Raw genomic sequence first — 53,288 nt, forward strand, 5'->3', positions numbered from 1 at the left:
CATTCCGAACAGAGAAGTTAAGCCCGCCTGCGCAGATGGTACTGCAATCCTGTGGGAGAGTATGTCGCCGCCTTTCTTTTGAAAACCCTATCCATAACGGATAGGGTTTTTTGTTTTTAGGAAGGAAGAGAAAAGAAGTAAGAAGTAAGAAGTAAGAAGTAAGAGGTAAGAGAAAAGAAGTAAGAGAAAAGAAGTGTGAAGTAGGGGTGTGGGGAACCGGTTAAATGATCGGGAAATCATCCTTTAATAAAAGATATTGTCTATAATAACGCACATAAAAAAGCCGGATCATTTAATGATCCGGCTTTATTTTTTAGGTTTTACCCCTTTATATTAATGCTTTCTTTACAAATAACTGATCGCTGTCGTTAAGAACGTAGTCATTAGTGTCCCTTTGCTTTGCTATTAAATTTATTTTTTGTTTCTAAAATTTCGGTTGTTCTGCGTTCTGGGAGAAAATACTTTTTTTACTTCTCTGCCTGGTGCCGGTTTCGGTAAACTGGCTTCTTCCGTTTTGCTGGAAGGAGCAATCAACTCGTTCAGTGTTTTGATTTCAGCATCCGTTAGATCTCTGTAACGGCCAACTTGAACATCCAGTGAAATATTAATAATGCGGATACGTTTTAAGACGGTAACCTCATAATCCAGGTATTCGCACATTCTTCTGATCTGACGGTTCAATCCCTGCGTCAGAATGATCCGGAAAACAAATTTGCTGATCTGTTCAACCTTACATTTTTTGGTTACCGTATCCAATATCGGAATACCGTTACCCATTCGCTGAATAAAACGATCGGTGATCGGTTTGTTAACCGTAACGACATATTCTTTTTCGTGATTGTTACGCGCACGAAGGATTTTGTTGACAATGTCACCATCATCCGTCATAAAGATTAAGCCTTCACTGGCTTTATCCAACCGGCCAATCGGGAAAATACGTTTCGGATAATTGATGTAGTCCACAATATTGTTGCGGACATCCTGATTGGTGGTACATTCAATTCCGGCAGGCTTGTTAAAGGCCAGATAAACCGGTTTTTCTGTTTTCTCACGAATCAGTTTTCCATCTACTCTTACTTCGTCATCAGGAGTCACTTTAGTACCCATTTCCGGAACGATCCCGTTAATGGTTACACGACCTTCCTCAATAAGCCTGTCCGCCTCACGACGGGAACAAAATCCGGTTTCGGATAAGAATTTATTAAGGCGTTTTACATTTTCTTCCATTTTACAAAAATAAGCTAATTTGAAGACTTCTAAGAATTAAAAAACGAAATAATCAGCAAAAAGGAGGGCTTTTTATTCAATAATTAATGGTTTTGACCATTGAATTCCGCTAATATCTGTCAATACTAATGTATAGGCTCCCCGGGGTAAATCCTGTATTTCTTTTGCATTAAGGGTAATTACAGCCTTGGCGCCAAGCGGAATAACCAGACTGTGTTTGCCGGGTTTGATTTTAGCGACATGTTTGTTTTGAATCTGTTCTTCCGGGAATGCCGCCAGCTCGTCATGCTGCAAGGCAAATACGGTTTTGGCAGCAGCATCCTGCAGGCTGATGCCAATCAGGAAAGAACCGTACACATCGGCTCCTTCAGTTCTGTAAACAGAAAAATGAAGTGCGTTGTTGTGATATTGCAGGGTTTCAAGGGCTATTTTCGGTTTTACCGATTTGTTATGCAGGGTTCCCCAGACACCACCATGGAAATACTGATTGGTAAACAGTGTCATAAAGGTAATGAACAGTGTACCGGTTATTCCTGTAAAGAGCATCTTTTCTTTAGATAACGGCAGCGGACCGGAAGTGAGGAATGCCGCCAAAGGATTCCGTTTTAAAAAAGGGAGATAGTTGTCTAAAGCAAATTTTCCTCCTCCGGTAAAGAAAACCGTAAATCCGGAAGCCAATCCCAAAACGCCGATCTGCCATTCGTCCAGGCAGGTGGTGCCTAGCCATCCGGCGCCTAAAAGAATACCCAAAGCAAGGAAGAAAACACCAATGCTCATTAATCTGGTAAAGAGCCCAAGCATAAAAAACAAACCTACAATTCCTTCGATGATTGTAAAGCTGATCATAGACCACCAGAGGGCATCGGGATGGGTAACGAGGTATTCGATAAGCGGTTGTATTCCCAATGCATTTGGGAGGAAATGATTGAATTTTTCGCCTATATATCCGGCGGTTTCGGGATCTAATTTGTTTTCGAGTACCAGGCGTCTCCAGAAAGCCGAAAAATACGTCCAGCCGGTAACGATGCGAAGGGAAAGCGTGAAAAATCCTGCCCAATAAAAAGTCGGGCTATTGTGTGGAATAGTCATAGTTGTAATTTTTAAAATGAATAAAGCATGTTGCTAGGTTTTTTAGCAAAGCGGATTTTAAAAATTACAATAAGGCAATCTTCTGTTTTTTATAGAGCAGGTAGAGCGGATGGAAATTCCTTTTTTTGGTACTGTTGTATTCCGGATTGACAGTAAGCCTGCCAATGGTATTTCTGGTAAAACCGGAACAGCGAATAACGGGAACTTCCGGAACCAGGTATGCCACAGCCGTATGCTGCTGTTGGAATGTAAACGATTCGGAGTTTTCGGTAAACGAGCAATCGCTTTTGTCAAAGTAAACCGTTTGGGAAAGGTTTAATGTTTTGGTGAGCGGAACATCCAGTATTGTATGGATCGATTTCTTCGTATTGCACGATGCTAAAATCAGCAAAAGCGACAGCATCACCAGCCGGATAAATCCGATGTGAAAGGAAACCGTTTTATTTTGCCTAATCCTCATCTGTCAAAAATAGGCTATTTAAAACGAAGAAAATAGTTAAAACTTAATCGGCTTCAAAAAGGAAACGGTAAATGCGCTGGTTTAAATGGTCGTCGTGTAAACTGTGTCCCAATCCTTTGGTTTCGATAAATTCTGCCGACTTCCAGGCTTGGGCTATTTTCTTGCCTTCGTTAAAGGAAACCACCAGATCGTCCACATCATGGGCAATCAAGCCTTTGAGTGTAAAATCGGAAGCAAACCGGTCGCCTGAAAATTCATTGGGATCAATATTAAAGCGTTCGGTTATTCTTTTTTCCAGCAGGCGGGATACTTTTTTATTCAGGCTGAGCATTTTTTTATAGTTGTTCAGTACGATCATAAATTCGCTCGGAGCGCCTAAAATAACCATTTTTTCCAGCATCGGGTTTTTATAGGTGTAGTGGTAGAATATACAGGTGGCACCGCCCATGGAGTGACCAATCAGGAATTTCGGATTGAATTTCTGCATAATGGTATCCACATACCGGGCATATTCCGGAATGTTGAATTCACGTCCGCTAGAAAGCCCCTGTGCCGGACCGTCAAGTGCGATAATGGTGCTTCCGGATTGCCGCAGCTGAACGATGATTCTTTCCCAGCGGGAAGCATTGCTTTCCCAGCCGTGTACTAACAGGATGCGGTGTTCGTTACCTTTCCAGGTATAGGTTTGTATGGTCTGGTTTCCAAAGGTGACTGCTTCGGCGTGAGCCTCGCTCAGGATACCCGGAATTTTATTCGGATCGAGTTTCCCTTCTCTGGGTTCTGTAAAAAAACGATAGGCAAGCTGTGCCGATTTTTCCGGAAATAAAAAGCTCATCAGATTAATATACAATCCGATAGACTTTGTGAGTATATAGTATAGTATTTTGTTGAGTAGTTTCATAAAAAAAGCCTCCGTTTGGAGGCTTTAAGTTACTTATATTTTAGAAAATAATTGTTCCATTTTCTCTTTTTCTTCGTCAGCTAATGCACTGTCTACTAAAATTCTTCCACTGTGCTCATCTGTAATAATTTTTTTACGGGAAGCAATTTCCATCTGTGTTTGCGGCGGAATTGTAAAGAAAGAACCTGCAGAAGCACCTCTTTCGATTGAAACAACTGCCAAACCATTTCTAACACTGGTACGGATTCTGTTGTAAGCTGCTAATAAACGGTCTTCAATTTGTGACTGATATTCGGCAGATTTGTTTAATAAGAACGTTTCCTCTTTTTCAGTTTCAGACATGATATCGTCTAATTCTGCTTTTTTGTGTTTTAAGTGAGATTGTTTTGCATCCAATCGCTCTTTGGTTTGTGAAATAACTTCTTTTTTATGTTCGATAGAAGCTTTCATCTCACGGATGTGTTTTTCCGCTAACTGAATTTCCAATTCCTGAAATTCCACCTCTTTTGTTAAAGAGTTGAATTCTCTGTTATTACGAACATTTTTTTGTTGTTCTGTATATTTCTTGATCGCCTCTTTGTGACCATCGATAGCATTCTTTTTTTCCTTGATTTGCTCTTCAATAGAATCCAAATCGCTTTTTAATTTCTCTAAACGAGTGCTTAATCCAGCTACTTCATCTTCTAAATCCTCCACTTCAAGAGGTAATTCTCCTCTCACGTTTCTAATTTCATCAATGCGTGAATCGATTAACTGTAAGTCATAAAGTGCTCGTAACTTATCTTCTACACTTAGTTCTTTGATGTTTGCCATATTTTAAAAGTACTTAACTGGATTTGTATTTTCTTCCGATAAAATGATTGCAAAATTAGCAATTTTTTTCGTAAGATAATCAACTATATAGTTTTTTGTATATCTTTCACTTTCAAAATGCCCGATATCGGCTAAAAGAAGCTTGTTTTCGGCTTCATAAAACTGATGGTATTTTAAATCGGCAGTTAAAAAAGCATCGGCACCCATGCTAATGGCGTTTTTAATGGCGAAACTTCCGGAACCGCCCAGTACGGCAACTTTTTTAATGGCTTTTCCGGTAAACGCACTGTGACGGATACCGCCGGCCAGCATTTTTTCTTTAACAAGTGCCAGGAAATCAGCTTCCGCTAGCGGATGGTCAAATTCACCGATCATTCCCAATCCGATGTTCTGATGGGTGTTTTGCAGATCGTAAATTTCATAAGCGACTTCTTCATAAACATGGCTGGCAAAAAGGGCTTTCAGAATTCTGGACTGAAGGTGTTTTTCAAAAGTGACCTCGATTTTAATTTCCGCAGCTTCTACAAATTCAAAACGTTCTCCAATTTCCGGATTGCTGTTTTCATTACCCATATAGGTTCCCGTTCCGGTGGAGTTAAAGCTGCAGTCTTCATAATTGCCTATTTTTCCGGCTCCGGCATCAAAAAGGGCATTGCGCACTTTGGCAACATTTTCCGGAATGGTATAGGTAACCAGTTTTTGGATAAAGTGCTGTTTCGGAACCAATACTTTTGTATGGGTAAGTCCCAAAGCATCGCAGAAAATTTTATTGACACCCTGCTGGTGATTGTCCAGAGCGGTATGAACGGCATATATGGCAATATCGTTGCGGATCGCTTTTATGACAGCGCGCTCCACATAGTTTTTTCCGGTTATTTTTTTTAATCCGGAGAAAAGTATCGGGTGGAAGCACACCACGAGGTTGCAGTTTTTGGCAATTGCTTCATCAATTACCGTTTCTAAAGCGTCATGGCAAACCAGGACACCGGTAGCATTAGCATTGGCATCGCCAACTAACAGACCAACATTGTCAAAATCTTCGGCATAGGCAAGCGGAGCCATTTCTTCCAGTATCGCGAGTATCTCTTTAATTTTCATTTGGATTATATTTTTAATTGGTGAAGCCAACTCTTTTAAGGAGTCTAAAGCTTAAACTTTACTGTGAAAGTTATATTCAAAGATAAAAAATAGCTACTTTCGTAATATGAATTTTCTGAGAAAAATACTTTTTCCGCTTGCTATAGTGTATGGTGGTATTACGGGTATACGGAATCTTTTTTTTGACAAAGGGATTCTGAAGTCCCATTCTTTTGACCTTCCTGTTATTGCTGTTGGTAATCTTAGTGTTGGCGGTACCGGTAAAACCCCGCAAATCGAATATTTAATCCGGCTGCTTTCCGGAAAGTATAAGATTGCGACATTGAGCAGGGGCTATAAACGGAAATCGGAAGGGTTTGTTCTGGCCGATGCGGCTTCCAATGCCGCAATATTGGGCGATGAACCGTTTCAGTTTTACAGGAAATTCCCGGAGGTAATGGTCGCGGTCGATGCAAACAGAACCAACGGAATACAACAGTTATTGCAGCAACAGGAAAAACCGGAAGTGATCCTGCTGGACGATGCTTTTCAGCACAGAAAGGTAAAAGCCGGCTTTTATATCATGCTTACAGCCTATAATGATTTGTATACAGACGATCTGATCTTACCGGCCGGTAATTTACGGGAAAGTAGAAGCGGTGTGAACCGTGCCGATATCGTGGTTGTTACAAAATGTCCGGAAAACTTGACGGCCATTCAGCAGAACGAAATTAAAACCAGGTTTAAACTGGCTTCACATCAGCAATTATTTTTTACTTTTATCCAATATCATGATGCTGTTTTTTCTGAAGAGAATTCAATAGCAGTCAAGGAAATAGACAGCGATAAAGTGCTGCTGGTGGCCGGTATTGCCAAGCCGGAGCCGTTTTTTAATCATTTAAAAGCTGCTAAAAATAATTGTATGGCGTTTCCGGATCACCATGATTTTACCGATAAGGATATAGCCGAAATAAAACAAAAAGCGAATAATAAAATAATAATTACCACCGAAAAGGATTATGTGCGGCTGGCAGGGAAATTGCCTTCAAGACAATTATTCTACCTGCCAATCATCAGTTCTTTTGTGGGTAATAAAGATGAATTTGATAAAACTATTTTAGATTATGTGGGAGCAAGTACAAGAAACAGTTAATTACATTAAGGAGAAAACCAATTTTACACCGGAATATGGTGTTATTTTAGGTTCCGGTTTGGGTGGATTTACAGCAGATATTAAAATAGCATTTACCTTACCGTATAGTGAGATTCCGAATTTTCCGGTTTCTACCGTTCAGGGACATAAAGGGGCTTTGGTTTTCGGAACCATAGGCGATAAAAAAGTGGTAGCGATGCAGGGACGTTTTCATTTCTATGAAGGATATGATATGAAAGAAGTTACTTTCCCGGTGCGTGTAATGCGTTATCTGGGAGTGGAAAAACTTATCGTTTCCAATGCTTCCGGAGGTGTGAATCCGGAATATCGCGTGGGTTCTGTTGTGATTATTAAAGATCATATCAATATGATGCCGGAGCATCCGTTGCGCGGTAAAAATGACGAGCGTTTCGGACCTCGTTTTGTAAACATGAGTGAGCCGTACAGCCGTAAAATGATTGCCAAAGCAAAAGAAATTGCAGCTTTATTAAATATAGACGTGAAAGACGGGGTTTACCTGGGATTACAGGGACCTACTTTTGAAACGCTGGCAGAATATAAAATGGTGAAAGCCATAGGCGGTGACTGTGTGGGAATGTCAACCGTTCCGGAAGTAATTGTTGCCCGACACATGAACCTGGAGTGTTTCGGTATTTCTGTAATTACCGATATGGGTGACGAACACAGTATCGACAGCATTACTCATGATGAAGTTCTGGAAGCAGCAAAGGCGGCAGAACCACATGTGCGTAACCTGATTAAAAACCTGATAGCAGCTTATTGATTGTTGCTCTGAAAAATGATGGTGGTTGCAATAATCTCGTAGAACTTTTCCGGATCGAAAGGTTTTGTAATCACCTCATTCATTCCATACGAAAGCAGCATTTCTCTGTTCTCATCCAGTGAGATCGCCGTTAAGGCAATAATAGGGGTTATGTTGTCAAACTTCCGGATCTCTTCCGTGGCGATCGTTCCGTTGATTCCCGGTAGATGTACATCCATTAGTACCAGATCATATTTATGATTGCGAAGGTGTTCAATGGCATCTTCTCCGTTTTCAATAATGGTACAGTCCATCTGTTTGCGTTCCAGCATTTTCTTGGTAATCATCTGGTTGATCTTGTTGTCTTCAACCAACAGGATTTTTTTACCAATCAGCCATTGCTCATCATAGCCCAGGCCGGTTTTCTTTTCAACAAGTATTTCTTCGCCTATAGGGAAAGAAAGGTCAAAATAGAATTTGGCTCCTTCGTCAAGCTCGCTTTCCAGGTTGATCTTACCGCCTAATAATTCCACCAAACGTTTAACGATGGACAGTCCTAAACCGGTTCCGCCATATTTACGGTTGATTTCTACAGAACCCTGCGTGAAGCTGTCGAAGATGGTTTCCTGCTTTTCTTTCAGGATACCAATTCCGGTGTCGCGGATTTCAAAATGAAGTTCCACAACAGCATCCACCTGTTTTTTAAGGGTTGCCTGTATCCAGACATCGCCATCTTTGGTAAATTTAAGGGAGTTGTTGATCAGGTTAATCAATATCTGGGAAAGTTTGGTAGGATCACCAACCAGGTTGTTCGGAATATTCGCATCAATATCGAGATGGCAGATAACATTGTTGTTATTCGCAAGTTCAATAAAGGAATCCATGATATTCTGAAACAGTTCCCGTATGTTGAAATTGATTTTTTCAACCTCAAGCGCATTCGATTCCACACGGTTGATCTCGAGGATATCGTTGATAAAGGTAGACAGGTAGTTTCCTGAGAATTTAAGGGAGTTCAGGTAGGCCAGCTGACTTTCTTTAGGCTTGTCCTCAATTAAAATATGGGTGATTCCGTTGATGGCATTTAATGGTGTACGCAGTTCGTGACTTACCGTCGACAGGAATTCGGCACGCGCTTTTGAAGCTCTTTCGGCTCTTTCTTTTTCAACTTCCAGTTCGAGGTTTTTCTCTTTTAGAAGCTGGTTGGTTTTTTTACGGATGATGTTATTCTTGTACAGCGAAAGGCTTAACAGGGATAAGATCGAAATTAAGGCAATGCTTAGTATACTGATCAGTTTGGAGAATTTAATGGATTTTTCCTGTTCCTTATTCTCCTTGTCCATTTTTTCAATGGTTTTCAGCTGTTCGTTGGCAATATACCGTTCAAAAGCCGCTTCGCCTATACTGTCATTGTTAATGGCAGTCAGGGAATCTTTTAGGTGTACATACCGTTTTAAATAGTAGAAAGACTGGTTAACCGCATTGGTCTTATTGTAAAGGGTGCTGATCTTCCGGATGATTTTCAGCTTTTGTGAAATGTTATTGTTGTTCGTCAGTACATTGGCTTTTTCCAGATAATCAATCGCTTTTTTCGGATTGTTGGCCTCGTTGATTTCCGCCAGCTGATAATAGGCCTCGGCCTTGGTTTCGAAAAGGTTGTCGATATTGCTTTTGGCAATGATGTTTTTGAATAGGGCCGTAGCCAGGTTGATATTGCCTTTCTTTTTGTAGATGATCCCTTTTTGAAGGTTGATCAGTTCAATCGCATCCGGAATCTGGATTTGCTCATAAATAGAAATGGCTTTGTCGAAATAATTTTCAGCTATTGAAAAACTGTTTTTATCCAGATAACACAAGCCTAAGTTATAGTAACAGAAGGCAATGTTGGAAGAAGGTTTCAGGTTGTTGTAAATGGCAAGACTGCGGATGAAATTTTCAATCGCGTCATCCGTCTTTTTTAACTGGTAGTATATACCGCCAATAGCCAGATAGGTATCGGCTAATCCTTTTTCAAGATTGTTTTTGGAAGCATAATTAACCGCTTTTTTACCAAACTCAAGCGCTTTATTATAGGTATAGTTGTTCTTGTGGAAATTCGATAATTCCAAATAGTAGGTTATACTATCTACTTTTATTGGGGTAATTTTTTCCTGTGAAAAACTTTTTAATGGTAGAAAAAATAATAAAAACAGAATATACCTCATTTCTTTGTTTAAAAATCAGTATAAATATAGTTAATTATTTGTTATATGTGTGGATAATTAGATCAATTATTCGTGAAGAATAGCCGATTTCATTATCATACCACCCTACAACTTTTACCATCTTGTCTATCACGGAAGTAAGTTGGGCATCAAACAGGCACGAATTCGGATTTCCGATGATATCAACCGAAACGATTGGATCTTCGGTATAATCAAGGATTCCTTTTAGGTTTGTTGCTGCCGCTTTTTGGAAAGCGTTGTTGATTTCTTCAATCGAAACCTGACGTTTTACATTGAAGGTAATGTCTGTTAATGAACCGTCCGGAACCGGAACCCGGATACCGCATCCTCCGATTTTCCCATCCAGATCCGGGAAAATTTTAGTCAGTGCTTTTGCAGCTCCTGTTGTGGTGGGTACTATGGACTGTGAAGCGCCACGGGCTCTTCGCAGGTCTTTGTGCGGCTGGTCGTGTAAACTCTGATCAGTTGTATAGGAGTGAACCGTGGTGATATAGGCCTGTTCAATACCGCATAATTCCTGAATTACCTGAATCATCGGAGCGGCATTGTTGGTCGTACAGCTGGCATTGGAAATGATCAGCTCTGTACCGTCCAGAATATGTTCGTTAACACCCAGTACAACTGTTTTGATGTTTTCATCTTCTGCCGGAGCAGACAAAATTACTTTTTTGGCGCCTGCCTTAATATGGGCTTCGGCCGAAGGATAAGTCTTGAATTTTCCGGTAGCTTCAATAACAATGTCAATATCCAGATCTTTCCAGTTTAATCCGGAGATTTCTTTTTCATGGAAAAACAGATAGGAATGACCGTCAATTATAATGGCGTTTTCGTCAAAAGTAACCTTGTTCGGAAGTACGCCGTGAATACTGTCATACTTTATTAAATGTGCCATGGTCCTGTTGTCGGCAATATCATTTATCGCAACAACTTCAATTGATGGATGATTGAGTAAAAGTCGGAAGAGGTTACGTCCGATACGACCAAAACCATTAATGGCAATTTTTATTTTCTGATTCATTTAACTAACAGTATTCAGGTGTTATATAATCGGAATGATTATAAGATATGTTTTTGTGCATGGTAGGAAGAACGTACCAAAGCGCCGCTTTCTACATGACGGAATCCCATTTCTTTACCGATGCTTTCATATTTTGCAAATTGTTCCGGGGTGATGAATTCTTTAACCGGTAAGTGTTTTTTGCTGGGCTGTAAATACTGACCGATGGTCACCACATCCACATTTGCATCGCGTAAATCCCGCATTGTCTGGATCACTTCTTCTTCGGTTTCACCCAAGCCTAACATGATTCCGGATTTTGTTCTTCGGATTCCTTTTTCTTTTAAGTATTTTAAAACGGCTAAACTTCTGTCGTATTTTGCCTGGATGCGCACCTCACGGGTCAGCCGTCTTACGGTTTCCATATTGTGCGATACCACTTCCGGATCGGCTTCTACGATACGGTCGATGTTTCTTTCCATTCCCTGAAAGTCAGGAATAAGGGTTTCTAAAGTGGTTTCCGGATTCATACGGCGGATGGCCTTAACGGTTTCTTTCCAGATAATGGAACCGCCGTCTTTAATATCGTCTCGATCCACACTGGTAATAACCGCGTGTTTGATGTTCATGATTTTAATAGAACGGGCCACTTTTTCCGGCTCATCCCAATCCACTGTTTCCGGACGTCCGGTTTTTACACCGCAAAATCCGCAGGAACGGGTACATACATTTCCTAAAATCATGAAAGTAGCTGTTCCTTCTCCCCAACATTCTCCCATATTCGGACAGCTTCCCGAGGTACAAATCGTATTTAACTTGTATTTGTCTACCAGTCCGCGTAATTCGGTATATTTTTTACCGGTCGGCAATTTTACGCGCAGCCATTTCGGCTTGCCTGTCGGGAGTATATTTGTGTCTAAAACAGTTTCCATTGCATACAAATTTGAAGTGCAAAGATAAAGTAATGTTGTGTATTTCCGAATCCGTTTAACGCATTTTTAATAGATGAAATCAGCGTGATTTTTACCTGTAAAACCGCTAATTTAAAAAATGGTATCTTTGTGATTATCGTTAAAAAGCCTAATCTGATTTTATCTCCCTATTATTTATGAAAGCAACCAAACTCTTTGCTGATTTTTTTGAAAATGAAAAATCATCAGGAATAGTCCTGATCGTCTGCACCATTATTTCCCTGTTGTTAGCAAATTCCGTGTTTCAGGAATATTATGAACACATCTGGCATTTCCGGATCGGAAGTCATTCGTTTGAGCATTGGATTAATGACGGACTGATGACCATCTTTTTCCTTTTGATTGGTCTGGAGCTGGAGCGCGAAATTTATAAAGGAGAACTTTCCAGTATTAAAAATGCGTTACTGCCCCTATTTGCTGCTTTAGGAGGCATGCTGATTCCGGCGGGAATTTATATGTTTTTCAATCAGGGTACGCCAACACAGTCCGGAGCCGGAATCCCGATGGCGACGGATATTGCTTTTGCATTGGGGGTATTGTCACTATTGGGAAGCCGTGTGCCTTTATCGCTAAAAGTGTTTTTAACGGCACTGGCCGTTATTGACGATTTGGGAGCCATACTGATTATCGCGATTTTTTATACTGATCATCTTTCGGTGATGAACCTGGGCATTGCGCTGGGCATCATGGCAGTTTTATTTGTATTTAACCGTTTGAAAGTGAATAATCCGTTTCCGTACCTGCTGGGTGGTGTTTTAATGTGGTATTTTATGCTGAATTCGGGGGTGCATGCCACCATTACCGGTGTTTTACTGGCTTTTGTGATTCCTTTCGGAGACGGCAGCAAGAAAACAATTTCATATAAAATGCAGCATGCCCTGCACAAACCGGTTGCCTTTTTTATATTGCCTTTGTTTGCCTTGGCGAATACGGCAATCATTATCGGAAATGACTGGGTAGAAGGGCTGACACATGAAAACAGCATCGGTATTTTCCTGGGACTTGTTTTAGGAAAACCGCTGGGTGTATTCCTGTTTAGTTTTGCAGCGGTTGCGATCGGAATTTGTAAACTGCCGCAGGATTTGCAATGGAAGCAGATTTTTGCGACCGGTTTTTTGGCCGGTATTGGTTTTACCATGTCGATATTTATAACCTTACTGGCGTTCAAATCGCAGCCGGACGATATTACCGTTTCTAAAATATCCATATTGATTTCGTCGCTGGTTGCCGGTATTATCGGTTTTATCTTTTTAAAGATTTCTTTAAAGAAGCAAACGGATACGATGACATAAATTAAAAAAGGCTGAACATTTGTTCAGCCCTTTTTTAATTTATGTTCACGGTTATCGGAAGGTTATAGGCGGTTCTGACAGGCTGACCGTTTTTGTAGCCTGGTGTCCATTTTGTTTTAATGGAGTTTAAAACACGGATGGCTTCTTTGCCCAATCCGTAGCCGGGATCTCTGGTAACCCGGATGTTTGATAGAGTACCGTCTTTTTCAATAACAAAAAATACCAGTACTTTCAATGTTTTCAGTTCTTCCAGTTCCGGTGTTTTGAATCGTTTGCCCACGGCGTTTAAGAATTCGCCCATACCGCCCGGAAATTCCGGTAAGGCTTCCAGTTCTACGGTGTTGCGGATCGTGTTTCCGTCGTCGGTACCGGTTCCTGTGCCGTTAGATGGAGCAGTCGTGGTAATGCTTGTATTTGATGTGGTTCCTTCCCCTTCGGTTGTTACGGTGCTGATTATTGCATTTTCGACTTCCCTGTTTGTGGGAATATCTGTAGCGGCATTTACTTTTGTTGCCGGAACAAGTTTGGTGTACTTAATTTGTTTTCCGGCCGGAGTTTCTGTTTCCTGCTTTGGTGCAGCCGCTTCTCTTAGCTGTTCGTTCAGTTTTACTTCTACTAATGTTAACGGCTCGGTTAGCGGCAGGTTGCAAATGGCAACATCATCTTTTTTATGGGTACTATTCAGTACGATCGGAATAGCGATAGCGCTTCCCAATAAGAAAATACCAGAAAATAAAGCTTTGATTGTTGTTTTTGGATTTTCGGCACGTAGCTGATAGGCGCCGTATTCTTTGTTTCGGCCTTCAAAAACAATGTCCAGCCACCGGGTGTCATAGATGTTTAGTTTTGACATAATAACGTAGTTTAAGGTTAATAAATAGTGGTATTACTTTAAATAACGTAAGAAGTCAGTTTTTTAGTGTTTTAATTGTTAATTTTTTAGAATAAAAACAATTGATTTGTTATTTTGTTAAAGAATGATGTATGTATGAGGTGTTTTGTGTGGAATATTGAAGTGTATTATCTTTTTTGTTGAATAATTTCAAATAAAAGCTTTTTGGCACGCAACAGTTTGATTTTTACATTGTTTAGCGGCTCTTCAAGCTGATCGGCAATTTCCTGATAACTCATTTCCTGGAAATAACGCAGCTGGATAACTTCCTGGTAGGCCGGTTTTAATTCCTTGATGTACAGTAATAAACGGGCAAGGTTTTGCTCTTTAATGATCTCGTCTTCAATGGTGGGTGAGGAGTCGATAACATTGTATGCCTGTTGGTTTTCTTCGTCATTGATGTCCAGAAACAATGCCGATTTCTTTTTACGCAGCATATCAATATGGACGTTCTTGGCAATGGTAATCAGCCAGGTATTGAATCCGAATTCCGGATTGTAGGAAGTTATTTTGTCAAAAGCTTTTGCAAACGTTTCAATGGCAATATCTTCGGTGTCCGTTTCGTTTTCGGTACGTTTCAGCATAAAGCCGTAAATCTCATTCCAGAAAAAATCCAGCAAAAATGTAAAGGCTACCTGATCTCCGGATTTTGCCTTTTCAATGTTTTTTTGAATTATCTCTGAATTTATTTCCAATGTACCGGTTTTGAAATAGAGTTTGTAAAATAAACGTTCAATTGCGTGAAGATAAGTATTAATTCGATAACAGGGAACCAATACATGACATCTTTCTCTTTAAGTTTGCCGGAAGCATATCCCAGTGTGATCCATGTGAAAATATAACGGAAAACAATTAACCCGCACACGATCATCCATTGAAACTGAAAAGCTAACAGGATTATTGCCAGAAGGAAAAAGAAAAGTTGCGAAAAGTAGAATAATCCCAATTGGAACTTGTCAAAACCCTTATAGAATGAAGCGGTGGAAACATGGCGGCGTTTTTGTTTGAACCACTCGCTGTAAGTGGTTTTTGGTGCCGATACGGTAAAACTTTCCGGAGCATAGCAAATGGTCGTATTTTTACTGTTGGATGCCTGATTGATAAACAGATCGTCATCGCCGGAACGGATTTTCATGTGATCCATAAAACCGTTCACCTTGAAAAATTCTTCTCTTTTATAAGCCAGATTACGGCCAACGCCCATATAAGGTCTGCCCATTTTTGCCCATGAAAAATACTGTACTGCGGTGAGTACTGTTTCAAAACGAATGATTTTATTTAAGAAAGAGCCTTTGATCTTTTCATAAGCACCATACCCCAGGATAATGGTTTTGTGCAGTGTGAATTGCGAGGTCATGTTCATGATCCAGTCTTTCGAAGTAGGATAACAATCGGCATCGGTGAATAGCAGGTATTCTTTTTTAGCGGCCTTGATACCCAGAGTCAGTGCGAATTTTTTATTTCCCCAGAAGGCTTCGTTGTTTTGAACCTTAACCAGGCGAACATTGGAATACTGTTTTTCGAAAGCTTCAAAAATTTCAAGCGTGTCATCGCTGGAAGCATCGTCAATTAAAACAATTTCATAATCCGGATAATTCTGCTCGGCTAAAAGTGGAATGAATTTCGTAACGTTTTCGGCTTCATTTTTAGCGCAGACAATTACAGAAACGGGAATGCGTTTAGGCGTTATTTTTTGAGGTTTTGCAAACGCAAATTTGCTGAAAACAATCAAATAATAAAAAATCTGAAGGGCTATAATTCCAATAAAAATGTAGAGTAGAATTGTTAACATATGCAATTCATGACAGAGTTAAATGTTGGACAAAGGTACAAATCAAATGTTAAATTTCAAGTCGAATTCAACAAATTACTGACAGGGCTATTCCCTTAATTTTCTCATTTCTTGAGCAATCATTGCCGAATTAGTATCTTTTTTGCTTTCTAATTTGGAAATGATGGCATTGTAGTTTTTATCGTCACGATTTTGTGATAATTTATGTACTGCCTGAATGTCTTCAATGGCAATTTCAAAAGCGACAAGTCCGTTTACCTGGCGCATGGTTTTTTTGGAAAGTTCTTCAATGCGCACCGGATTCTCCGAACCGGCTTCATATTTGTCAACCAGCTTTTTCAGCAAATACAGCACATCATCGCCTTCCAGGATTTTTATTTTTCCATAAACATGTACAGCGATATAATTCCAGGTAGGGACGTTTTCATGATCGTACCACGAAGAGGAAATGTACGAATGCGGTCCCTGGAAAATTGCCAGTACCGTATTGTTGTTTTCAAAATCTTTCCACTGCGGATTGGCTTTGGCAATATGACCGAAAAGGACTTCTTCTCCGGCTTTGTTGGTTTCCAGTTCCAGCGGAATATGGGTTCCCCACAGCTTTCCCTGTGTCTGGTTGATGAGGATGCCAAAACTGTTTTGTCTGATAAACGTTTTGATAGCGTCTGAATCCTCGTTTTTATTGCTGTCGTCAATATACATAAGGACCGGTTTAAATAATGTTTACTTCGGCTTCGATAGCGATGCCAAAAGTATCCACTATGGTTTTTTGAATGTTTCTGGAAACGTTCAGGATTTCCTGTCCGGTTGCATTGCCGTAGTTTACCAGAACCAAAGCCTGGTTTTTGTGTATGCCGGCATCACCAAAACGCTTTCCTTTAAAACCGGCCTGTTCGATAAGCCATCCGGCCGGAACTTTAACCAGCGTATCGGAAACGACATAATGCGGCATGTCCGGAAATTGCAGGTGGATTTTATCAAAATCGGCTTTGCTGATAATCGGGTTTTTAAAGAAGCTACCGCTGTTTCCTAATTCTTTAGGATTCGGTAATTTACTTTCGCGAATCGCAATAACCGCATTGCTGATGTCTTTAATTGTCGGGTTGCTGATGTTTTCTTTGGTAAGCTCCGCTTCAATCGCACCATAAGAAGTGTTCGTCTTGTGGTTTTGTCTGGTTAGCTGAAACGTTACGGAAGTAATGATATACTGGTCTTTGGCTTCGTTTTTAAAGATACTTTCCCGATAGCCAAAACGGCATTGCTCCCTGTTGAAAGTGGTTATTTCCTGTGTTTTAATATGCATGGCTTCGCAGGAAACAAATGCGTCTTTGATTTCCACGCCATAAGCCCCGATATTCTGAATAGGTGTAGTGCCCACATTCCCGGGAATAAGCGATAAGTTTTCCAATCCGCCCAGATTCTGATCGATACACCAAATCACAAATTCGTGCCAGTTTTCACCGGCCTGTGCCTGAACCAAAGCATAATCGTCATTTTCGGAAATTACTTTTTTTCCTTTCAGATCGACATGAATAACCAGGGCGTCAATATCCTGTGTTAAAAGCATATTGCTTCCACCGCCTAAAACAAATAATTTCTCCGATTGGTGTTCTTTTAAAATTTGAGCCAGTTCGGTTTGATTTTCAACAGCAACAAAAGCTTTTGCCTTCGCTTCAATACCAAAAGTATTATAGTTTTTAAGGGAAAAATCAGTGGAAATCTTCATGGTAAAAAAATAATTTTAGAATGCTGTAAAAATAGTCAAACCGTTTTTAATTCCTTTCCTTTTCATCGCGATAATTGTAAAAAACAAAGGCGATGAAAAAGAAAAGAACTGTAAAGGTCTCCGTGCGGAGGTTATGATAAAACTTTTAGAATTTTAGTGTAAAATTCCTCTTTATTTATCGGTTTGAGTATAATGTCATCAAAAGGAGTGGTGGCGATATCATGGGAAGTCATGTAGTCATCGCCGGTAATCGCCAGGATCGGAATACCGGCGTTTATCTCATTTTGCTGTTTGATATCCCGGGCTAGCTGTATTCCGGAAACACTGTCAAGCTGTAAATCGGTAATGAACAGGTCAACCGGATTTGTCTGCAGATAGGTTCGGATCTCTGCCGCCGAAGAGAAACCGATGGCTTCTGCTTTAACGGAGGTGATCAGTTTTTTTACGGTTGCCAGGGTTATCATATCGTCATCCACAACGGCAATGGTTGTTTTTTTGAGTTCCGTGATTGCCATAAGTTTTTCCTGGCTGGTTTTGATGGTCTGTGGTTTGTCCAGTATCAGGTGGAAGCTCACTTCCGTTCCTTTTTGCTGCACACTGTTGATGCTGATGGCGCCATGGAAAAGTTCTACGATCTCTTTGCAGAGGTTTAAACCCAGTCCGGCACCAAATTTAAACTGCTCGGAATGGAATTTACTCTGGTAGTGTTCGTTAAAGATGTTTTCCAGATCTTCTGCCGGAATACCGGAACCGGTATCTTTTATGGTAACATTCAGTCGGTATTTTGTATCGGTAGTATCCAGTAGTTTAGCGGTAACGGTAATGTTTCCTTTAGTGGTGAATTTTATCGCATTGCCGATTATGTTGTAAAACAACTGGTGGATCTTCACATTGTCAGCCCAAACTGCGGTGTCCAGATTCTGGTCCAGTTGCATGATCAGGTCGATTTTTTTGATTTCGGCTAAAGAACGCAGCGATTCCAAAACGGAAAGGATTTCCTCTTTTAAATTAAAATTGGAATTATAAACCGCCAGTTTGCTGCTTTTGTTTTTAAAGAAATCCAAAATCTGGTTTACAGTGATCTGTAAGGAATTGGAAGTAAAAATAAGCGAGTTAACCGTTGGTGTTTGCTCTTTGGGTAAACCGGATGCTTTTAATTTTTTTGAAAAATTCGAAATGATATTTAACGGCGCCCGCATTTCATGGCTGAGCATGCCAATAATACGGTTTTTGAATTCCAGGTTTTTTTCGGCTTCCATCTTGGCATTCGATAAATTCCGTTCATACATATAGGCAAATAAGGTATAGGCAAGCAATATCAGCGTGATAACCGCCATGATGCCCAGCAGTGTTAATATGAGTGTTTTCTGACTTTCAATATTGGTGATCGCTTTGGTGTATTTTATCTTGTCCATTTCCTGGGCCGATTCGGAATAGAGCTCTAAGATCTCCTTACTTTTATGAAGAATGGTTTTGTTGATCTCCAAAAGTTCCTTGTCCTTACTCCTTAAATTATTATAGGTATTGTTCAGACGCTGGAATTCGTGAGTATAGTATTTGTCAATACTGTGAAAAGTGTTTTTTAGCTGGTCTTCAAAAGAACCGATCTTTTCCGTATTGCCATACATCATTTTAATGCGCACCTGAAGCTGCTCTTTCAGGATGTCGCTTTTGCCGGAAATGGCTTTTCCGATTCTCGTGAAGAAACCTTTTTTGGAATCCTGGTTGGAAGTTAAAATCGTATCGTAGGTAATGGAATTTAACGTCCGGATGTAATTGTACTTTTTAACATTGAAGTTTAACGGTACGACCGTATCCATTAGCGGTATGATGCCGCGCAGCATCAGGGAATCCAGTTGCTTCTTGATTTTGTAGATCTCCCTTTCTGTGGTTTCTTTGGATTTGATCACATTAAAGAAATCCTTATTCACACTGGTCAGATTGTCCAGGCTATCCAGGTATACGGTCATCTCTTTAATCGAACTCTCGTATTTGTTTAAGGAAGACTTTTTGTGATTGAGCAGGTAATCGTTAAAAGCATTCTGGGCATCCAGGAAACTGCTGGTTGCTTTGTCTGAAAAAAACAGGGCGCGGTTGGGCTTGCTCGCATTTTGAACGGATTCGGAAAGATTGTTGTATTCTTTGCCTTGTTTGTACCAGATCCAAAAAAATAATAATTGAATAATAATGATGGAAATAAAAAGGGCAATATGAACTTTTTTTCTTTGTTGCAACGGGATCTTCATCAGCTATTTTTATTAGTTTTTACTATGTTAGAACAGCATTAGGCAGGAAGGGGCAGGTAGCAATATTGGGGCAGTAAAAATAGAAAAGTCTCTTTGGGATTTTAAATGTTTGGTAATCAAAAAAATAAATATCCTTAATATTTATCTAAATTCCAAATAAAAAGAGTTTTTGGTGCGGAAAAAGAATAGCAATGAGGTAGTTCTTTACATTTTAAGTAAAAAAATACCCTGAAAATTAAAGCTGAAAAATCCTGTAACTCTGTAAAGTAGACTTTACAATGGCTTCTGTACGTTCCGGATGGGTGTCGGAAATGAATAACTGACCGAATGTCTCATCGTTAACCATTTCAATGATTTTGCTGACGCGTGTTTCGTCCAGTTTGTCGAAAATATCATCAAATAAAAGTATCGGAGCAACCCCGTTTAGTTTTTTGATAAACTCAAACTGTGCCAGTTTTAAGGCGATAAGAAATGACTTTTGCTGCCCCTGGGAACCGAATTTTTTAATAGGATGGCTGTCAATTTCAAAAGACAGATCGTCTTTGTGAACACCCACACTGGTATATTGCAATGCGCGGTCCTTTGCCAGATTGTCCTCGAATAATTCTGTCATGTTTTTTTCAAACAGCTGGCTGTCATAAACAATCTGAACCGTTTCGGCAGCATTGGTTATTGCCCGGTGGTGCTCATTAAATATCGGGATAAATTCCGCTATAAAGTTTTTTCGTTTTTCGAATATGGCATGTCCCAGTACGGCTAACTGCTCGTTATAAACGGCAAGGGTGTCTTTTTCGAAAGTGTGGTTCAGGGCAAAATACTTTAAAAGAGCATTGCGCTGTGCGGTTATTTTCTGGTACTGGATTAGCTGCTGCAGGTAGTAGCTGTCTGACTGCGAAATAACGCTGTCTATAAACTTCCGGCGTGTTTCGCTTCCTTCTATAATTAAATCCTGATCGGAAGGGGAGATGATCACCAGCGGAATAAAACCGATGTGGTCGGAAAACTTATCATAGGGTTTGCCGTTGCGTTTCAGGATTTTCTTTTGTCCCTTTTTCAGACTGCACACAATCTGTTCCGGACGTTCTTCTTTTTCGAAACTGCCGTCGACTACAAAGAATTCTTCGCCGTGTTTTATGTTTTGTATTGCTAACGGATTGAAATAACTCTTCCCGTAAGCCAGGTGGTATATCGCATCCAGGACATTGGTTTTACCAATGCCGTTTTTACCCACAAAACAATTGATTTTGCTGTCAAAGTCGTAAGTGGCTTCGGATATATTTTTATAATTAAATAAGGAAAGCTTCTTTAAATACACGTAGCGAAGGGATTATTTCTGAATTTTTCTGTCCATTTTTCAAAAGTGGGTGCAAATTATTGAAAAATATCGATAAAAAGGTCTTTTAAGTTTCAATAAAAAGTATATTTTTGCAGCTCAATAAATTTAAAATAAATGGCAACATATAACAAAAGAGGATACAAAGCCCCAAAACCAAAGGACGAAGCTGTTGAAAACGAATTTGACCAAGTAGAAGATATTCAGGATAAAAATAGTGCTACTGCGGAAGTTTTTAATAAATTAGACGAAGGTGCTTCCAGAACGGAAGAATGGGTAGCTAAAAATCAGAAATATATTTTCGGATTTGTAGGAGCTATTGCCATAGCTGCTGCCGGGTACCTTTTGTATAATAAATTTGTAGTAGGACCAAAAGAGGAAGATGCTGCAAATGAAATGTTCCAGGCACAACAATATTTCCAACAGGCAGTAGACGGACAGGCTTCGGATTCTTTATTCGCTTTATCGTTAAAAGGTGGTGAAGGAAAATTAGGATTCTTAGGGATTACTGAAAACTACTCCGGAACCAAAGCGGCTAACCTATCGCATTATTATGCAGGTATGGCTTATTTGAACACTGCAAAATACAAAGAAGCTGTACAACAGTTAGAGCAATTCTCTTCTGACGATATGATGTTAAAAGCGTTAGCTTTAGGCGGTATCGGTGATGCTTTTTCTGAATTAGATAAAAAAGAAGATGCTTTAACGTACTACAAAAAAGCGGCAGAAGCAAACGATAACGAATTTACAACACCAAGATTCCTGTTTAAAGCCGGTGAAACTGCTTTGGCCTTGAATAAAAAAGCTGAAGCTTCTAAATTCTTTACACAAATTAAAGAAAAATACGAAAGTGCTGCTGAAGCTGCAAATATTGATGCATTGATCGCAATGACAGAATAATAAATATGGCTACTGCAAATAAAAACTTATCCAATTACGATAAAAACACAATCCCAAGCGCGAAAGATTTTCGGTTTGGGATTGTTGTTTCAGAATGGAACGACAAAATAACGGAAGGATTATATTCCGGAGCGGAAGCAGCCTTATTGGATTGCGGTGCTTTGGAAAGCAATATCGTCCGTTGGAATGTACCGGGAAGCTTTGAGCTGGTATACGGTGCTAAAAAAATGATAGCAACGCAAAATGTAGATGTAGTCATCACCATTGGCTGTGTGATTAAAGGCGAAACCATGCATTTTGAATTTGTTTGTGAAGGAGTAACGCAGGGAATCAAAGACCTGAATGTTCAAACGGATGTACCGGTTATTTTTTGTTTACTGACCGATAATAACGAACAGCAGTCCATTGACAGAAGCGGAGGCGCTCACGGAAATAAAGGAACAGAAGCTGCTATTGCAGCGATAAAAATGGCCGACCTGAGAAAAAAGGCGTAATTTTTACCAACACTATACCTGTGAAACCTGTAACGCAAAACGTTACAGGTTTTTGTTTTCAGGGAATCCCGTATTAACAAAAAATTGAGAGGCTTCATTCGTTAATGTCTGCCATTTTCTTTAAATTTGGTGATTCGGAAAGAAAAAACTTTTAATTTAAACAGCTTCAAAATATACGAATGTCGAGTATTATCCAATTACTTCCCGATCACGTTGCGAACCAGATTGCTGCTGGTGAGGTGGTGCAAAGACCAGCCTCAGTAGTTAAAGAATTGATTGAAAATGCAGTAGATGCCGGAGCAACCGAAATCAAACTTATCGTGAAAGATGCGGGTAAAACACTTATTCAGGTCATCGACAACGGTAAAGGCATGAGCGTGACCGATGCGCGTTTGTGTTTTGAACGCCATGCAACTTCAAAAATACGCCATGCCGAAGATTTGTTCGCCCTGCATACGAAAGGTTTCCGCGGGGAAGCACTGGCTTCCATTGCGGCTATTGCTCATGTGGAACTAAAAACCAAGCAGGACCAGGAAGAATTAGGAACCCATCTTATTATTGAAGGAAGTAAATTCGTTTCGCAGGATGTGGCCGTATTGCCAAAAGGGACGTCCTTTTCGGTAAAGAACCTGTTTTTTAATATTCCGGCGCGACGCAACTTTTTAAAATCGGATACGGTTGAGTTCCGCCACATCGTGGATGAATTTGAACGGGTGGCTTTGGCACATGCCAATATTCATTTTGTCTTGTTTCATAACGGAAGTGAAATGTTTAACCTTCCGGCTTCTAATTTCCGCCAGCGTATTGTGAATGTCTTTGGCGGGAAAACAAATGAAAAACTGGTTCCGGTTAAGGAAAGTACCGAAATTGTGGGCATACAGGGATTTGTCGGGAAACCGGAATTTGCCAAGAAAAGCAGGGGAGAGCAGTTCTTTTTTGTGAACGACCGTTTTATTAAAAGTGCCTACCTGCATCATGCGGTTATGGCAGCCTACGACGGTCTGCTGAAAGATGCCAGCCAGCCCAGTTATTTCTTATACCTGGATGTACCGCCGCATACGATTGATATCAATATCCATCCGACCAAAACAGAAATTAAATTTGATGACGAACAGGCTTTGTATGCCATTTTACGCTCGTCAATTAAACATAGCCTAGGGCAATTTAACGTGTCGCCGGTTCTTGATTTTGAACGGGATGCTACATTAGACACGCCTTATGAATATTCGGGTAAAGAAGCGGAAACACCTTTAATCCAGGTGGATGCAAATTTTAACCCTTTTTTAGAGGAAACCCCTAAAACGTCGCAGGCGTTTACGGCTTCCTTTTCTGCTTCGGCAGGAAATTCTACAAAGTCTCCGGGTTCGAATCCCTCTTTCTCCGCAAGCTATAAAAAACAGGAATCCGGTCAGAGCTGGGAGAGTTTGTATGTAGGCTTAAAACAGGCTACAGAAGAAGTGGATGTGGCCGAAATTCAATTTGAGAGCGAGGAAGTAACCGGTTCTCTTTTTGATGACAGCGCGATAGAAGAGGTATCGAATAACAGAACCTATCAGATCCATAAAAAATACATTGTCAGCCCGATCAAATCGGGTATGCTGATCGTTGACCAAAAAAGAGCACACCAGCGTATTTTGTACGAACAGTTCCTGACAAATATTACCGTACAGCAGGCTGCCAGTCAGCAGCTGCTTTTTCCGTTAGAACTGTATTTTACCAAAGCAGAGTTAATCCTGATTAAAGAATTGCAGCATTCACTGGAAAGCACCGGATTTGTTTTTGAATCCCTAGCTGAAGAAAGTGTTACCATTTCCGGTTTGCCGGTTAACGTAGCCGAAAGTGAAGTGTCTATTTTACTGGAGGAATTGGTTGGTGATTTACAGGGCGAGCTTCCGGACAGCAGTTTCAGTCAGTGTGACCGCATTGCCAAATCGATGGCAAGAAGCCTGGCAGTAAAAACCGGGACCTATTTAACGGAACGCGAACAGGAAACAATGGTGAATGCCTTGTTTGCCTGTAAAGAACCGAATGTTTCCCCTTTTCATAAACCCACTTTCATCACGATGCGTGTGGAAGACTTAGATAAACGATTTGCAATATGATGAATATGACCGAAACCGTAAAACAGTTAATTATAATTAACGTTATCTTTTTCCTGGGCGCAATGTTTGTTCCTGCGGCAAATACTTATTTGGCATTATGGTATTTAGAAAATCCTAATTTCGGTATCTGGCAGCCGTTAACACACATGTTTATGCATGGCGGATGGATGCACATTTTCTTCAATATGTTTGCGCTGTATTCTTTCGGGTCGGCTTTGGAACATTTCTGGGGGGCAAAGAAGTTTTTATTCTTTTATATTTCCTGCGGATTGGGAGCAGCCTTACTGCATTCGGGGGTAAATTTTTACTTATTCCACGACGGACTGAATACTTTGGTGGAAAGCGGTATTCCAAAATCGGAAATTCTCCAGATTCTGGCAGAGGGAAAATACAATACAAAATGGCAGGAAGTTTTATCGGTAAACCAGTTTAACAGCTTTATGGAAGCGTTTAGTGTTCCTGCTGTTGGAGCATCCGGGGCTATTTATGGTCTGCTGGTTGCCTTTGCGTTTATGTTCCCAAATGCAGAACTGGCGCTGATGTTTATTCCGGTTCCGGTAAAAGCAAAATATTTTGTACCGGGATTGTTAATCATCGATTTGATTTCAGGACTTTACGGAAGATCTATTTTTGGAGGCGCGAGCGGTATTGCCCACTTTGCCCACATTGGCGGAGCTGTTGTTGGTTTCCTGATGATGTGGTTCTGGAAAAAGAATCAGTTCGATAATAACCGTTGGGACCGATAATTCGGAAATAAATTATAAATTAGGAGTAGAATAACTGTAAAACATAAAGACGAGAATGAACATCATTGAGGATTTTAAAATGCAATATAAAATAGGGGGAATAGCACAAAAGCTTATTTTCTGGAATGTAGGTATTGCTATCCCGTTCTTTCTTTTAAGAGCATTTGCTCCTGCTCTTTTTGAAACAGTATTGGCCTGGACCAGTCTTTCATCCGTTGTGATGACGGCGGTAACCCGACCGTGGACGCTGCTGACGTATGCTTTTCTGCATGCCGATTTCTTCCATTTGTTGTTTAACATGATCGTGCTCAATTTTGCCAGCCGCTTGTTTACAACCTATTTTACACAAAAACAACTATTCGGTTTGTACCTGCTTGGAGCGATTTTTGCAGGAGTGTTGTTTGTTGCAACCGATTTTATTTTTCATAACAATACCATATTAGTAGGCGCATCGGGAGCCATCATGGCGGTTTTGATTGGTGCGGCGGCCTATTCGCCTTTAACCGAAATCCGCCTGTTGCTGGTTGGCAACGTAAAGCTGTGGCACATTGCCCTGGTACTGGTTGTTTTAGACCTGATCCAGATTCCGGTGAGCAATACCGGCGGACATATTGCCCATTTGGGTGGTGCTTTCTTCGGGTTTTTATATATAAAATTGCTGAAAAACGGAACCGACCTGACAAAAGGAGTTTCTGCTTTTCTGGATACGGTAGCAGGTTTATTCAGCCCTAAAAAAACAACACCGTTTAAAACAGTACACCGAAATACCCGTCAGCAGACAAAATCGACCGGCAATTCCGGAACATCCAATAAAGATGTTACCCAGAAGCAAATTGACGATATCCTGGATAAAATCAGTAAATCCGGGTATGACAGCCTTACAAAAGATGAGAAAGAATTCTTGTTTAAAGTTGGCAAATAAATAATTTCTGGCACACGCCTTATCCGCAAATTTAGTCTTTGGACGAAACAGTATGAAAAACTTATCATGGTTTAATAAAGTGGCTTTCTTTTTCAATATAGTGTTGACTGTATTGAGCTTTATTGCCTATGTACTGCCGTTCCTGGCGCCCAAGCTGTTTCCGTTCCTTTCGGTACTGACGCTGGTGCTGCCGCTGATGCTGATCCTGAATTTACTGTTCCTGTTTTACTGGCTGATCCAGCTGAAAAAGCAGGTGCTGCTTTCGGTTTTTGTATTCCTTATCGGGATTACATTCTTTAATAAGTTTTATAAATTCTCGGCTAAAGATTTAATTGCAGAAGATGATGATTTTGTCGTGATGAGCTATAATGTGCGTTTGTTCAACGTGTTTGAATGGATCAAGCAGGACAATGTGATCGACAAGATCCAGGCTTTTGTATTGTCGCAAAATCCGGATATTCTATGCCTGCAGGAATATTCGAATACGCAGCCGGTGCAGTTTGACGGCTATAAACACCAGTTTATTTATATGCAGGGCGATAAGGTAAAAACCGGTCAGGCTATTTTTTCAAAGTTCCCTATTGTAAATGGCGGTAATATTAAGTTTCCGAATTCGAATAACAATGTGATTTTCGCCGATATTAAAAAAGGAAGGGACACTCTTCGCGTGTACAGCATGCATTTGCAGTCTATCAAGATAAGTCCCGATATACACGAGAAAATCGATGAGGTGAAGTCTAAAAAGATATTCAGACGTATCAGTGAGGCTTTTGCCGTACAGCAATTACAGTCGGAGCTGATCAAGCAGCACAAAGCCGAATGTCATTACCCGCTGATCATCTGCGGCGATCTGAACAACAGTGCCTTTTCCTATGTGTACCGAAACATTAAAGGGAACATGAAAGATGCGTTTGAAGAAGCCGGTAAAGGTTTCGGGAAAACGTATGACTACGACTATTATCCGGCACGAATTGATTATGTATTTGTGGACAAACGCATTGAGGTGAAAAACTTTGTGAACCACGATAATTTTATCAATTCCGACCATTTTCCTATTACCACCCGTCTGACTTTACGGGATGAGGCACCAACGACCAATACTAAAGAAACAACGGAAAAGAAAAAGTAGTTTTATAAAGACTGGTTTTTCAGGTATTCCATGGCATAACGCCCTTCGTTAAAAAGTACGTCCAGGATGCTCAGGTTGTTAATAAACCCGTGTTTTTCTTCAAATACCTGTGTGTAGGGTTCAAAAACGGAAGTGTCTTTTTTACCGTTTGCTAAAGAACGGAAATCAGCTTTATCTGCCGGTTCGGCGAAATATTCAGTTGTTTTGGAGTAGGAGAAATCCATGCCCAGACAATCGGTAACGATTTCCATAACCTCAAAATTCAGGTCCATCATAAAAGTGTGCTCTTTTTCAAATACCGGACGGATGTCGTCTTCAAAATACTCAAAGAAAGGCGATGTTCTGTAGGCTGCTTCCAGTGATTTCCAGTGCTGTTTCTGCCAGTTAAAGGCATTTTCAATCTTTACATCCTTAAATTTCTGGTGTAACACCGGACTGTGCTTTACCGGAATATTGAGCATCTGCATCCCGTTAGGGCTGTAAATATACATTCTGTTGCGATTGGTTTGCTTCTGGAAGTTGTCTTCCGTTTCAAACGTAATCGTATCTGCTTGTACCATCGCTGTAAAATGACTGATGGAAGGAAAGTAGGTAGGATGTATAAGGATGTTCATTTTGATGTGTGATTTTTGATTTTTGATATATGATGTGAGATGTACGCTATATGAGGTTTGATTTATGAAGAATGAGAAGTAAAAATAATTGCTGTGGTTTATGACAACTTTTAATTTTACTTCTCATCCTGTTTATGACGTCTGTATATTACAACGTAAATCAGACATCTGATATCATAAATTCAATTACGAGTTTCTTTTCGCTTTTCTTTTCTTATAGAAGTCATATCCGAACCATGCTGCCAAAGCAACTACGAAGTAGATAAAATAGGATACCGGTTTTCCGCTTCCGCCAACCGTTGTGAATAGTCTTTCCCAACGTATTTTGTCGATGGCTTTAGCCCAGGGAATATTCTGATCTAAACTCATCCAGATAAATACCGGTTTACCCACTACGTTTTCGAAAGGTACATACCCCCAGTAGCGGCTGTCCTGCGAGTTGTGACGATTGTCACCCATCATCCAGTAATAGTTTTGTTTAAAAGTATAAGAGGTCGCTACTTTACCGTTAATACGGATTTCGTCGCCATTCACTTTTAAATCGTTGTTTTCATATTCGGTAATGATCTGCTTGTAGAAAGGAAGGGTTTCTTTGTTTAGAACAACCGTTTTGCCTTCTTCCGGAATGTAAATAGGGCCAAAGTTATCCTGAGACCAGTTTTGTGTACCCGGGAATATGCCTTGCTCGCGTTCTTTGGAAATATTTTTTGTGATCGATTTTACAATCGGATTGTTTTTGATGCGTTCTGCCGCTTCATCCGTTAAGCACTGAAAGTAGAACAGGTTTTTATCCTGAACATAGTGAACTTCGCTCGGATTTAATTTCAGGTCATTAATCAGGTAGTTGTAATCAAAAGTATTACCGTCAGTGATTACCTGGTAAGAGAACTGTATTTTTTGTCGGTCGTGTAATTCAAGCGGTTTCCCGTTAATCATCACTACCCCGTCTTTAATGGAAAGACTATCGCCCGGAATACCAACGCAGCGTTTTACATAGTTGGTTTTTTTGTCAACAGGCTTATAGGTATATTGTCCGGAATTGTCGCCAAACATGGTTCTAACGGTGTCTACCGGCCAGTTGAAAACAACAATGTCGTTACGTTCGATTTTTTGGATTCCCGGTAAGCGGAACGATGGGAATTGCGGCCAGCTCAGGTAGGATTTGGTATTGATAAGCGGAATGGTATCGTGAACCATCGGCATTGCCACGGCTGTTTTTGGCGTTCTGGCGCCATAGTGAAATTTGCTTACAAAAAGGAAGTCACCAATCAATAAGGATTTTTCCAATGAAGAAGAAGGAATGGTGTACGGCTGCATCACATAGGTGTGTACTAATGTTGCCACTACCACGGCAAACAACAGCGAACTTAAGGTGTTGTCCTTTTTAACTTCATTCTTATTCGGGATATAAGTTACATTCTGGGTATAGTTGATATAATAGATATACAAACCTAAAGTCACCACACCTAAGATGGTGTCAACCGGCGTATTCTTACCAAAGCTTCTCAGGGTTTCCACCCAGATAACCGGGAACATGATCAGGTTCACGATAGGGATGAACAGCAGGATGGTCCACCATTTCGGGCGGTCGATAATTTTCATCAATACAATCGCATTGTAAACCGGAATAGCGGCTTCCCAGGATTTTCTACCGGCCTTTTCGTATAATTTCCATGTTCCTATATAGTGTACAAGCTGTATAACCAGGAAGAATATAAACCATTGAATAAGTGTCATGTCTTTGTTTGTTTAGTATATTATTAAATCAGATTTAATACGTCTTTCATTGTGAAAACACCCTTTTTTCCGGAGATCCATTCGGCAGCAATTACGGCTCCAAGAGCGAATCCTTCCCGGTTGTGGGCAACGTGTTTGATCTCTATAAAATCCACATCAGAATTATAGGTCACCGTGTGTGTGCCCGGTACGTTTTCAATACGCTTGGCATCAATCTGTATTTCACCGGCTTTGGGAGCATCCATCGTCCAGCTGTTGTAGCCGGAATTTTCGATAATTCCTTTTGCCAGGGTAATCGCCGTACCGCTTGGCGCATCCAGTTTTTGCGTATGGTGGATTTCTTCCATCGAAACGTTATATTCTTTTACATTCGCCATCATCTTTGCCAGATAATTGTTCAGTTCAAAGAAAATATTAACACCCAGACTGAAATTGGAACCATAAATAAAGGCTCCGTTCTTCTCCTGGCACAATTGTACCATGTCGTTGTATTGTTCCAGCCATCCCGTTGTTCCGGACACTACTGGTATATTAGTAGCAAAACAGGCAGAAATGTTACTAACGGCACTGTCGGGAACGCTAAAGTCTATGGCAACATCGGCTTTTTCAAGTCCGTCATAAGAATCGGTACTGGATTTTCGAAGTACAATTTCATGACCTCTTTCTAAAGCAATTCGTTCAATTACTTTACCCATTTTACCATATCCTAAAAGAGCAATTTTCATTTGGTGTGTAGTATTAAAAATTATAATTCAGTGTTAATCCTAAACTGTGTTTATAATTCATATCGTTTTGATAAATGTCAGGACGAACGGAAAGATTATCGTTTACGTTAAACTGCATTAAGTGGGCATCTACATTGGCATCTACGATGTTTAAAATGTAAATCCCTACGGTAATCAGCATGGAAAGGTCACGGTTTCGCTGATAGAATTTCTGGGCTTCTACCAGTCGGTTGTTATCCAGACCACCAAAATAAGGATCGTTCGGATCAGATGTTCCGTTCAGACGCTTTTTGTATTCGCTGCGGAAATCGTGATACTTGTTATTGTTTGTGGTGTAAAAATACAAACCGGTTCCCAGTCCGATATAGACTAAAGGAACCTTCCAGTATTTTTTATTGTATATCTGTCCTAATCCGGGTACTACGGCAGAATAAAAGGCTGCTTTAGAGGGGGCAAGCGGATTAATCCTGACGGGTTTGACAGAGTCAAGTGCTTTTAATATGGCGTCGTCTTTTTTATTTTGAGAAAAAACAAACTGACTTATTAGAAGCAGTGTGATAATCAGTATGGAATTGCAGCGACTCACTAACCTTCTATTAGCTTAATAATTCTTTTAAAATCTTCTTCAGAATGGAAAGGAATGGTGATCTTCCCTTTACCATTGCCGGCAACTTTTACATCAACCTTAGCCCCGAAAAATTCGGTAATGGCTTTTTTGTTTTCTTCAGCAACATTAAAAGAGGTGCCTTTTGGTGCTTTTGGTGCCGCCGGTTTTAAACTGTCCTGATATGCTTTTACCAAAGCTTCCGTTTCACGGACAGAAAGATTCTGGCTTACAATTTTCTGGTAAATATCGGTTTGAACGTCAAGATCTTCAATGTTGATGATAGCACGGCCATGACCCATAGTGATAAAACCGTCACGGATTCCGGTCTGGATAATCGGATCCAGTTTTAATAAACGAAGATAATTGGCAATAGTAGAACGTTTTTTACCAACACGCTCACTCATTTGTTCCTGTGTTAACTGGATCTCGTCAATTAAACGCTGGTAGGATAACGCGATCTCGATAGGGTCTAAATCGTGACGCTGAATGTTTTCTACCAATGCCATTACTAACGATTCGTTATCGTTAGCCAGACGGATATAAGCCGGAACAGTTGTTAATCCTACTAATCTGGAAGCACGCAAACGGCGCTCACCTGAGATCAGCTGGTATTTGTTGAAATCTAATTTACGAACGGTAATCGGTTGGATTAAACCCAGTTCCCTGATGGAAGACGCTAATTCCTGTAAGGATTCCTCGTTGAAATTAGTACGCGGCTGAAAAGGGTTTATTTCAATAGCATCTAAGTCAAGCTCAATAATATTCCCAACAACCTTATCGGCATTTTTATCCTCAACCGATTTGATATCGTTTTCAGGATCTTTTAATAATGCGGATAAGCCTCTTCCTAATGCTTGTTTTTTAATTGCCTTCGTCATAAAACCTTAGTTACTATTTTTTTTAATAATTTCTTCTGCTAAATGAATATAATTGGTTGCGCCTTTGCTGGTTGCATCATAGTTAATGATGCTTTCACCAAAACTTGGTGCTTCACTTAATTTTACGTTACGCTGAATAACGGTTTCAAAAACCATATCGTTAAAGTGCTTCTGTACTTCTTCCACTACCTGGTTCGATAAACGCAAACGGGAATCATACATGGTTAGCAATAAACCTTCGATATCCAGCTGCGGGTTGTGGATTTTCTGCACGCTTTTAATCGTGTTCAGTAATTTACCCAAACCTTCCAATGCGAAATATTCACACTGAATCGGAATAACAACCGAGTCGGCTGCCGTTAGCGCATTTAGCGTTAACAAGCCTAATGACGGTGCACAGTCAATAATGATATAATCATATTTTTCCTTAACACTGGCCAAAGCCTGTTTTAGCATATATTCACGGTTTTCTTTATCAACCAGCTCGATTTCGATAGCTACCAGGTCAATATGAGCCGGAATCAGCGAAACATTCGGTGCCGTACACGATAAGGTTGCTTCGTCCGGAGTATTGCTATGCTCTAATATCTGGTAGGTTCCTATTTCTACACTTTCTACGTCAATACCCAATCCGGAACTGGCATTAGCCTGTGGATCTGCATCAATCAATAAAACTTTTTTTTCCAATACGCCTAATGCGGCGGCTAAATTTACTGAAGTTGTAGTTTTTCCAACGCCACCTTTTTGATTGGCAATAGCAATGATTTTACCCATTTTGTCTTTAAAAATTTTGAACCGTAAAAATACAATTTATTATGGTTTATGAAAATGTTATTTGTTAACAATGTGATAAAGTTAAAAGTCCGTGTGAATGCTATGTGTATTGTGTTTAGGACTTTAGTTTTTGTTAGATCTTTTATTAAAAAACAACATGAAAGATTTAATGTTTTAATTGAGATTTTGTTACAAATGGTCTTTATAAGAATGCTTTTTTTGTGGTTTTAATACGAAGTGTTGTTTAATTTTATTATATTGCTATATTATTAACACAAAATTTTATATTATGAGCCTAGATGATTTTGAAAAAAATGTAATTACTCAAAAGAATGTAATTACAAAAAAAGAGTTGATTAATGGTGGGTTGCTTACAGGAACGCAAACTGCTAAACCGTACAAAACCAATACAGCCATGAGCACAATTCTCGAATGGATTTACGGAAATGATTACGGCACTCAGACAGATACTGCGGGCGATTGGAATGATGAAGGAACTTGTTAACCTTTTTTTTAGCAGATCTTTTTTAAAAGAGGTCTGCTTTTTATTTTTTTTAGGAGCTCTTTGTGTGTCGTGTAAAAATTTTAAAGAACGGAGTTGCTATGAAGATAAGACGTTTATTGATAACGGGAAACCGAATATTAATAATTTAGACAATAAAATTTATAAAAGTGGATTGAAGTTTGTTCATTCCATACGCTTTTTTAAAGGTGAAAAAGAATATTTTTTAGAATTAAAAAATTTAAGAGAGGAGCCTGTTTTAGTTCAGAAGAAAGATGTTGATGATGATGCTGTATTAATAAATAAATTTATTCTTACAGTTTTTAAAGGTGTTTATAAGTCAGTATTAGAAGATCAAACAATAATAAAATACGATTATTATAATGATGATTGTCCTATTGGAGCTCTTTCGGAATTGTCCGGGATAATTGAAGATGAAAAAATGATTTTTTTGCATCCACCTAGGACTCCTTCCGGTTTTTCTTTTTTCGAAGTAGTACCTTTTCCCGATATTAATTTGCCTTTAGTATTAAATAAAGAATGGGAGAGTAATTTATATATTTCGGAAGATATGAAACAAAGTCTTAAAATAAATGAATCTAATATTTATAAGAAATATAAAGTTATTGGAAAAGAGGCTGTTAAGATGGGGGGAACAGGATTGGTTGATTGCTATGTTATTAATTGCGAGTCTTTTACTGGAGAGAAAAGAATTTCATTTTGTAAGTACTATTTTAATGAAAAATTCGGTTTTGTAAAGTTAGATATTAACTATAGAGGGAGGAAAATAATTGTGGATTTGATAGAGGTAAAATGATTTTAATCTTAAGTGCTTATTTTGATCAAAGTACAAATGATGTTATAGATTGGCTCTGTCATTACAAAGCATCTTTTGTTAGAATTGATGGTGAATCATACTTGAATTCTGAACTGAATTATAAAGTAATTCTTTCAGATAACGGTATTGAATTAAGTCTTGGAAATATCTTGTTAAACAATCTTACAGCTGTTTGGAATAGAAGATGGATTCCGTATAATTTTTCATTTAATGATGAATTGAAAAAGTTTGAAGATGTTGATATCGGAGTTTTAGCAAATATTAAGAATAATGTAATAATCGAAATGAGGAAGTCATACAAACTGCTTTTCGATTTTTTACAAACTAAAAATATTAAATCGTTACCCTATTTTAATTCAATAGCTATAGATAAATTAACAGTTCTAAAAGCCGCTGCCGGTGTTGGATTGAAAATACCTGAAAGTATTATTTGTAATAATAAAAATGACTTATTGAGATTTTACGATAATCATCAGAAAATTATAACAAAGCCTTTAGGAGAAGCAATGAGTTTTTCCGGGAAATCACATAGTTATCTAAATAAAACGGTTATAATTGAGGAGTGTTTTCTTGAGCAAATTGAAGAAATATTTTTTCCTTCACTATTTCAGAAGTATATAGAAAAGGAAATTGAAATTAGAAGCTTTTTTTTAGAAGGTAAGTTTTATTCAATGGAAATTTTTTCTCAATTAGATAAAATGACTTCCGTAGATTTTAGAAATTATAATGATTTGCATCCTAATCGAAATACACCTTTTAAATTACCTGAAGAAGTTGAAAAAAGAATAGATAATTTGATGTCTGTTTTGAATCTTAATACAGGATCTGTTGATATTATACTAACTCCTGATAATGATTTTGTTTTTTTAGAAGTGAACCCTATAGGTCAATTTGGGATGACCTCATATCCATGTAATTATTACTTAGAAAAAGAAATAGCCAAATCTTTAATTGTAAACGTTTATGAATAATAAATTACCCGCCATATACTCATTATTGGAAAAAGTTGAAAAGCAGAAAGAAACTGAAATGCAGGAATTGTTTTTTGATCATATAGGTAAATATAAAACAAAATTAGCTATGTGTTCAGGACCACAAAAACCTATTTCAAAAATGTTAAAAGATGAAGTACTTTAAATTATTTGCCACTTGTATAATTGTAAAAGGTTTTAAACGAAGTTCAATATCAGATTTAGAAAGAAATAAAAATTATATCATTCCAAATTTTGTAGCCGACTTTCTGTTAAGAGGGAATGCTACGATTGATGTAGATGACAATTTAAAACAATGGATTGATTTATTTGTGAAAGAAGAATTAGGTTTTTTTACAAAATATCCGGATTATTATCCAAATTTAAGTTTGGAATGGGATAGCCCGGAAACGATAAATAACGCCATTATAGAAGCGGATAATTTAAATGAAACAGCGCTTATAGACCTTATTAATCAATTAAACGATTTAAATTGCAGGTACATTGAATTCAGATTTTATTCAAATATAAATATTTCATTATTTGAACAAATACTAATAGACTTACATAAAGGGAGCGTTTCTGGTATCGTGATTTACGCTAAATATGACTCTAATGATATGGAATGTATTCAAGGGTTATTAGCGAAAAGTAATATTATATTAAGTGTTGTTCTTCATTCCTGTAATGAGGAAATAATTAATGATAATCCGAGAATATACATTACAAATCAAATTATTAACGCATCTGTTCATTGTGGTCAGATCTCTCAAGACTATTTTTCAATTAACATAAAAACATTTACAGAATCGAATCATTTTAATACCTGCCTGAATAAAAAAATTGCCATTGATAATGATGGAAATATAAAGAATTGCCCGTCCATGAAAGAAAGTTATGGAAATATTAAGGATACTAAGTTAATAGATGTCGTTGATAATTCTTGTTTTAAAGATTATTGGATTATTAAAAAAGATGTAATCGATGTGTGTAAAAATTGTGAGTTTAGACATATTTGTACAGATTGCAGAGCTTATATTGAAGAACCAAACAATAAGTTTTCAAAGCCTTTAAAATGTGGGTATAATCCCTATACTAATAAATGGAGTGAATGGAATTCAGATCATTCTAAAAAGATGTTAATAGAATATTATGGTTTATGAAAATGTTATTTGTTAGCAATGTGATAAAGTTAAAACAGTGAGGGAATTAGCAAATTACAATTATTTGCAGTAGCAATACCGGAGCCGAAATGGTTTTGCAGGATTTTTAGGATTATATAATCAGCAGTAGTAATACTACTCGTTGTATCCGTAAAAAGCAATAGAAAATAACAGCAATGCATTCGTTTATGCAGGTTGTGTACTAGATTGTTTAAGCATTGCAATGCATGATATTGTTGAGGTGTTGCAGCTGTTTGTTACTGTCCTGTCATTGATTTTAAACAAGTTGATTTACCAAAATAAAAAAGACCGGTAATTGCCCGGTCTTTTAATATTTTATTTGTTTCCTTTTTGTTTGATCATGGCTTCCAGCATGTCCCACATTTCTTTTGGAATAGCTTCTAGCAGGTTAAATTGTCCTGCGCCTTGCAGCCATTCGCCACCATCGATGGTAATCACTTCACCGTTAACGTAAGCCGAAAAATCGGAAACCAGATAGGCAGCTAAATTAGCCAGTTCCTGGTGGTCACCCACACGTTTTAACGGTACTTTTTTAGCTAAATCGAACTTGTCCTTTAAGTCACCCGGTAACAAACGGTCCCAGGCACCTTTGGTAGGAAAAGGTCCCGGTGCAATGGCGTTGGTACGGATGCCGTATTTCGCCCATTCTACGGCTAAACTGCGGGTCATGGCTAAAACACCTGCTTTTGCTGTGGCCGACGGGACTACATAAGCCGAACCGGTCCAGGCATAAGTGGTGACGATATTTAAAATAGTGGTATTGGTCTGTTTGGTGTCTATCCAGTGCTTACCAAAAGCAAGCGTACAGTTTTTAGAGCCTTTTAATACGATATCAATAATCGTGTCGAAGGCATTTGCCGAAAGACGCTCGGTAGGAGAGATAAAGTTTCCGGCGGCATTGTTTAGTAAAACATCTACTTTTCCAAAAGCGTTCAGTACTTCCTGAAACATGGCTTCTACCTGCTCATAATGGCGGACATCACATGGAACGGCAAGGCATTTTCCTCCGGTTTCCTGCTCCAATTCTTTTGCAGTATTTTGCAATTTGTCCAGGTCACGGGAAGTTATCGCTACTTTTGCGCCTAATTCCAGGAAATATTTTGTCATGGCTTTTCCCAAGCCACTTCCGCCACCGGTTACGACAATTACTTTGTCTTCCAGCGCATTATCACGAAGCATTTTTGCTGTAAAATTCATAAGTTTTATTTTTTGGAAACGTAAATATAGGGAATTTTTTTATTATGCATGCATAATAAAAAAGAAAGCATGCGAAAGGTTTTGATACCGTTGAAACGGGAAACAAATTTAGGTAAAACAGGTTTTTAAACCTATACGAAAAGCAGCCGGTTGCCCGGGAATCATAAGGATTGCGGGTGCTGCTACGGTAAAAGCAAAAGGGATAACAACTGCTGTTATCCCTTTTGGTTATTGGATTTAATAGGTCAGGACGATTCCGCCTCCCATACCCATATCGCTGTCGTAATGAGCCGAGAGCGACCAGTATTTGGTGAGGATATACCGGGAACCGACACTGTATTCAAAATCGGTATTCCAGGAACCCCAAAGCCGGACCCTTTCGGTTACCGGAATGTCTTTGCGGACAAACTGCAAACGGGCTTTGCCTTCATGATCCAAGCGGACATCGGCATTGATAAGCCAGGGCAGCTGGTAGATCAACCCGATACAGGCCACAGCCCTTTGGTTTTGCGTACTTGCCTGCCCGAACAGGTTTTCTTCCCGTTCAAGGCTGTTGTGGTAACGGAAATCAAATCCGGTATATACAGACAGGTATTGGTTTTTATCCAGATAGCGTCCGAAATGAGCTTCGGTTTCATATCCGGTATTTTTGTTAAAGCCCAGGCGCCATTCCACATCAAAGAAATTACGGGTGTTTTCCAGGCGCATTTCGCCATCGCTTCCGTTGCTTTCCAGGCCAACCTCAGCAGAAAAATAATAACGTCTGTCGTCGTTATAAACCATTTTCAATGCCATTTCCGGATCCGGAATCTGCGGGTTAGGCGGAGAGTTCTCATAAGTGAAGATACGACCCATTCCGGCCATCATGTGGTACAGAATGTGGCAGTGGAAATACCAGTTGCCATATTCCTCCGAAGCATGGAATTCGATCGTGTCGGTTTCCATCGGCATGATGTCCAGTACATTTTTTAACGGAGCATAATCCCCTTGTCCGTTCAGGATACGGAAAAAATGTCCGTGTAAATGCATCGGGTGCCGCATCATCGAATTGTTCGTGACTACAATACGGATGTTTTCTCCTTTTTTGATCAGTACTTTATCCGATTCGGATATGGTTTTATTGTTCAGGGTCCATACATAACGGTTCATGTTTCCGGTGAGCTCAAAATGCAGCGTCCGGACCGGACCATCGGGAAGGTTTGTTTTTACCGGCGATTTCAGCATGGCATAATTCAGGGTAACAATATCGGTATTGCCCGTTTCCTGATGGTGGTGACCTTCCATAGCCATACTGGCAGTTTTTTTATCCTTTTCCTTTCCGGTTATTTCGGGATACATAACAGTGTTCATGTCCATTTGCTGCAGGCTCATGTTCATGCCCATATCTTTCATGTTGCCGCCCACGGTCATCATGTCGTTCATCATTTTCATCCCTTCAAAATATTTCAATTTCGGTAAAGGCTGCTGCAGCTGTTTGACGCCGTTGCCTAACCAAAGGGAAGCCTGCCCGGTACGGTCTTCTGCCGTAGCAACCAGTTCAAAGGCGGTGTCTTTATCCGGTATCGTAACGATAACATCATAGGTTTCGGATACGCCTACAATAAAACGGTCGACCGCTACCGGTTGTACATCCATACCATCGCTGGCGACAACCGTTATTTTTCCTCCGGCATAGTTGAGCCAGAAGTAGGTGGAGGCACTGCCGTTGATAATGCGTACGCGTACTTTTTCGCCGGGTTTGAATTGAGGCGCATGATCTTCCTGTTTGCCGTTTACAAAGAAGTGCTCGTAATAAACATCGCTCACGTCCATAGCATGCATGCGTTTCCATTCGTTGGTAAACTTGGTCAGGAAATGACCCTTTCCAATTGCCTCGGCATAGTTTTGTGTGGCACCTTTTTTAATGGCATACCAGTCGTTTGCTTTGTGCAGCGAACGTTCGATTTCATGCGGATTGGCATCGGTCCAGTCACTCAGCAGCATGGTATATTCCGGTAGTTCCGGTTCCTGCTTTTTATGGATGATAAAAGCACCGTACATCCCGATTTGTTCCTGCAGCATGGTATGGGAATGATACCAATAGGTTCCGCTTTGCTTAATCGGGAATTTATAGGTGTGTGTAGACATGCCTTTTATCGGGGCAGTCGTCAGGTAAGGAACCCCGTCCTGTTCATTTGGCAGGAGCAGTCCGTGCCAGTGAATGGATGTTTCGTGGTGCATTTTATTGTGTACGCGGATCACAGCAGTATCTCCTTCGGTAAAATGAAGCGTAGGCGCCGGAATGCTGCCGTTTATGGCAATGGCTTTTACTTTTTTGCCGGTATAGTTCACCACAGTGTCCGTGACATAGAGGTCATATTCCTTACTGTTTTGGGCATAGCCGCTAAGGACTGCAAACAGCAGCAGCAGTTGATAACAATGTTTCATGCTACTGTTATTTTAAAGTTTCCACAGTACTGCCGCAGCTCAGCATGGCAGAGCCGTAATAAGGGTTTTTAATGGTGTTTTCTTTACTTAACCAATGGGCGCCCTTACCGTTATCATACATCGGACACTTCTGATAATAATACGGAGCGTCGTTAGTTGTTGTTTTGGCTAAAGCATACAGGTTTTCCGAAAGGGAGGCAAAATGATCGCGCTGGTGTTTTACATCCGTTGTTTCGGCTATATGTCCGGCATCGGTTTTTAAACTGTTCTGGATTTTCATCCACAGGGTGTGCTGTTCGGTTTTCATTTTGTCCATTGGCGCAGTAGCAATGACTTTTAGCAGTTCGGAAGCTTTGGCGGAAGCCGTTTTTCCGTCTGATTTAATCAGCGCATCTTTGATGGAAAAATAGGCCGTATATACCGGGTTAAAAAGCGGACTGTTCTGGTTGGTTTCCGCTGCCGGCATATCATGTCCTTTATGAGAATCATGGTTTTCTGCGATTGCGCTCACTTTTGCCGGTCGGTCATACTGGCAGCATTCCGGCAGGTTTTTATAGGCATCATCCGGTGCGCGGAATGTTTCGCTGTCATAACCGGCATAGGCTACTTTTTTAAGGATGGCATCGGTATTGGTTTTGGTCTGATCGTAGGTTAGGGTCAGCATATCGGTATCGACATTCCAGTCGGCTTTTACGATACCTTTTTCATTTGCGGCTTTTTCGATGGTTTTCTTACACATCTCGCAGTTGCCATACACTTTTACGGTTTCCGTTTTCGGGTTTTTTATCTGTGCTTCACAGCTTGTAAAGACGAATGCCATAGCAACAGCCATGGCTATATTTCTTAAGGTTTTCATTGTATTGAATTTTTGAATTAAGGAATGATGTAAATAACAATAACCCGTACTGTTTGGGGTACAGGTGTAACAATATTCTAATAATCAAATTCGAAATACTCTGTTAAGCAGGTATATGGGCTGCTTGTAGCGGTTGGGTGGGTTGTAATAGGAATAATTAAAGGACTCGGTACTTTTAAATACATAGGGTATTTCAAGTACGGCCGGTATTGTAAACTGTATATGAAACGGATTGCTGAATTTTTGGGTCAGCAATTCTGCTTTTTGCTGGTTGTCGTCAATTTTGATTTTAACCTGTTTGTCTTCGCAGCACGGTTTTTTGGTTGCCTTAATACCGCAAAAGCATTTTGTTTCGTTGGCAGCAGTATGACTCAGTGAGGCCAGTTCTTCTCCGCAAAAATGCGCGGATACATTAACCCCGACTGCCGGGATTAAGTATAAGAGCATTAATATGGTTGCGAAAAACTTTTTCATGAATAAGAATCAATCTTCAAAATTATCGAATTAATGGGATTTTGTCATTAATAATGTGTTAAAAAGTTTTTTAAGGGCTTGGCGGCTAACCGGGATAAGGTTTTTATCGGGTGATCTTTCGCAGGCGTTCCGTTGCCTGTAACAAAGTGTTGTCGTCTTTGGCAAAGCAAAAGCGGATTAGTTTAAGGTCTTTGCCATCGGCATAAAAAGTGGATATCGGGATGGTTGCCACACCATAGTCGGTGATGAGCCTTTTCGTAAAGTCGATATCGTTTTCATTCGAAAAAGAGGCGTAGGAAGCCACCTGGAAATAGGAGCCTTCACAAGGGAGTATCTCAAAAGGAGTTTGGGAGAGCAGTGCTTTAAAGTAATCTCTTTTTTTACGGTACATCGAGGCAATTTCTTTAAAGTCCACAATATCCAGATAGTCGCTAATGGCGGCCTGTGAAATACTGTTGACACTGAATACTAAAAACTGATGGACTTTTTTGATTTCTTTCATCAGGTGTTCGGGTGCAATGGCATACCCGATTTTCCATCCGGTGATGTGCAGTGATTTTCCAAATGAAGAAATCACAATACTGCGGTCGCGGAGTTTTTCATTGGTGTTAACCGATATATGGGGTTGTTCGTAGGTAATGTATTCGTAAACCTCATCCGATAACAGCAGTACATCCGGATACAGGGCCAGTAATTTTTCAAGCTGCAGGAAATCGGCAGCAGTCCATATTTTACCGGTTGGGTTATGCGGATTGTTGATGATAAGCATTCTCGTTTGAGTATTCATCTTAGCTGCAATGGCTTCCCAGTCTGGAGTGTAATCGTCATTTAGCGCCACCCGGACCGGTTTGGCATAACTGAGCAGGATGGGGGCTTCATAACAGTCGTAGCTTGGGTCAAGAATGATCACTTCTTCGTTTTTGTTTATCAATGCCTGTATGGTGGCAAAAATGGCTTCGGTAGCGCCTGCGGTCACTAACATTTCCGTAGCCGGATTAACCGTACGATGATAGGACGCTGAGGTTAATGCCGCAATTTTGCTCATCAGTCCCGGATGTCCGGCCATTGGCGTATACTGGTGTACATTTTCTGTAGCGAGTTTTGCCGTAATGGTGGTCAATCGTTCGTCTACCGGGAAATTCGGAAATCCCTGCGACAGGTTAATGGCCTGATGCTCGTTTGCCATTTGGGACATTACGGTAAAAATACTGGTGGTAATATGCGGGAGTTTGGACATTTTTTTGTTTTTATAGTGGATGTACCGGTGTATAAATGTATAAAAATATTTGTTGGAAAGGTAATCTTAGCAGGAGGGATGGTTTGGCGGCTGCCGGAAAACAGGTGTATTGTGCCTTCACTGTTACGGATTTTTGAGTGAAGGGCGTTATATGTTCCGGTTTAGGAGAGGTTTTAAGTGTTGCAATACAGGGTGTTGTGTTGTTTGTGATGATTTTTACAATGTGACATGCTGGTTTTTATCATTTTTCTATTCGTTCATGCCGGGCTTTTTACATTTGAAAAACAAAAATACCATTGTCATGCAAAACCGTTTTTGGGCTGTTAGTATTATGGCCATATTTTTTTCCGCACAGCTGCTGGCTGCGAACGGAAAAAGCGTTATCCGGCAGAAAGAATCCGCTGCCTTATCGCTTTTTAAAAATGATACTACTTCCGCCACTTTTCCCGGTGGATTCCAAAGCTACTATTCCCTGTTTTTCAGGAATTTTGAGTTTGATAATGTTAAAGACAATAATAAAGAACAGGTTACTGTTACTGTGAATTTTGTTATTACCGAAAACGGTGATATGGAAAACATTGGTGTAACGGGAAGTAATGCTTCGGCTAATGCGGAGGTATTGCGTGTTATAAACAGTCTTGTAACACATAAATGGCTTCCGGCACAAAAGAATGGCATTCCGGTTCGACAGAAGTTAAGACTACCGATAAGTTTGATTTTTGGTGAAGAAGGAAATGATGGAAAAGACGAGCTGATCAGGGCGCTTTTAAAAGTGCTTAAAATAGAAGAACAGGGCGCCAGAGAATTTACGCCGGTACTCAACGCTTTGAAACAAAAATATAAAGGGGTTCCGGATGTCTTCTGGAAAAAGGTATTTAATGAAGGTAAGGAAGCGTATCAGGAACTATATAAACAGGGATACCGGTCTGATTATACGGAAACGGAGATTACCGGTTTACTTGAAAAAGCAAAAGGAGAACCAGGCAATACGGCAAAAGATTTTTATACGGTTACGGAAGATCAGATAAAAGGTCTTAAGGATTATTTTACGGAAAGAATAACTGAGGTGATCGCGAAAGGGATTGCCCTTGGTAAATTCTCTTCCGATTAAGTAATGTAAATGCAAAAGCCAACCCTAAGGCTGGCTTTTTATAGTGTTTTATGAAAGTAGTTACGCTTCCATTAAAATATCCAGAATCTTAATAGCGGCTTCACTGATTTTTGTTCCGGGACCGAAAACGGCTACGGCACCACTATCGAACAGGTATTGGTAATCCTGCGCCGGAATTACTCCGCCTACGATCACCATAATATCTTCACGGCCGTATTTTTTAAGCTCTTCGATAACCTGCGGCACCAATGTTTTGTGTCCGGCAGCTAAGGAAGAAACACCTAAAATATGCACGTCATTTTCAACGGCCTGTTTGGCAGCTTCTGCCGGTGTTTGGAATAGCGGACCGATGTCTACGTCAAAACCAACATCGGCATAACCGGTCGCTACTACTTTTGCCCCGCGGTCGTGTCCGTCCTGACCCATTTTGGCGATCATGATACGCGGACGACGTCCTTCGGATTTTGCAAAAGCATCGGCCAGTTGTTTTGCTTTTTCAAAACTTTCATCGTTTTTAATTTCTTTACTGTACACGCCACTAAAGGATTTAATTTGTGCTTTGTATCTTCCGAAAACCGATTCCATAGCATCGCTGATTTCACCTAAAGTGGCTCTGTTGCGTGCTGCATCTACGGCTAATTCCAATAAGTTCCCGTTTCCGGATTGTGCACAGGCTGTCAGTGCTGCCAGGCATTCCTGTACTTTTTCGGTGTTTCGGGTTGCTTTAATATGTGCTAATCGTTCGAGCTGTTGTTTACGAACGGTCTGGTTGTCTACTTCAAGGATGTGTAATGGATCTTCTTTTTCAAGACGGTATTTGTTTACGCCTACAATAATATCCTGCCCGCTGTCGATACGCGCCTGTTTACGGGCGGCAGCTTCTTCAATTCTCAGTTTGGGAATTCCGGCTTCGATGGCTTTTGTCATACCGCCTAATTCTTCTACTTCTTCAATGAGTGCCCAGGCTTTCTGTGCAATTTCATGCGTCAGGCTTTCTACATAATAACTTCCTGCCCACGGATCAACCGTTTTGCAGATTTTGGTTTCTTCCTGTAAAAAGATCTGGGTATTACGGGCAATACGCGCCGAGAAATCGGTTGGTAAAGCGATCGCTTCATCCAGGGCATTGGTGTGCAGGGACTGGGTTCCTCCAAATGCTGCGGCTGCGGCTTCAATAGCCGTACGGGCAACATTGTTAAAAGGATCCTGTTCGGTCAGGCTCCATCCGGATGTCTGGCAGTGCGTTCGCAATGCTAATGATTTATCGTCTTTAGGTTCGAATTGCTTCAATAGTTTTGCCCAAAGCATTCTTCCGGCACGCATTTTGGCAATTTCCATAAAGTGGTTCATCCCGATAGCCCAAAAGAAGGACAAACGCGGGGCAAATTCGTCAATTTTCATTCCGGCAGCCAGTCCGGTACGGATGTATTCCAATCCGTCTGCCAGGGTATAAGCCAATTCAATATCTGCGGTTGCTCCGGCTTCCTGCATGTGATAACCGGAAATAGAGATCGAGTTGAATTTTGGCATTTTTTTACTGGTATAATCAAAAATATCAGCAATGATTTTCATCGATGGTGTAGGCGGGTAGATGTAGGTATTACGTACCATAAACTCTTTCAGAATGTCGTTCTGAATGGTTCCGGACAGTAATTTTGCTTCTACGCCCTGTTCTTCGGCAGCGACGATATAGAATGCCATGATGGGCAATACCGCTCCGTTCATGGTCATGGAAACCGACATTTCATGCAACGGAATCTGGTCGAATAAAATTTTCATGTCTTCCACACTGTCAATCGCTACGCCGGCTTTTCCAACATCACCCACTACCCGTTCATGGTCGCTGTCATAACCACGGTGTGTCGCTAAGTCAAACGCAACGGAAAGTCCTTTCTGTCCGGCAGCAAGATTCCTGCGGTAAAAGGCATTACTTTCTTCTGCGGTAGAGAATCCGGCATACTGGCGGATGGTCCACGGACGGCGAACGTACATGGTTGCATACGGACCGCGCAGGTTGGGTGCAAATCCCGCTCCGAAGTGAAGGTGCTCCAGATCCTGTAGAGCTGCTTCGGAATAGGTTTGTTTGATTTCAATTCCTTCTGCATTCACAATGGTTTCCGCATTAACGGCATCCGATTGTGTTCGGGAATTTTCTAAGGTTATATGTTGAATGTTCTTTCTCATTTCAAATCTGATTATTATCCTGATTAGCGTTAAGAAGCTCTTATTGCTTTTCCGTTTCCAGTCGTTCCTGTTCTAATTTTTCAGCCAATCGTTTTTCGATGATCGGTGTGATTAATGTTTTTCTCGGGTTGACTTTTACAAAAGGATATAATTCTAAATCATGGCTCATTCGGTCTTCTTTATTAGGGTATTTGTTGGTTCCCAATAAGATTTCTTTTCCATTATCGAATAATTCCTGTTCTTTTTTAGCACTTTCACTGATTTTTCGCTGGATGGTTCCTTCGATTAATTGTGTGATGAATCCGCCGTTTGTTTCGATATCTTTAAACAGATTCAGTGCTTTTTCGGCTAACTGATCTGTCAGGTTTTCAATATAATAGGCACCGTCAGCCGGATTGTTAACGATGTCGAAATAGCTTTCATGTTTTAAAACCAAAAGCTGGTTTCTTGAAATTCTGTCGCCAAACTCGTTGTCTTTATGATAAAGCGCGTCATAAGCCAGATTGGACACGGCATTGGCACCTCCTAAAATAGCACTCATGCATTCGGTTGTGGTACGAAGCATGTTGACGTTGTAATCGTAAAGTGTTTTGTTTCGTTTGGTAGGAATGGCAATGATATGGCAGTCAGATTTATGGTCGTATTCTTTTGCCAGTAAGCCAAACAGCAGGCGTATTGCACGTAGTTTGGCTATTTCAAAGAAATAATTGGTTCCTACAGCTACCTGGATCGTTACCGGAGTGCCGATGGTGGCTATGCGGTTGAAATATTCGTTTGCATGGGCTAAAGTGTAAGCGATCTGCTGTACAATATTGGCACCGGCATTTTGATATAATGTACTGTTAATGCTCAGGAAATGAATGTTCGGGCATTTTAGGGAAATGTCATTCAGCGTGTTGAAATCGGTATCCAGATTGCTGTGCCAGTTACCTTCTTTTGCCAGCTGGCCGATAGGGTCAATATGAACAAAAATGGTAGTCTGGTGTTTTTTGGCAATGGCATTTATCTTTTCAAGAAACGGCAAATCCAGGAAATCGAAGTTCAGATATACCGGAACGGTTTCCAGCGGAAGGGCGGATAACAGTTTTTCAATATCGACTTTTTCATTTTCAAGTGTGAATCGCAAACTTTCTGCACCGCGGGCTACTGTTTCTTTAGCTCTTGCGATGGATTTATCAAGGTCGTGAACAAAGATGTTCTGTACAATCTTAAAATTAGAAGCTTCGGTAGTAACTCTTAAAGGTTTTTCGGCTTCATCGATATGATAAAACGGACGAACCTTAATTCCTTCGGGACTTTCCCAAACTAAAGTTTCGTTATAATCGGCTCCTTTCAGTTCATATTGAATTTGTGTTTTCCATTGTTTGGACGACACTGGTTCAAAATCAGTAAACAGTTTGTTACTCATAATGCAAAATTAAAGTGATTTTGTGTCTTCTTCAGGCACATCTTCTTCAAACTCGATGATATAAATATCTTCTTTGTCACGTTTCATATAATATTTTTCACGTGCATATTTTTCTACCTGATCGGGATTTTTAAGTTTTTTGATATTCTCACTGTCCTTTTTGATCTCTTCCTGATAGTATTTTTTATTGTCTTCGAGTTCGTCGATTTCCTTATTTAAAACGCGGTGTTCCAAATAAGAGTAGTTGTCCAGAAAAAGCATCCAAACAGCAAAAAACAGCAGCACCAAAACATACCGGTTCCCGAGTATTCTCAGAAATGGATATTTGGTTACAAGTTTTTCGAATGCTTTTTTCATGGGTTATAAAGGTAATTATAAATTATGATATTCTCTGATTGATTACGGCACGAACTACATCGATGGCTACCGTGTTGTATTTGTCATTTGGAATAATAATGTCCGCATAGGCTTTTGACGGTTCGATGAATTGTTCGTGCATCGGCTTTAAAGTAGACTGATAACGGCTTAAAACTTCTTCCATGTCACGGCCGCGTTCGGCGATATCCCGTTTTAATCGTCGGATTAAACGCTCGTCAGAATCAGCATGAACAAATATTTTAACATCGAACATATCGCGTAATTCCGAATTGGTAAGGATCAGGATTCCTTCCACAATCATTACCTTTCTGGGATGGGTCACAATGGTATCGTCTGTTCTGTTGTGTGTTACAAAAGAATATACCGGCTGTTCGATTGTTTTTTCCGCTTTTAAATCCTTCAGGTGTGCCACCAGTAATTCAAAGTCGATGGCTCTGGGATGGTCAAAATTAATAAGAGCTCTTTCATCAAAGCTTAGGTTGTGAGTAGCCTTATAATAGGAGTCCTGCGAAATAATCCCTACTTCTGTTTCGGGTAATTCATTCATTATCTGATGGACTACTGTCGTTTTTCCACTGCCTGTTCCTCCGGCAATACCAATTATTAGCATAAAGCGTTTTTATTATTTTTAATCTCGGCAAAAATAATAATTAATAGGATGTAGGGTTTATTTTTTTTAGTTTTATGAGGTTGCAATTCTTTTTGGAAAGTAATTAAGAATAGGTATAAATTGTTCTTTGCAAAAGAAGAACGTAAAAATAAGCAGGAATGGACTTTAAAACATTGGAAAACATCAGTGATACGATTATCCTGGAAGCCTTTAATGCTGCTTTTTCGGATTATTTTATCCCGCTGTTTTTTGATTGGAACAGTTTACAGCTCAAATTGTATTCGGAAAGTATCTACAGGAACGTTTCAGTGGGCTGCTTCGATGGTGATAAACTCGTTGGGTTTATGCTGCACGGAATGAATGTTGTTGACGGTGTAAAAACAGCTTATAATGCCGGAACCGGTGTGCTCCCGGAAGCCCGCGCCCATAACGGTAAGCCATTAGCGGTGACGAATATTGATAAAACGACAGCACAGGTCAGCCGCTTTCTGACGGCTCATGGGCTGGAACCTTTTATCGGGCAGTATGAAATGAAAATGATGCTGACTTAAGTTACAATAGTACCAATATGAAAAATACAACGATTAACGATGAAGAAGAGGTAAAGCGCTTTATGCTTTATCTTGCCGGTAAATATGCTCTGGAAGAGATTAAAGTTGATGCCAAAAAAACTCTTTTAAAAGAAGGGGAGAAGGCACTGCGTATCTATTTTGTAAAAGAAGGCTGCCTGCGGCTGTGGATGAACAGTAACGGAAAAGAGATCACGAATCAGTTCTTTTTTGAAGGAAGTCTGGTGGCTTCTTTGGAAAGTGTGATCACGAATCAGCCGAGTGATTTTTACCTTGAAACATTAGAAAAATGTACGTTGTATGTTTTGGAGAAAGACCAATTTGAGGTTTTATGGAAAGAAGATGCCGAATTTAAAGAATGGTTTGACCGTTATATTTTAAACCGGTTTATCTATTATTCCAAACATTTGTTATCGTTTTTAAAAGACAAACCCGAAGACCGCTATGTCAACCTGCTTAAAAAGAATCCGACAATCTTCCAGCGGATTCCGCAGCATTATATCGCTACCTATTTGGGGATAACGGCGGTATCGTTAAGCCGTATCCGGAATAAAACGGCGAAACAATCCTGATTTCTTAACAATTGTTATCGTTTGGCACAAGAAGTCTGGCGGAACTTTGCCTAAAAAATAACTTATGAAAGCAGCGATTATAAAACAATTGGGTGATGTTCCGGTTTGTGAAAATTTTCCGGATCCTATTCCTCAAAATGAAAATGAAATTCTGATTAACGTTACGGCAGCGTCGGTTAAAAACCTGGACAAACTGCGGGCGAGCGGCAGACATTATGCCAGTTACAAACAGCTTCCTGCTGTTGTAGGCTTTGACGGTGTGGGCATTCTGGAAGACGGAACCCGGGTATATGCACAGGGTATAAGCGGTATGATAGCCGAAAGAGCCCTGATTCCCAATCATAAATATATTGTCCTGCCGGAAAAAATCGATGATGTAACGGCAGCGGCACTTCCCAATGCGGTTATCGGTTCGGCAATGGCATTGCTGTTTCGCGCTAAAATTCAAAAAGGAAATGTTGTACTGATCAACGGAGCTACCGGGGTGACCGGTCAGGTAGCGGTACAGCTGGCCAAACATTATGGCGCTTCCAAAGTGATCGCGACCGGCAGAAACGAGCAGTCTTTAGCAAAGTTAACATCTCTTGGAGCCGATATAGTTGTTTCTTTAAAAACAGCGGATGAAACCATTGTTGAGGAATTGAAAAATATTCAGTTGGCAACACCTGTAGATATTGTTATTGATTACCTGTGGGGACATTCGGTGGAACTGTTGTTAAAAGCACTGAAAGGAGCCGGCGGTTATACCCATCCGGTGCGTATTATTACCGTGGGAAGCATTTCCGGAGAAGAAATTGAGTTGCGTTCCGATGTGTTAAGGAGTTCAGCGATTGAAATTCTGGGTTCCGGGATTGGCAGTCTTTCCGAAGCGGAAATGAAAAAGTTTATCACCGAAATCCTGCCGGAAGCATTTCAGCTGGCAGCAACGGGAAAGCTTGTCATTGAAACGGTAACCGCACCATTGGACGCCGTTCATGAAGTTTGGAGTGCCAATATAGATCCGGGAAAAAGACTGGTGATTTGTATGTAGTCAGAAAATGCTAAAAATAAGTTTGCTATCCGGAATCTTAAAGAAAATTTCCGATGTTTGTAAATAAAATAATGCCTAATAAAAATGATAGCAATAGTAGCAACGCTTAAAGCAAAAGAGCACTACAGGGAAGAAGTTGCAACCGCACTTCAAAAACTGGTGGAAGCATCTTTACAGGAAGATGGATGTCACGAATACCGTTTGCATACCGCAATTAATAATCCTTTGGAATTCCTGTTCTATGAATTATGGGAAGACAAGGAAGCTATAGATAAGCATACTCAAACGGAGCATTTCGTGGGTTTCCAAAAAAATGCTGCCGAATGGCTTGAAAAAAGTGAGATCAATCTTTATAAACCTTTATAAAAATAATTTTAGAATGTCAAAAACAAAACTGCTGGCGTTTTTATGCTGCTTCACTTCCTTTGTTGCCTTTTCCCAAAGTAGTGTTAAGCATGAAGGACAGGAAATCAACCGGATCGATAAGGACGGAAAGAAAACCGGAATCTGGAAATTATTCGATAAAGCAAGGGATATTACGATTGTCGGAAAAATGAAGGATGATGTTTTTGTTTCCAATATCGATTACTATCAGAAAGGAAAGTTAATGGTGACGCAGGATAAAGACAATAATGATGCGTATATTTTTTATATTGATTCGAAACCCGTTTCCGTTAAAGATGTAAGGGAAAATGACAAGGTCAAAATGGTAAAAGATAACGGAGAAGAGCTGGATAAAGGAACAAGAGATTCCTTTTTTAATATCATGATGGTAGAAGCGATGTTTTATGGTGAGACCGGTGCGCTGCCTAATTTTCTTAACAATGAGTTGAATAAAAAAGAATGGGATCATTCCGGGAAGGTAAAAATAGTGTGGATGATTGATAAAAACGGATCGGTAAAAGATGCTAAAGTGATGAAAACCGATGATCCGGTTTTAAACGAAGACGCCATTCGTATTATTGAAAGCATGCCGAGATGGCAGCCGAGTTTTTCCAAAGGAAAGTTTTATCAGACCAGATTAAATACAACAATATCGTTTAATGATATGTAATTTGCATTGAGTGTTACGGACTTCCGTAAGGTGTTGAAAAAAGGATTCAATAACTTTCGTTATAGTAATTTTAAATTCAAATATTATGGCGAAAACAAGTCCATTTCACAGTGAAAAACAATCTGTGTATCACAACAACACCAGTTGTACGGAAGGTAATAACATCGAAAAAGAAAATCGAAGAGAAGGAACGGGAGGGAAACCTCTTTGTAAACATTGTCAGAATCTTTAAAATTCAAGCCGCTTGTTAAAGCGGCTTTTTTATTTACAAAAGGCACTTACTGGAGGCAAGAGTCAGCAAATTCAAAAGAACTTACATGACAATATGGGCTATTTCTTTTTACAGAAATAATTTTGACAGTTCTTCAGCATGTGCTTGATTATAAGATAGTACATAAGCGATATAAGGAACGAAAAGCAGTATGCTAATCAGTAAACCGATCCCTAACGCCTTATATTCCTCATGCCTGATGATTATGAAAACGACCCATATTAAATTGAGTGTCATTATAATATGTCCTGAATGTGCGATCAGATTTATGGCATTCCATGACAATACAAACATTGCCATCGTTCCAAGAAAATAGATCGGCAGAAATGTTATAATCAGGTAAGCAGCCTTTTTCCTTATCAGAAACGCAAGGAATAAGAGTAAATATAAGAAACTGGTTGGAGCACAGGAATTAAATGAAATCCATTGTATCCAGCTAACGTTCAATTTTACCAAGAAAAAGAATGTGCTGCTCAGGGTGATAAGAAACAACAATACTGCTAAAATAATTCCTGTTGTTTTCTCTGTTTTGGTAAGCTTCATATTTCAAAAAGATTATAAGGGTTTTATAGGAATACAGATATCTACGATAAACCTGTGTTCAGGATTTTCACTGTAATCGTTATGATAGTATTCATAAGTAGGACTATCAGCAGGCTGGCAGCCACTTTCTGTCAGCCACGCACACATCGTGTTCCAGGCTTCTTCAAATTCAGTTTCTTTAATTTCAAAACGACCGACAGCATACTTGCCTGATGGAATATTTAATTTGCCAATTTCGCCGTCAACTTTTATATTACCATCTACAATAATACTGGCATCCTGGCGTACTTTATCGATACTTGTCACAGCAGGGTCATCCTGATAAACGGTTACGGTTCTGGTGTCTGGGTTCACCAATCCACGGGGAATAGCCCACTTGAAAAGCTTTTCGTAAGCCTGTCCGATCTTGTTAAATGCCCCTGTGTGGCGACAATAGATCAGATTCAGTTCCGGCATTTGTCTGATTTCAATTTTTGTGTCCATAATGATTAATGTATTCAATTCGACACTGTAAAATTGTGCATTAATCTGCTGGTAATTTTTGCCAATCTTGCTGACTGCTTTGCAATCCTTGCTATATCTGATCCCGTTTTTAATGTAAATCGGCTTGTCCTGATTGCGAAATTCTGTGGTGGTCATATTAAAATGACTTTTAAATGCCCTGCTGAAAGAGGAAATATTAACGAATCCGCAAAGGAATGCAACATCACTTACCGATGCCTTAGGGTTATTATGCAATAATTGCGCTGCTTTTTCCAATTTAATACGGGACACAAAGTTATTCGGGGTTTCACCCACCATTGCTGTAAATATCCGGTGAAAATGATATGGAGAAAAAGAAGCAACACCAGCCAATGTGGCAAGATCGAATGATTTATCTAAATGGAGCCTTATGTAGTCCATCACCCGGTTTATCCGGGTTGTGTACTCTTGTCTGCTAAGTTGTTTCGGATTCATGTTGTCAATTTTTCGATATAAAGTTACATAATGATGCTGTTGTATTTTATACGAATCTTGCTGATAATAAAATGATTAGCAAGTATTTCGCTTTAGCGCATTTACAGACTGTACAGCATTATCTTATTTTTGATAGCAACTCGTCACATTTGAAATTTGAAGGGAGTATTTAAAAAGCAAAAGCCACTGAATCTTGAGTGGCTTTTTTTATCCTATCTGTCCCGTCCTGAAATAAGTTGACACAAAATCGACTTATTATGAAAGACACAACAACAACGCGAGTTAAGCGTACTCAAAAGGATTATAATATGGCTTTTAAATTAGCTGTAG

The 53,288-nt window shown here is 39.9% G+C and carries 53 protein-coding genes and 1 rRNA gene; 21 read left to right on the forward strand and 33 right to left on the reverse strand.

Going from position 1 to position 53,288, the window contains the following annotated elements:
* Window positions 1-76, forward strand: a 5S ribosomal RNA gene (rrf, locus tag BGO42_RS17970); the annotation flags it as partial.
* Between the two features lie 335 nt (window positions 77-411).
* Here rrf and rluF read toward each other — a convergent pair.
* The 6 genes from rluF to BGO42_RS14915 form a co-directional block, all read right to left on the reverse strand.
* Window positions 412-1,227 carry a 23S rRNA pseudouridine(2604) synthase RluF gene (gene rluF / locus BGO42_RS14890; RefSeq protein ID WP_273246976.1) on the reverse strand — a complete coding sequence of 272 codons (816 nt, stop codon included), beginning with the start codon at window positions 1,225-1,227 and terminating at the stop codon, window positions 412-414.
* Between the two features lie 72 nt (window positions 1,228-1,299).
* Window positions 1,300-2,316, reverse strand: coding sequence for a TQO small subunit DoxD (locus tag BGO42_RS14895; RefSeq protein WP_273246977.1), 1,017 nt, complete (start codon window positions 2,314-2,316; stop codon window positions 1,300-1,302).
* 64 nt (window positions 2,317-2,380) lie between these two features.
* Window positions 2,381-2,776, reverse strand: a complete 396-nt coding sequence (locus BGO42_RS14900; RefSeq protein WP_273246978.1) for a hypothetical protein — start codon at window positions 2,774-2,776, stop codon at window positions 2,381-2,383.
* 43 nt (window positions 2,777-2,819) lie between these two features.
* Window positions 2,820-3,677, reverse strand: a complete 858-nt coding sequence (locus BGO42_RS14905; protein WP_273246979.1) for an alpha/beta fold hydrolase — start codon at window positions 3,675-3,677, stop codon at window positions 2,820-2,822.
* Window positions 3,678-3,710: 33 nt separating this feature from the next.
* Window positions 3,711-4,490 (reverse strand): zinc ribbon domain-containing protein, encoded by a 780-nt coding sequence (locus tag BGO42_RS14910; protein ID WP_177732820.1) that lies wholly within the window; start codon window positions 4,488-4,490, stop codon window positions 3,711-3,713.
* A 3-nt stretch (window positions 4,491-4,493) separates the two neighbouring features.
* On the reverse strand, window positions 4,494-5,588 hold the full coding sequence (locus BGO42_RS14915; protein WP_273246980.1) for a Nif3-like dinuclear metal center hexameric protein: 1,095 nt from the start codon (window positions 5,586-5,588) through the stop codon (window positions 4,494-4,496).
* 106 nt (window positions 5,589-5,694) lie between these two features.
* On the opposite strand from BGO42_RS14915, the gene lpxK reads away from it, so the two are divergent.
* Entirely contained in the window at window positions 5,695-6,720 is a 1,026-nt protein-coding gene (gene lpxK, locus BGO42_RS14920) for a tetraacyldisaccharide 4'-kinase (protein WP_273246981.1), read from the forward strand.
* On the forward strand, window positions 6,692-7,504 hold the full coding sequence (locus BGO42_RS14925; RefSeq protein WP_273246982.1) for a purine-nucleoside phosphorylase: 813 nt from the start codon (window positions 6,692-6,694) through the stop codon (window positions 7,502-7,504). The genes lpxK and BGO42_RS14925 overlap by 29 nt, the downstream gene beginning before the upstream one ends.
* On the opposite strand, the gene BGO42_RS14930 is transcribed toward BGO42_RS14925, so the two are convergent.
* The 3 genes from BGO42_RS14930 to lipA form a co-directional block, all read right to left on the reverse strand.
* On the reverse strand, window positions 7,498-9,591 hold the full coding sequence (locus BGO42_RS14930) for a tetratricopeptide repeat-containing hybrid sensor histidine kinase/response regulator (RefSeq protein ID WP_273246983.1): 2,094 nt from the start codon (window positions 9,589-9,591) through the stop codon (window positions 7,498-7,500). The genes BGO42_RS14925 and BGO42_RS14930 overlap by 7 nt on opposite strands.
* A gap of 130 nt (window positions 9,592-9,721) precedes the next feature.
* Window positions 9,722-10,726 carry a type I glyceraldehyde-3-phosphate dehydrogenase gene (gap, locus tag BGO42_RS14935; RefSeq protein ID WP_177732830.1) on the reverse strand — a complete coding sequence of 335 codons (1,005 nt, stop codon included), beginning with the start codon at window positions 10,724-10,726 and terminating at the stop codon, window positions 9,722-9,724.
* Window positions 10,727-10,764: 38 nt separating this feature from the next.
* The gene (gene lipA / locus BGO42_RS14940; protein ID WP_177732832.1) at window positions 10,765-11,637 is read right to left on the reverse strand and encodes a lipoyl synthase; all 873 of its coding nucleotides are present in this window, start codon (window positions 11,635-11,637) and stop codon (window positions 10,765-10,767) included.
* A gap of 176 nt (window positions 11,638-11,813) precedes the next feature.
* On the opposite strand from lipA, the gene nhaA reads away from it, so the two are divergent.
* The gene (nhaA, locus tag BGO42_RS14945; protein WP_177732834.1) at window positions 11,814-12,968 is read left to right on the forward strand and encodes a Na+/H+ antiporter NhaA; all 1,155 of its coding nucleotides are present in this window, start codon (window positions 11,814-11,816) and stop codon (window positions 12,966-12,968) included.
* A 34-nt stretch (window positions 12,969-13,002) separates the two neighbouring features.
* Here nhaA and BGO42_RS14950 read toward each other — a convergent pair whose 3' ends face one another.
* The 7 genes from BGO42_RS14950 to recF all read right to left on the reverse strand — a co-directional run bounded on the left by BGO42_RS14950 (window position 13,003) and on the right by recF (window position 20,939).
* Window positions 13,003-13,821, reverse strand: coding sequence for an energy transducer TonB (locus BGO42_RS14950; protein ID WP_273246984.1), 819 nt, complete (start codon window positions 13,819-13,821; stop codon window positions 13,003-13,005).
* A 167-nt stretch (window positions 13,822-13,988) separates the two neighbouring features.
* Window positions 13,989-14,555, reverse strand: a complete 567-nt coding sequence (locus BGO42_RS14955; protein WP_273246985.1) for an RNA polymerase sigma factor — start codon at window positions 14,553-14,555, stop codon at window positions 13,989-13,991.
* Window positions 14,546-15,652 (reverse strand): glycosyltransferase, encoded by a 1,107-nt coding sequence (locus tag BGO42_RS14960; protein WP_273246986.1) that lies wholly within the window; start codon window positions 15,650-15,652, stop codon window positions 14,546-14,548. The genes BGO42_RS14955 and BGO42_RS14960 overlap by 10 nt, the downstream gene beginning before the upstream one ends.
* 87 nt (window positions 15,653-15,739) lie before the next feature.
* Window positions 15,740-16,354, reverse strand: coding sequence for an FMN-binding negative transcriptional regulator (locus BGO42_RS14965; protein WP_273246987.1), 615 nt, complete (start codon window positions 16,352-16,354; stop codon window positions 15,740-15,742).
* A 10-nt stretch (window positions 16,355-16,364) separates the two neighbouring features.
* The gene (murB, locus tag BGO42_RS14970) at window positions 16,365-17,378 is read right to left on the reverse strand and encodes a UDP-N-acetylmuramate dehydrogenase (RefSeq protein ID WP_177732844.1); all 1,014 of its coding nucleotides are present in this window, start codon (window positions 17,376-17,378) and stop codon (window positions 16,365-16,367) included.
* Window positions 17,379-17,509: 131 nt separating this feature from the next.
* Window positions 17,510-19,624, reverse strand: a complete 2,115-nt coding sequence (locus tag BGO42_RS14975) for an ATP-binding response regulator (RefSeq protein WP_273246988.1) — start codon at window positions 19,622-19,624, stop codon at window positions 17,510-17,512.
* A gap of 235 nt (window positions 19,625-19,859) precedes the next feature.
* A complete protein-coding gene (gene recF / locus BGO42_RS14980; RefSeq protein ID WP_273246989.1) occupies window positions 19,860-20,939 on the reverse strand; it encodes a DNA replication/repair protein RecF in 1,080 nt (359 codons plus the stop codon).
* A gap of 135 nt (window positions 20,940-21,074) precedes the next feature.
* Here recF and BGO42_RS14985 point away from each other — a divergent pair, with 135 nt between their 5' ends.
* The 6 genes from BGO42_RS14985 to BGO42_RS15010 all read left to right on the forward strand — a co-directional run bounded on the left by BGO42_RS14985 (window position 21,075) and on the right by BGO42_RS15010 (window position 27,250).
* Window positions 21,075-21,857 carry a tetratricopeptide repeat protein gene (locus tag BGO42_RS14985; protein WP_177732850.1) on the forward strand — a complete coding sequence of 261 codons (783 nt, stop codon included), beginning with the start codon at window positions 21,075-21,077 and terminating at the stop codon, window positions 21,855-21,857.
* Window positions 21,858-21,862: 5 nt separating this feature from the next.
* A complete protein-coding gene (gene ribH, locus BGO42_RS14990) occupies window positions 21,863-22,351 on the forward strand; it encodes a 6,7-dimethyl-8-ribityllumazine synthase (RefSeq protein ID WP_177732852.1) in 489 nt (162 codons plus the stop codon).
* Window positions 22,352-22,530: 179 nt separating this feature from the next.
* The gene (gene mutL / locus BGO42_RS14995; protein ID WP_177732854.1) at window positions 22,531-24,453 is read left to right on the forward strand and encodes a DNA mismatch repair endonuclease MutL; all 1,923 of its coding nucleotides are present in this window, start codon (window positions 22,531-22,533) and stop codon (window positions 24,451-24,453) included.
* Window positions 24,450-25,199 (forward strand): rhomboid family intramembrane serine protease, encoded by a 750-nt coding sequence (locus tag BGO42_RS15000; RefSeq protein ID WP_273246990.1) that lies wholly within the window; start codon window positions 24,450-24,452, stop codon window positions 25,197-25,199. Before mutL ends, BGO42_RS15000 begins: the two co-directional genes overlap by 4 nt.
* 55 nt (window positions 25,200-25,254) lie before the next feature.
* Window positions 25,255-26,121, forward strand: a complete 867-nt coding sequence (locus BGO42_RS15005; protein WP_273246991.1) for a rhomboid family protein — start codon at window positions 25,255-25,257, stop codon at window positions 26,119-26,121.
* A gap of 52 nt (window positions 26,122-26,173) precedes the next feature.
* Window positions 26,174-27,250: an endonuclease/exonuclease/phosphatase family protein gene (locus tag BGO42_RS15010; RefSeq protein ID WP_177732860.1), complete on the forward strand. Its 1,077-nt coding sequence runs from the start codon at window positions 26,174-26,176 to the stop codon at window positions 27,248-27,250.
* 2 nt (window positions 27,251-27,252) lie between these two features.
* On the opposite strand, the gene BGO42_RS15015 is transcribed toward BGO42_RS15010, so the two are convergent.
* From BGO42_RS15015 to BGO42_RS15040, 6 genes are all read right to left on the reverse strand, one after another.
* Window positions 27,253-27,864, reverse strand: a complete 612-nt coding sequence (locus BGO42_RS15015) for a WbqC family protein (protein ID WP_273246992.1) — start codon at window positions 27,862-27,864, stop codon at window positions 27,253-27,255.
* Between the two features lie 186 nt (window positions 27,865-28,050).
* On the reverse strand, window positions 28,051-29,601 hold the full coding sequence (gene lepB / locus BGO42_RS15020) for a signal peptidase I (protein ID WP_273246993.1): 1,551 nt from the start codon (window positions 29,599-29,601) through the stop codon (window positions 28,051-28,053).
* Window positions 29,602-29,624: 23 nt separating this feature from the next.
* A complete protein-coding gene (gene dapB / locus BGO42_RS15025; RefSeq protein ID WP_273246994.1) occupies window positions 29,625-30,326 on the reverse strand; it encodes a 4-hydroxy-tetrahydrodipicolinate reductase in 702 nt (233 codons plus the stop codon).
* A gap of 13 nt (window positions 30,327-30,339) precedes the next feature.
* The gene (locus BGO42_RS15030; RefSeq protein WP_246297051.1) at window positions 30,340-30,912 is read right to left on the reverse strand and encodes a DUF5683 domain-containing protein; all 573 of its coding nucleotides are present in this window, start codon (window positions 30,910-30,912) and stop codon (window positions 30,340-30,342) included.
* Window positions 30,912-31,811 (reverse strand): ParB/RepB/Spo0J family partition protein, encoded by a 900-nt coding sequence (locus BGO42_RS15035; protein ID WP_177732870.1) that lies wholly within the window; start codon window positions 31,809-31,811, stop codon window positions 30,912-30,914. Before BGO42_RS15035 ends, BGO42_RS15030 begins: the two co-directional genes overlap by 1 nt.
* A gap of 6 nt (window positions 31,812-31,817) precedes the next feature.
* Window positions 31,818-32,585: a ParA family protein gene (locus BGO42_RS15040; protein WP_177732872.1), complete on the reverse strand. Its 768-nt coding sequence runs from the start codon at window positions 32,583-32,585 to the stop codon at window positions 31,818-31,820.
* A gap of 289 nt (window positions 32,586-32,874) precedes the next feature.
* Between BGO42_RS15040 and BGO42_RS15045 the strand changes: the two genes are divergently transcribed.
* Genes BGO42_RS15045 through gwsS form a run of 5 tightly spaced genes read left to right on the forward strand, consistent with a single transcriptional unit; the run spans window position 32,875 to window position 36,059 of the window.
* Window positions 32,875-33,090, forward strand: a complete 216-nt coding sequence (locus BGO42_RS15045; RefSeq protein WP_273246995.1) for a hypothetical protein — start codon at window positions 32,875-32,877, stop codon at window positions 33,088-33,090.
* Window positions 33,071-33,904, forward strand: a complete 834-nt coding sequence (locus BGO42_RS15050; protein ID WP_273246996.1) for a hypothetical protein — start codon at window positions 33,071-33,073, stop codon at window positions 33,902-33,904. Before BGO42_RS15045 ends, BGO42_RS15050 begins: the two co-directional genes overlap by 20 nt.
* Window positions 33,901-34,896 carry a grasp-with-spasm system ATP-grasp peptide maturase gene (gene gwsG, locus BGO42_RS15055; RefSeq protein WP_273246997.1) on the forward strand — a complete coding sequence of 332 codons (996 nt, stop codon included), beginning with the start codon at window positions 33,901-33,903 and terminating at the stop codon, window positions 34,894-34,896. Before BGO42_RS15050 ends, gwsG begins: the two co-directional genes overlap by 4 nt.
* Complete coding sequence (locus BGO42_RS15060; protein WP_273246998.1) at window positions 34,889-35,062, forward strand: hypothetical protein; 174 nt, start codon at window positions 34,889-34,891, stop codon at window positions 35,060-35,062. Before gwsG ends, BGO42_RS15060 begins: the two co-directional genes overlap by 8 nt.
* Window positions 35,049-36,059, forward strand: coding sequence for a grasp-with-spasm system SPASM domain peptide maturase (gene gwsS, locus BGO42_RS15065; protein ID WP_273246999.1), 1,011 nt, complete (start codon window positions 35,049-35,051; stop codon window positions 36,057-36,059). Before BGO42_RS15060 ends, gwsS begins: the two co-directional genes overlap by 14 nt.
* A 336-nt stretch (window positions 36,060-36,395) precedes the next feature.
* Here gwsS and BGO42_RS15070 read toward each other — a convergent pair whose 3' ends face one another.
* The 5 genes from BGO42_RS15070 to BGO42_RS15090 all read right to left on the reverse strand — a co-directional run bounded on the left by BGO42_RS15070 (window position 36,396) and on the right by BGO42_RS15090 (window position 42,271).
* On the reverse strand, window positions 36,396-37,277 hold the full coding sequence (locus BGO42_RS15070; protein WP_273247000.1) for an SDR family oxidoreductase: 882 nt from the start codon (window positions 37,275-37,277) through the stop codon (window positions 36,396-36,398).
* Between the two features lie 237 nt (window positions 37,278-37,514).
* Complete coding sequence (locus tag BGO42_RS15075; protein WP_273247001.1) at window positions 37,515-39,704, reverse strand: multicopper oxidase domain-containing protein; 2,190 nt, start codon at window positions 39,702-39,704, stop codon at window positions 37,515-37,517.
* Window positions 39,705-39,711: 7 nt separating this feature from the next.
* Window positions 39,712-40,560, reverse strand: a complete 849-nt coding sequence (locus tag BGO42_RS15080) for a DUF3347 domain-containing protein (RefSeq protein WP_273247002.1) — start codon at window positions 40,558-40,560, stop codon at window positions 39,712-39,714.
* 84 nt (window positions 40,561-40,644) lie between these two features.
* On the reverse strand, window positions 40,645-41,034 hold the full coding sequence (locus BGO42_RS15085) for an HYC_CC_PP family protein (protein WP_273247003.1): 390 nt from the start codon (window positions 41,032-41,034) through the stop codon (window positions 40,645-40,647).
* A gap of 103 nt (window positions 41,035-41,137) precedes the next feature.
* A complete protein-coding gene (locus tag BGO42_RS15090) occupies window positions 41,138-42,271 on the reverse strand; it encodes a methionine aminotransferase (protein ID WP_273247004.1) in 1,134 nt (377 codons plus the stop codon).
* Between the two features lie 301 nt (window positions 42,272-42,572).
* On the opposite strand from BGO42_RS15090, the gene BGO42_RS15095 reads away from it, so the two are divergent.
* The gene (locus BGO42_RS15095; RefSeq protein WP_273247005.1) at window positions 42,573-43,382 is read left to right on the forward strand and encodes an energy transducer TonB; all 810 of its coding nucleotides are present in this window, start codon (window positions 42,573-42,575) and stop codon (window positions 43,380-43,382) included.
* 60 nt (window positions 43,383-43,442) lie between these two features.
* On the opposite strand, the gene scpA is transcribed toward BGO42_RS15095, so the two are convergent.
* Genes scpA through udk form a run of 4 tightly spaced genes read right to left on the reverse strand, consistent with a single transcriptional unit; the run spans window position 43,443 to window position 47,962 of the window.
* The gene (gene scpA / locus BGO42_RS15100) at window positions 43,443-45,566 is read right to left on the reverse strand and encodes a methylmalonyl-CoA mutase (protein WP_177732898.1); all 2,124 of its coding nucleotides are present in this window, start codon (window positions 45,564-45,566) and stop codon (window positions 43,443-43,445) included.
* A 40-nt stretch (window positions 45,567-45,606) separates the two neighbouring features.
* On the reverse strand, window positions 45,607-46,974 hold the full coding sequence (locus BGO42_RS15105) for a methylmalonyl-CoA mutase subunit beta (RefSeq protein WP_273247006.1): 1,368 nt from the start codon (window positions 46,972-46,974) through the stop codon (window positions 45,607-45,609).
* 9 nt (window positions 46,975-46,983) lie between these two features.
* Entirely contained in the window at window positions 46,984-47,331 is a 348-nt protein-coding gene (locus BGO42_RS15110) for an FtsB family cell division protein (protein WP_177732902.1), read from the reverse strand.
* A 22-nt stretch (window positions 47,332-47,353) separates the two neighbouring features.
* On the reverse strand, window positions 47,354-47,962 hold the full coding sequence (gene udk / locus BGO42_RS15115; RefSeq protein WP_273247007.1) for a uridine kinase: 609 nt from the start codon (window positions 47,960-47,962) through the stop codon (window positions 47,354-47,356).
* Between the two features lie 158 nt (window positions 47,963-48,120).
* Between udk and BGO42_RS15120 the strand changes: the two genes are divergently transcribed.
* The 5 genes from BGO42_RS15120 (at window position 48,121) to BGO42_RS15140 (ending at window position 51,187) form a co-directional block, all read left to right on the forward strand.
* Window positions 48,121-48,513, forward strand: a complete 393-nt coding sequence (locus tag BGO42_RS15120; protein ID WP_273247008.1) for a hypothetical protein — start codon at window positions 48,121-48,123, stop codon at window positions 48,511-48,513.
* A 17-nt stretch (window positions 48,514-48,530) separates the two neighbouring features.
* On the forward strand, window positions 48,531-49,103 hold the full coding sequence (locus tag BGO42_RS15125) for a Crp/Fnr family transcriptional regulator (protein ID WP_177732908.1): 573 nt from the start codon (window positions 48,531-48,533) through the stop codon (window positions 49,101-49,103).
* Window positions 49,104-49,167: 64 nt separating this feature from the next.
* Window positions 49,168-50,133, forward strand: a complete 966-nt coding sequence (locus BGO42_RS15130) for a quinone oxidoreductase family protein (RefSeq protein WP_273247009.1) — start codon at window positions 49,168-49,170, stop codon at window positions 50,131-50,133.
* Between the two features lie 84 nt (window positions 50,134-50,217).
* Entirely contained in the window at window positions 50,218-50,499 is a 282-nt protein-coding gene (locus BGO42_RS15135; protein ID WP_177732912.1) for a putative quinol monooxygenase, read from the forward strand.
* Between the two features lie 13 nt (window positions 50,500-50,512).
* Entirely contained in the window at window positions 50,513-51,187 is a 675-nt protein-coding gene (locus BGO42_RS15140; protein WP_273247010.1) for an energy transducer TonB, read from the forward strand.
* Between the two features lie 340 nt (window positions 51,188-51,527).
* Here BGO42_RS15140 and BGO42_RS15145 read toward each other — a convergent pair whose 3' ends face one another.
* Window positions 51,528-52,001, reverse strand: a complete 474-nt coding sequence (locus BGO42_RS15145) for a hypothetical protein (protein ID WP_273247011.1) — start codon at window positions 51,999-52,001, stop codon at window positions 51,528-51,530.
* Between the two features lie 12 nt (window positions 52,002-52,013).
* A complete protein-coding gene (locus BGO42_RS15150; RefSeq protein WP_273247012.1) occupies window positions 52,014-52,958 on the reverse strand; it encodes an AraC family transcriptional regulator in 945 nt (314 codons plus the stop codon).
* Window positions 52,959-53,288 lie beyond the last annotated feature (330 nt).

The sequence above is a fragment of the Flavobacterium sp. 40-81 genome (assembly GCF_001898245.1).
GTDB classification, from domain to species: Bacteria; Bacteroidota; Bacteroidia; order Flavobacteriales; family Flavobacteriaceae; genus Flavobacterium; species Flavobacterium inviolabile.

Coding starts and splice junctions, on each gene's coding strand:
- BGO42_RS15090 (WP_273247004.1), bottom strand. CDS start 42,271: ATGTCCAAACTCCCGCATATTACCACCAGTATTTTTACCGTAATGTCC.
- BGO42_RS15120 (WP_273247008.1), top strand. CDS start 48,121: ATGGACTTTAAAACATTGGAAAACATCAGTGATACGATTATCCTGGAA.
- BGO42_RS14965 (WP_273246987.1), bottom strand. CDS start 16,354: ATGTATATTGACGACAGCAATAAAAACGAGGATTCAGACGCTATCAAA.
- BGO42_RS15135 (WP_177732912.1), top strand. CDS start 50,218: ATGATAGCAATAGTAGCAACGCTTAAAGCAAAAGAGCACTACAGGGAA.
- BGO42_RS14975 (WP_273246988.1), bottom strand. CDS start 19,624: ATGAAGATCCCGTTGCAACAAAGAAAAAAAGTTCATATTGCCCTTTTT.
- lepB (WP_273246993.1), bottom strand. CDS start 29,601: ATGACACTTATTCAATGGTTTATATTCTTCCTGGTTATACAGCTTGTA.
- BGO42_RS15035 (WP_177732870.1), bottom strand. CDS start 31,811: ATGACGAAGGCAATTAAAAAACAAGCATTAGGAAGAGGCTTATCCGCA.
- BGO42_RS15130 (WP_273247009.1), top strand. CDS start 49,168: ATGAAAGCAGCGATTATAAAACAATTGGGTGATGTTCCGGTTTGTGAA.
- BGO42_RS15050 (WP_273246996.1), top strand. CDS start 33,071: ATGATGAAGGAACTTGTTAACCTTTTTTTTAGCAGATCTTTTTTAAAA.
- BGO42_RS15085 (WP_273247003.1), bottom strand. CDS start 41,034: ATGAAAAAGTTTTTCGCAACCATATTAATGCTCTTATACTTAATCCCG.
- nhaA (WP_177732834.1), top strand. CDS start 11,814: ATGAAAGCAACCAAACTCTTTGCTGATTTTTTTGAAAATGAAAAATCA.
- BGO42_RS15110 (WP_177732902.1), bottom strand. CDS start 47,331: ATGAAAAAAGCATTCGAAAAACTTGTAACCAAATATCCATTTCTGAGA.
- BGO42_RS15070 (WP_273247000.1), bottom strand. CDS start 37,277: ATGAATTTTACAGCAAAAATGCTTCGTGATAATGCGCTGGAAGACAAA.
- BGO42_RS14915 (WP_273246980.1), bottom strand. CDS start 5,588: ATGAAAATTAAAGAGATACTCGCGATACTGGAAGAAATGGCTCCGCTT.
- dapB (WP_273246994.1), bottom strand. CDS start 30,326: ATGAAAATTGCTCTTTTAGGATATGGTAAAATGGGTAAAGTAATTGAA.
- BGO42_RS15095 (WP_273247005.1), top strand. CDS start 42,573: ATGCAAAACCGTTTTTGGGCTGTTAGTATTATGGCCATATTTTTTTCC.
- BGO42_RS14950 (WP_273246984.1), bottom strand. CDS start 13,821: ATGTCAAAACTAAACATCTATGACACCCGGTGGCTGGACATTGTTTTT.
- BGO42_RS15040 (WP_177732872.1), bottom strand. CDS start 32,585: ATGGGTAAAATCATTGCTATTGCCAATCAAAAAGGTGGCGTTGGAAAA.
- BGO42_RS15145 (WP_273247011.1), bottom strand. CDS start 52,001: ATGAAGCTTACCAAAACAGAGAAAACAACAGGAATTATTTTAGCAGTA.
- BGO42_RS14960 (WP_273246986.1), bottom strand. CDS start 15,652: ATGTTAACAATTCTACTCTACATTTTTATTGGAATTATAGCCCTTCAG.
- BGO42_RS14985 (WP_177732850.1), top strand. CDS start 21,075: ATGGCAACATATAACAAAAGAGGATACAAAGCCCCAAAACCAAAGGAC.
- BGO42_RS15010 (WP_177732860.1), top strand. CDS start 26,174: ATGAAAAACTTATCATGGTTTAATAAAGTGGCTTTCTTTTTCAATATA.
- gap (WP_177732830.1), bottom strand. CDS start 10,726: ATGAATCAGAAAATAAAAATTGCCATTAATGGTTTTGGTCGTATCGGA.
- lipA (WP_177732832.1), bottom strand. CDS start 11,637: ATGGAAACTGTTTTAGACACAAATATACTCCCGACAGGCAAGCCGAAA.
- BGO42_RS14895 (WP_273246977.1), bottom strand. CDS start 2,316: ATGACTATTCCACACAATAGCCCGACTTTTTATTGGGCAGGATTTTTC.
- gwsS (WP_273246999.1), top strand. CDS start 35,049: ATGAAGTACTTTAAATTATTTGCCACTTGTATAATTGTAAAAGGTTTT.
- BGO42_RS15075 (WP_273247001.1), bottom strand. CDS start 39,704: ATGAAACATTGTTATCAACTGCTGCTGCTGTTTGCAGTCCTTAGCGGC.
- rluF (WP_273246976.1), bottom strand. CDS start 1,227: ATGGAAGAAAATGTAAAACGCCTTAATAAATTCTTATCCGAAACCGGA.
- BGO42_RS15005 (WP_273246991.1), top strand. CDS start 25,255: ATGAACATCATTGAGGATTTTAAAATGCAATATAAAATAGGGGGAATA.
- BGO42_RS15125 (WP_177732908.1), top strand. CDS start 48,531: ATGAAAAATACAACGATTAACGATGAAGAAGAGGTAAAGCGCTTTATG.
- lpxK (WP_273246981.1), top strand. CDS start 5,695: ATGAATTTTCTGAGAAAAATACTTTTTCCGCTTGCTATAGTGTATGGT.
- BGO42_RS15015 (WP_273246992.1), bottom strand. CDS start 27,864: ATGAACATCCTTATACATCCTACCTACTTTCCTTCCATCAGTCATTTT.
- BGO42_RS14910 (WP_177732820.1), bottom strand. CDS start 4,490: ATGGCAAACATCAAAGAACTAAGTGTAGAAGATAAGTTACGAGCACTT.
- BGO42_RS15045 (WP_273246995.1), top strand. CDS start 32,875: ATGAGCCTAGATGATTTTGAAAAAAATGTAATTACTCAAAAGAATGTA.
- murB (WP_177732844.1), bottom strand. CDS start 17,378: ATGAAGATTTCCACTGATTTTTCCCTTAAAAACTATAATACTTTTGGT.
- ribH (WP_177732852.1), top strand. CDS start 21,863: ATGGCTACTGCAAATAAAAACTTATCCAATTACGATAAAAACACAATC.
- BGO42_RS14900 (WP_273246978.1), bottom strand. CDS start 2,776: ATGAGGATTAGGCAAAATAAAACGGTTTCCTTTCACATCGGATTTATC.
- BGO42_RS15060 (WP_273246998.1), top strand. CDS start 34,889: ATGAATAATAAATTACCCGCCATATACTCATTATTGGAAAAAGTTGAA.
- scpA (WP_177732898.1), bottom strand. CDS start 45,566: ATGAGAAAGAACATTCAACATATAACCTTAGAAAATTCCCGAACACAA.
- udk (WP_273247007.1), bottom strand. CDS start 47,962: ATGCTAATAATTGGTATTGCCGGAGGAACAGGCAGTGGAAAAACGACA.
- BGO42_RS14905 (WP_273246979.1), bottom strand. CDS start 3,677: ATGAAACTACTCAACAAAATACTATACTATATACTCACAAAGTCTATC.
- BGO42_RS15105 (WP_273247006.1), bottom strand. CDS start 46,974: ATGAGTAACAAACTGTTTACTGATTTTGAACCAGTGTCGTCCAAACAA.
- BGO42_RS14925 (WP_273246982.1), top strand. CDS start 6,692: ATGTGGGAGCAAGTACAAGAAACAGTTAATTACATTAAGGAGAAAACC.
- BGO42_RS15000 (WP_273246990.1), top strand. CDS start 24,450: ATGATGAATATGACCGAAACCGTAAAACAGTTAATTATAATTAACGTT.
- BGO42_RS15080 (WP_273247002.1), bottom strand. CDS start 40,560: ATGAAAACCTTAAGAAATATAGCCATGGCTGTTGCTATGGCATTCGTC.
- mutL (WP_177732854.1), top strand. CDS start 22,531: ATGTCGAGTATTATCCAATTACTTCCCGATCACGTTGCGAACCAGATT.
- gwsG (WP_273246997.1), top strand. CDS start 33,901: ATGATTTTAATCTTAAGTGCTTATTTTGATCAAAGTACAAATGATGTT.
- BGO42_RS15150 (WP_273247012.1), bottom strand. CDS start 52,958: ATGAATCCGAAACAACTTAGCAGACAAGAGTACACAACCCGGATAAAC.
- BGO42_RS15140 (WP_273247010.1), top strand. CDS start 50,513: ATGTCAAAAACAAAACTGCTGGCGTTTTTATGCTGCTTCACTTCCTTT.